The 55134-nt window shown below is 72.3% G+C and carries 61 protein-coding genes and 1 tRNA gene (2 of these 62 running past the window's edge); 29 read left to right on the top strand and 33 right to left on the bottom strand.

All coding sequences use genetic code 11. From position 1 onward, the window contains the following. The 3 genes in view from ABD333_RS15405 to ABD333_RS15415 are tightly spaced (at most 11 nt apart) and all read left to right on the top strand, a layout consistent with a single transcriptional unit that may run on beyond the window. Positions 1-953, top strand: the 3' portion of a protein-coding gene (locus ABD333_RS15405; protein ID WP_344541458.1) for a glycosyl transferase. 778 nt of this gene lie to the left of the window's left edge; 953 of the gene's 1731 nt are visible here — the last part of the coding sequence; its start codon lies off the left edge, out of view; its stop codon occupies positions 951-953. Between the two features lie 11 nt (positions 954-964). Then, the gene (locus tag ABD333_RS15410; RefSeq protein WP_344541580.1) at positions 965-1570 is read left to right on the top strand and encodes a SigE family RNA polymerase sigma factor; all 606 of its coding nucleotides are present in this window, start codon (positions 965-967) and stop codon (positions 1568-1570) included. Continuing rightward, entirely contained in the window at positions 1567-2259 is a 693-nt protein-coding gene (locus tag ABD333_RS15415; protein ID WP_344541459.1) for a hypothetical protein, read from the top strand. Before ABD333_RS15410 ends, ABD333_RS15415 begins: the two co-directional genes overlap by 4 nt. Here ABD333_RS15415 and ABD333_RS15420 read toward each other — a convergent pair. The 5 genes from ABD333_RS15420 to ABD333_RS15440 form a co-directional block, all read right to left on the bottom strand. Continuing rightward, positions 2244-2666, bottom strand: coding sequence for a phosphomannose isomerase type II C-terminal cupin domain (locus ABD333_RS15420; RefSeq protein ID WP_344541460.1), 423 nt, complete (start codon positions 2664-2666; stop codon positions 2244-2246). The genes ABD333_RS15415 and ABD333_RS15420 overlap by 16 nt on opposite strands. Next, positions 2663-3304 carry a TetR family transcriptional regulator gene (locus ABD333_RS15425; RefSeq protein WP_344541461.1) on the bottom strand — a complete coding sequence of 214 codons (642 nt, stop codon included), beginning with the start codon at positions 3302-3304 and terminating at the stop codon, positions 2663-2665. Before ABD333_RS15425 ends, ABD333_RS15420 begins: the two co-directional genes overlap by 4 nt. 99 nt (positions 3305-3403) lie before the next feature. Then, positions 3404-4633, bottom strand: coding sequence for an acyl-CoA dehydrogenase family protein (locus ABD333_RS15430; protein WP_344541463.1), 1230 nt, complete (start codon positions 4631-4633; stop codon positions 3404-3406). A 179-nt stretch (positions 4634-4812) separates the two neighbouring features. Beyond that, complete coding sequence (folP, locus tag ABD333_RS15435; protein ID WP_344541464.1) at positions 4813-5718, bottom strand: dihydropteroate synthase; 906 nt, start codon at positions 5716-5718, stop codon at positions 4813-4815. A gap of 92 nt (positions 5719-5810) precedes the next feature. After that, positions 5811-7406 carry a hypothetical protein gene (locus ABD333_RS15440; protein WP_344541465.1) on the bottom strand — a complete coding sequence of 532 codons (1596 nt, stop codon included), beginning with the start codon at positions 7404-7406 and terminating at the stop codon, positions 5811-5813. A 34-nt stretch (positions 7407-7440) separates the two neighbouring features. Here ABD333_RS15440 and ABD333_RS15445 point away from each other — a divergent pair, with 34 nt between their 5' ends. Continuing rightward, positions 7441-8211 (top strand): glycosyltransferase family 2 protein, encoded by a 771-nt coding sequence (locus ABD333_RS15445; RefSeq protein WP_344541466.1) that lies wholly within the window; start codon positions 7441-7443, stop codon positions 8209-8211. Between the two features lie 9 nt (positions 8212-8220). On the opposite strand, the gene ABD333_RS15450 is transcribed toward ABD333_RS15445, so the two are convergent. Continuing rightward, complete coding sequence (locus ABD333_RS15450; RefSeq protein ID WP_344541467.1) at positions 8221-9657, bottom strand: helix-turn-helix domain-containing protein; 1437 nt, start codon at positions 9655-9657, stop codon at positions 8221-8223. A gap of 149 nt (positions 9658-9806) precedes the next feature. Between ABD333_RS15450 and aceA the strand changes: the two genes are divergently transcribed. The 5 genes from aceA to ABD333_RS15475 all read left to right on the top strand — a co-directional run bounded on the left by aceA (position 9807) and on the right by ABD333_RS15475 (position 15460). Beyond that, a complete protein-coding gene (gene aceA / locus ABD333_RS15455; protein WP_344541468.1) occupies positions 9807-11090 on the top strand; it encodes an isocitrate lyase in 1284 nt (427 codons plus the stop codon). Between the two features lie 223 nt (positions 11091-11313). Then, positions 11314-12780, top strand: a complete 1467-nt coding sequence (locus ABD333_RS15460; protein ID WP_344541469.1) for a M1 family metallopeptidase — start codon at positions 11314-11316, stop codon at positions 12778-12780. Between the two features lie 115 nt (positions 12781-12895). Beyond that, complete coding sequence (locus ABD333_RS15465) at positions 12896-13684, top strand: ABC transporter permease (protein WP_344541470.1); 789 nt, start codon at positions 12896-12898, stop codon at positions 13682-13684. After that, a complete protein-coding gene (locus ABD333_RS15470; RefSeq protein WP_344541471.1) occupies positions 13677-14498 on the top strand; it encodes an ABC transporter permease in 822 nt (273 codons plus the stop codon). The genes ABD333_RS15465 and ABD333_RS15470 overlap by 8 nt, the downstream gene beginning before the upstream one ends. Positions 14499-14503: 5 nt before the next feature. Next, a complete protein-coding gene (locus tag ABD333_RS15475) occupies positions 14504-15460 on the top strand; it encodes an ABC transporter ATP-binding protein (RefSeq protein ID WP_344541473.1) in 957 nt (318 codons plus the stop codon). Here the strand turns inward: ABD333_RS15475 and ABD333_RS15480 are convergent. Next, positions 15439-15918 (bottom strand): hypothetical protein, encoded by a 480-nt coding sequence (locus tag ABD333_RS15480; RefSeq protein WP_344541475.1) that lies wholly within the window; start codon positions 15916-15918, stop codon positions 15439-15441. The two genes, ABD333_RS15475 and ABD333_RS15480, sit on opposite strands and share 22 nt — an antisense overlap. Positions 15919-16130: 212 nt before the next feature. Here ABD333_RS15480 and ABD333_RS15485 point away from each other — a divergent pair, with 212 nt between their 5' ends. From ABD333_RS15485 to ABD333_RS15520, 8 genes are all read left to right on the top strand, one after another. Next, positions 16131-16802: a hypothetical protein gene (locus tag ABD333_RS15485; RefSeq protein ID WP_344541477.1), complete on the top strand. Its 672-nt coding sequence runs from the start codon at positions 16131-16133 to the stop codon at positions 16800-16802. Between the two features lie 6 nt (positions 16803-16808). Then, a complete protein-coding gene (locus tag ABD333_RS15490; RefSeq protein WP_344541479.1) occupies positions 16809-17348 on the top strand; it encodes a hypothetical protein in 540 nt (179 codons plus the stop codon). Between the two features lie 145 nt (positions 17349-17493). Further along, positions 17494-18900: an aldehyde dehydrogenase family protein gene (locus ABD333_RS15495; RefSeq protein WP_344541481.1), complete on the top strand. Its 1407-nt coding sequence runs from the start codon at positions 17494-17496 to the stop codon at positions 18898-18900. Positions 18901-19065: 165 nt separating this feature from the next. Further along, entirely contained in the window at positions 19066-19818 is a 753-nt protein-coding gene (locus ABD333_RS15500; protein ID WP_344541482.1) for a hypothetical protein, read from the top strand. A gap of 44 nt (positions 19819-19862) precedes the next feature. Beyond that, positions 19863-20720, top strand: coding sequence for a helix-turn-helix domain-containing protein (locus tag ABD333_RS15505; protein ID WP_344541483.1), 858 nt, complete (start codon positions 19863-19865; stop codon positions 20718-20720). A 93-nt stretch (positions 20721-20813) separates the two neighbouring features. After that, entirely contained in the window at positions 20814-21200 is a 387-nt protein-coding gene (locus ABD333_RS15510; protein WP_344541485.1) for a VOC family protein, read from the top strand. Between the two features lie 102 nt (positions 21201-21302). Then, entirely contained in the window at positions 21303-21860 is a 558-nt protein-coding gene (locus tag ABD333_RS15515) for an MBL fold metallo-hydrolase (RefSeq protein ID WP_344541487.1), read from the top strand. Positions 21861-21878: 18 nt separating this feature from the next. Next, the gene (locus ABD333_RS15520; RefSeq protein ID WP_344541489.1) at positions 21879-22244 is read left to right on the top strand and encodes a YkvA family protein; all 366 of its coding nucleotides are present in this window, start codon (positions 21879-21881) and stop codon (positions 22242-22244) included. On the opposite strand, the gene ABD333_RS15525 is transcribed toward ABD333_RS15520, so the two are convergent. The 5 genes from ABD333_RS15525 to ABD333_RS15545 all read right to left on the bottom strand — a co-directional run bounded on the left by ABD333_RS15525 (position 22201) and on the right by ABD333_RS15545 (position 25598). After that, on the bottom strand, positions 22201-22617 hold the full coding sequence (locus ABD333_RS15525; RefSeq protein ID WP_344541491.1) for a DUF5360 family protein: 417 nt from the start codon (positions 22615-22617) through the stop codon (positions 22201-22203). The two genes, ABD333_RS15520 and ABD333_RS15525, sit on opposite strands and share 44 nt — an antisense overlap. After that, positions 22614-22955 carry a DMT family transporter gene (locus ABD333_RS15530; protein ID WP_344541493.1) on the bottom strand — a complete coding sequence of 114 codons (342 nt, stop codon included), beginning with the start codon at positions 22953-22955 and terminating at the stop codon, positions 22614-22616. Before ABD333_RS15530 ends, ABD333_RS15525 begins: the two co-directional genes overlap by 4 nt. Before the next feature lie 5 nt (positions 22956-22960). Further along, positions 22961-23491: a TetR/AcrR family transcriptional regulator gene (locus ABD333_RS15535; protein WP_344541495.1), complete on the bottom strand. Its 531-nt coding sequence runs from the start codon at positions 23489-23491 to the stop codon at positions 22961-22963. An 83-nt stretch (positions 23492-23574) separates the two neighbouring features. Continuing rightward, a complete protein-coding gene (locus tag ABD333_RS15540; RefSeq protein WP_344541497.1) occupies positions 23575-24441 on the bottom strand; it encodes an LLM class flavin-dependent oxidoreductase in 867 nt (288 codons plus the stop codon). 38 nt (positions 24442-24479) lie between these two features. Further along, positions 24480-25598, bottom strand: a complete 1119-nt coding sequence (locus ABD333_RS15545) for a PucR family transcriptional regulator (RefSeq protein WP_344541498.1) — start codon at positions 25596-25598, stop codon at positions 24480-24482. A 136-nt stretch (positions 25599-25734) separates the two neighbouring features. On the opposite strand from ABD333_RS15545, the gene ABD333_RS15550 reads away from it, so the two are divergent. Both ABD333_RS15550 and ABD333_RS15555 read left to right on the top strand, forming a co-directional pair. Continuing rightward, positions 25735-26529 carry a class II aldolase/adducin family protein gene (locus ABD333_RS15550; protein ID WP_344541500.1) on the top strand — a complete coding sequence of 265 codons (795 nt, stop codon included), beginning with the start codon at positions 25735-25737 and terminating at the stop codon, positions 26527-26529. 73 nt (positions 26530-26602) lie between these two features. Next, on the top strand, positions 26603-27442 hold the full coding sequence (locus ABD333_RS15555) for an endonuclease/exonuclease/phosphatase family protein (RefSeq protein ID WP_344541502.1): 840 nt from the start codon (positions 26603-26605) through the stop codon (positions 27440-27442). On the opposite strand, the gene ABD333_RS15560 is transcribed toward ABD333_RS15555, so the two are convergent. Then, positions 27436-28494 (bottom strand): Gfo/Idh/MocA family oxidoreductase, encoded by a 1059-nt coding sequence (locus ABD333_RS15560; RefSeq protein ID WP_344541504.1) that lies wholly within the window; start codon positions 28492-28494, stop codon positions 27436-27438. The two genes, ABD333_RS15555 and ABD333_RS15560, sit on opposite strands and share 7 nt — an antisense overlap. A 118-nt stretch (positions 28495-28612) precedes the next feature. On the opposite strand from ABD333_RS15560, the gene ABD333_RS15565 reads away from it, so the two are divergent. Both ABD333_RS15565 and ABD333_RS15570 read left to right on the top strand, forming a co-directional pair. Beyond that, positions 28613-30262, top strand: coding sequence for an FAD-dependent oxidoreductase (locus ABD333_RS15565; protein WP_344541506.1), 1650 nt, complete (start codon positions 28613-28615; stop codon positions 30260-30262). A 55-nt stretch (positions 30263-30317) separates the two neighbouring features. Further along, positions 30318-31724 (top strand): ATP-binding protein, encoded by a 1407-nt coding sequence (locus ABD333_RS15570; RefSeq protein WP_344541508.1) that lies wholly within the window; start codon positions 30318-30320, stop codon positions 31722-31724. An 18-nt stretch (positions 31725-31742) separates the two neighbouring features. On the opposite strand, the gene ABD333_RS15575 is transcribed toward ABD333_RS15570, so the two are convergent. The 7 genes from ABD333_RS15575 to ABD333_RS15605 all read right to left on the bottom strand — a co-directional run bounded on the left by ABD333_RS15575 (position 31743) and on the right by ABD333_RS15605 (position 40007). After that, the gene (locus ABD333_RS15575; protein ID WP_344541510.1) at positions 31743-32753 is read right to left on the bottom strand and encodes a coiled-coil domain-containing protein; all 1011 of its coding nucleotides are present in this window, start codon (positions 32751-32753) and stop codon (positions 31743-31745) included. 383 nt (positions 32754-33136) lie between these two features. Continuing rightward, on the bottom strand, positions 33137-33577 hold the full coding sequence (locus ABD333_RS15580) for an HNH endonuclease (RefSeq protein WP_344541512.1): 441 nt from the start codon (positions 33575-33577) through the stop codon (positions 33137-33139). Between the two features lie 69 nt (positions 33578-33646). Then, positions 33647-33717 (bottom strand) — tRNA-Asn (locus tag ABD333_RS15585). A 213-nt stretch (positions 33718-33930) separates the two neighbouring features. Beyond that, positions 33931-34905, bottom strand: a complete 975-nt coding sequence (locus ABD333_RS15590; protein ID WP_344541514.1) for a GNAT family N-acetyltransferase — start codon at positions 34903-34905, stop codon at positions 33931-33933. Between the two features lie 80 nt (positions 34906-34985). Then, entirely contained in the window at positions 34986-35966 is a 981-nt protein-coding gene (gene meaB / locus ABD333_RS15595) for a methylmalonyl Co-A mutase-associated GTPase MeaB (protein ID WP_344541516.1), read from the bottom strand. A gap of 7 nt (positions 35967-35973) precedes the next feature. Continuing rightward, positions 35974-38184: a methylmalonyl-CoA mutase gene (gene scpA, locus ABD333_RS15600; RefSeq protein WP_344541518.1), complete on the bottom strand. Its 2211-nt coding sequence runs from the start codon at positions 38182-38184 to the stop codon at positions 35974-35976. Beyond that, positions 38181-40007: a methylmalonyl-CoA mutase family protein gene (locus ABD333_RS15605; RefSeq protein WP_344541520.1), complete on the bottom strand. Its 1827-nt coding sequence runs from the start codon at positions 40005-40007 to the stop codon at positions 38181-38183. The genes scpA and ABD333_RS15605 overlap by 4 nt, the downstream gene beginning before the upstream one ends. A 181-nt stretch (positions 40008-40188) precedes the next feature. Between ABD333_RS15605 and ABD333_RS15610 the strand changes: the two genes are divergently transcribed. From ABD333_RS15610 to ABD333_RS15620, 3 genes are read left to right on the top strand one after another with little or no spacing between them, the layout of a single operon-like run. Then, complete coding sequence (locus tag ABD333_RS15610) at positions 40189-40398, top strand: HGxxPAAW family protein (RefSeq protein WP_344541521.1); 210 nt, start codon at positions 40189-40191, stop codon at positions 40396-40398. Continuing rightward, positions 40398-40583: a hypothetical protein gene (locus tag ABD333_RS15615; protein ID WP_344541522.1), complete on the top strand. Its 186-nt coding sequence runs from the start codon at positions 40398-40400 to the stop codon at positions 40581-40583. The genes ABD333_RS15610 and ABD333_RS15615 overlap by 1 nt, the downstream gene beginning before the upstream one ends. Before the next feature lie 55 nt (positions 40584-40638). Continuing rightward, positions 40639-41760, top strand: a complete 1122-nt coding sequence (locus ABD333_RS15620; RefSeq protein ID WP_344541523.1) for a carboxylate-amine ligase — start codon at positions 40639-40641, stop codon at positions 41758-41760. Positions 41761-41805: 45 nt separating this feature from the next. Here ABD333_RS15620 and ABD333_RS15625 read toward each other — a convergent pair whose 3' ends face one another. Further along, positions 41806-42426 carry a histidine phosphatase family protein gene (locus ABD333_RS15625; protein ID WP_344541524.1) on the bottom strand — a complete coding sequence of 207 codons (621 nt, stop codon included), beginning with the start codon at positions 42424-42426 and terminating at the stop codon, positions 41806-41808. A 63-nt stretch (positions 42427-42489) separates the two neighbouring features. Here ABD333_RS15625 and ABD333_RS15630 point away from each other — a divergent pair, with 63 nt between their 5' ends. Then, positions 42490-43224 (top strand): creatininase family protein, encoded by a 735-nt coding sequence (locus ABD333_RS15630; RefSeq protein WP_344541525.1) that lies wholly within the window; start codon positions 42490-42492, stop codon positions 43222-43224. On the opposite strand, the gene ABD333_RS15635 is transcribed toward ABD333_RS15630, so the two are convergent. From ABD333_RS15635 to ABD333_RS15665, 7 genes are all read right to left on the bottom strand, one after another. Next, a complete protein-coding gene (locus ABD333_RS15635) occupies positions 43111-44004 on the bottom strand; it encodes a lysylphosphatidylglycerol synthase transmembrane domain-containing protein (protein WP_344541526.1) in 894 nt (297 codons plus the stop codon). The two genes, ABD333_RS15630 and ABD333_RS15635, sit on opposite strands and share 114 nt — an antisense overlap. Then, positions 44001-45848, bottom strand: coding sequence for a glycosyltransferase (locus ABD333_RS15640; RefSeq protein ID WP_344541527.1), 1848 nt, complete (start codon positions 45846-45848; stop codon positions 44001-44003). The genes ABD333_RS15635 and ABD333_RS15640 overlap by 4 nt, the downstream gene beginning before the upstream one ends. After that, a complete protein-coding gene (locus tag ABD333_RS15645; protein ID WP_344541528.1) occupies positions 45845-46243 on the bottom strand; it encodes a 6-pyruvoyl trahydropterin synthase family protein in 399 nt (132 codons plus the stop codon). Before ABD333_RS15645 ends, ABD333_RS15640 begins: the two co-directional genes overlap by 4 nt. 13 nt (positions 46244-46256) lie before the next feature. Beyond that, entirely contained in the window at positions 46257-47231 is a 975-nt protein-coding gene (locus ABD333_RS15650; protein ID WP_344541529.1) for a zinc-dependent alcohol dehydrogenase, read from the bottom strand. Then, positions 47191-47991, bottom strand: a complete 801-nt coding sequence (locus ABD333_RS15655; RefSeq protein WP_410558483.1) for a CDP-alcohol phosphatidyltransferase family protein — start codon at positions 47989-47991, stop codon at positions 47191-47193. The genes ABD333_RS15650 and ABD333_RS15655 overlap by 41 nt, the downstream gene beginning before the upstream one ends. Continuing rightward, positions 47984-48673 carry a GTP cyclohydrolase II gene (locus ABD333_RS15660; RefSeq protein ID WP_344541531.1) on the bottom strand — a complete coding sequence of 230 codons (690 nt, stop codon included), beginning with the start codon at positions 48671-48673 and terminating at the stop codon, positions 47984-47986. Before ABD333_RS15660 ends, ABD333_RS15655 begins: the two co-directional genes overlap by 8 nt. A 122-nt stretch (positions 48674-48795) precedes the next feature. Further along, a complete protein-coding gene (locus tag ABD333_RS15665) occupies positions 48796-49353 on the bottom strand; it encodes a TetR/AcrR family transcriptional regulator (protein ID WP_344541584.1) in 558 nt (185 codons plus the stop codon). A 115-nt stretch (positions 49354-49468) separates the two neighbouring features. Between ABD333_RS15665 and ABD333_RS15670 the strand changes: the two genes are divergently transcribed. Continuing rightward, positions 49469-49873 carry a DUF3291 domain-containing protein gene (locus ABD333_RS15670; protein WP_344541533.1) on the top strand — a complete coding sequence of 135 codons (405 nt, stop codon included), beginning with the start codon at positions 49469-49471 and terminating at the stop codon, positions 49871-49873. Between the two features lie 7 nt (positions 49874-49880). Here the strand turns inward: ABD333_RS15670 and ABD333_RS15675 are convergent, their stop codons facing one another. The 4 genes from ABD333_RS15675 to ABD333_RS15690 all read right to left on the bottom strand — a co-directional run bounded on the left by ABD333_RS15675 (position 49881) and on the right by ABD333_RS15690 (position 52181). Beyond that, positions 49881-50144, bottom strand: a complete 264-nt coding sequence (locus tag ABD333_RS15675; protein ID WP_410558485.1) for a CDGSH iron-sulfur domain-containing protein — start codon at positions 50142-50144, stop codon at positions 49881-49883. After that, positions 50122-50781 (bottom strand): HemK2/MTQ2 family protein methyltransferase, encoded by a 660-nt coding sequence (locus ABD333_RS15680; protein ID WP_344541586.1) that lies wholly within the window; start codon positions 50779-50781, stop codon positions 50122-50124. Before ABD333_RS15680 ends, ABD333_RS15675 begins: the two co-directional genes overlap by 23 nt. Positions 50782-50786: 5 nt before the next feature. Beyond that, positions 50787-51869 (bottom strand): iron-containing redox enzyme family protein, encoded by a 1083-nt coding sequence (locus ABD333_RS15685; RefSeq protein WP_344541537.1) that lies wholly within the window; start codon positions 51867-51869, stop codon positions 50787-50789. Between the two features lie 120 nt (positions 51870-51989). After that, entirely contained in the window at positions 51990-52181 is a 192-nt protein-coding gene (locus ABD333_RS15690; protein ID WP_344541539.1) for a hypothetical protein, read from the bottom strand. A 147-nt stretch (positions 52182-52328) separates the two neighbouring features. Between ABD333_RS15690 and ABD333_RS15695 the strand changes: the two genes are divergently transcribed. Next, positions 52329-53177, top strand: a complete 849-nt coding sequence (locus tag ABD333_RS15695; RefSeq protein WP_344541541.1) for an SDR family oxidoreductase — start codon at positions 52329-52331, stop codon at positions 53175-53177. 31 nt (positions 53178-53208) lie between these two features. Here ABD333_RS15695 and ABD333_RS15700 read toward each other — a convergent pair whose 3' ends face one another. Next, positions 53209-53688 (bottom strand): helix-turn-helix transcriptional regulator, encoded by a 480-nt coding sequence (locus ABD333_RS15700; protein ID WP_344541543.1) that lies wholly within the window; start codon positions 53686-53688, stop codon positions 53209-53211. 462 nt (positions 53689-54150) lie between these two features. Here ABD333_RS15700 and ABD333_RS15705 point away from each other — a divergent pair, with 462 nt between their 5' ends. Beyond that, the gene (locus ABD333_RS15705; protein ID WP_344541545.1) at positions 54151-54750 is read left to right on the top strand and encodes a hypothetical protein; all 600 of its coding nucleotides are present in this window, start codon (positions 54151-54153) and stop codon (positions 54748-54750) included. Between the two features lie 88 nt (positions 54751-54838). Then, positions 54839-55134: the 5' portion of a M20/M25/M40 family metallo-hydrolase gene (locus ABD333_RS15710; RefSeq protein ID WP_344541547.1), read on the top strand. It continues 1144 nt past the right edge of the window; 296 of the gene's 1440 nt are visible here — the first part of the coding sequence; the start codon lies at positions 54839-54841; its stop codon lies off the right edge, out of view.

Raw genomic sequence — 55134 nt, forward strand, 5'->3', positions numbered from 1 at the left:
CATGGGGCAACGACCTCCTCCAGCTCACCGCGTTCGCCCGCCAGTCGCTGGCCGGGCACATCGCCGAACCGGGTCCGCTCGCGGCGAGCCCCACCGAGCAGAACGCGTTCTTCGGCCTGCCGCTGGTCGTCCTCGTCGCCATGCTGCTGGTCTGGCTGCGCCGCCTGGTGGTGGTCCAGGCCCTCGCGGTCGTCATCGCGGCCGCCGTCCTGCTGTCGCTCGGGCCGGAGATCATGCTCAACGGGCGCCCGACGGGCTGGTCCGGGCCCTGGCTCTGGGCGTCCCGGCTGCCGCTGCTGGAGTCGGTGGTCGAGTCCCGGCTCACGATGATCTGCGTGCCCGCGATCGGGCTGCTGCTGGCGCTCGGCGCCGACCGGGCCGGTTCGCTGACCGCCGCGCTCCCGCCCGCCTCCCGGCGGTGGGCGGGCGCGGCCTGCTGCGCGGTGCTCGCCGAGGCGCTGCTGCCGATCTCCCCCAAGCCGCTGGCGGCGGAAGACCGCCCCGAGACGCCTCGCTTCATCACCGAGGGAACGTGGCGGCGGTACGTGGGTGAGGGACGGACCCTGGTGCCCGTGCCGCCGCCCAACGGAGGGGAATCCACGGCGCTGCGCTGGCAGGTGCAGGCGGGCTTCGGTTTCAACCTGCCGGAGGGCTACTTCGTCGGCCCGTACGGACCGGAACGGGAAGGCGTATACGGGGCTCCTCCCCGGCCTACCTCCATCCTGCTGCGCCGAGCCCGCGACCACAACGACGTTCCCGCCGTCGGCAAGACCCAACGCGCCGAACTCCAGGCCGATCTCGCCTACTGGCGGGCGGACGCCGTCGTCCTCGGGCCGCATCGGCGGCAGGACGTGCTCTACGAGACCCTCGTCCTCCTGCTCGGTCCCGGCCGCTTCGAGGACGGCGCGTGGGTGTGGGACGTGCGGCCGCTCACCCGCGAGACGGCGAGGTGACCCGCGTGGCGATGGAACATCCGATCTTCGTGCCGCCCGAGAGCGTCTCAAGGAACGGGGCCGGCGAGGAGAGACGGCGGAGGGCCACGGTGCGGGCGGAGGACGAGCGGCAGTACGTCGAGTACGTGAGCGGCGCGCTGCCAGGGCTGCGGCGGATCGCCCATCTGCTCTGCCGGGACCCGCACCGCGCCGACGACATCGTGCAGACCGCCCTCACCCGCCTGTACGTGCACTGGCGGAGGGCCCGGGCGGCCGACGACCTCGACGCCTATGTCCGTACGATTCTGGTGCGGTCGTTCCTGAACGAGCAGCGCCTGGCCTGGGCGCGGGTCCGGCTCACCGGCGGCCCGCGCGACACCCCGGCCGTGCCCGCGGCGGCGGGACCGGACGTGGAGACCCGGACGGTGGTGCACACGGCGCTGGAGCGCGTCCCGCCCAAGCAGCGGGCCGTGCTGGTGCTGCGGTTCCTGTGCGACCTGCCGGTGGCCGAGGTGGCGAGGGTCCTCGGCTGCTCGGAGGGCAACGTCAAGAGCCAGACGTCCCACGGGCTCGCCCGGCTGCGCACGCTGCTCGGCGACCAGGTCCCCGGCGCCCTGGGCAGGGAGGAGCGACGATGAGCGAGAACGACCACCGGCGCGAGGCCGAGGCGGCCACCGAGGCCGCCGCCGAGGCCGAGGCCGCGCGGCTGCTCGGCGCGCTCCGGGACTTCCAGCCGCGAGGCCGCGAGACCGTCGACCCGGCGCGGGCCGTGCGGGCGGGACGCCGCAGGGTCCGGGCGCGGCGCGCGGCGGGGTCGGCCGCCGGGGCCCTGGCGGTCATCGTGATCGTGCTCGCCTCGACCCTGCTGGGACGGGCGGGCTTCGGCGCCGACCCCGGCCCGGCCCGGCCCGCGGGCGAGCGGTTCGACGACCGGCGCCAGGAGTTCCGGGTGGGCTCGGGCGGCGGGTTCGCTCCGGCCTCCTACGAGCCGGGAGCCCTCGTCCAGCGGATCGTGCTGCGCCCGGAGTTCGCGGACGGGCCGTTGCGCGGCGCCGACGGGTTCGTGCTCATGTATCCCAAGGGCCGCCTGCCCGACGGTCTCGCCGGTGCCGAACCCCGCGGCCCGGCCGTCGAGGCCGTGCACGGCCGCCCCGCGGTGCGGCTGGACCCGCCGCTGCTCCGCCCCGGCGCCATCGAGCTGGCTTGGGAGTGGAAACCCGGGGCCTGGGGCTTCGTGTCGGTCAGGGGAGCCGGGGTGACCATGGACCGCGCGCGGCATGTCGCCGAGAGCGTGCTCCCGGCGCCGGCCGGTCAGGAACGGCCGTAGGAGTCTTCGAGCCGCTCGATGTCGTCCTCGTCGAAGTGACCGAAGGCGATCTCCATGACCCGCACCACCGCCGTGCCCGAGGAACCCAGCCGATGGGTCTCGCCCGCCCGGATGAGCACGCGGTCGCCCACCTCGGGCAGGATGCGCCGCCCGGCCACCTCGAAGACCGCGCCCGGGTCGAGCGCCACCCACAGCTCGTCCCGGTCGCGGTGGCGCTGCAGGCTCAGCCGCTGGCCCGGCTCGACGTGGATGATCTTCACCGTCGAGGGTTCGTTGAGCGTGAACCGCTCGAACCGCCCCCACGGCCGCTGGTCGGTCTCGACGGTGGGCTCGGGCCGCAGCTCGGGCCGCCGCAGGTCGGGTTGCACTGTCACCTCGGGTTGCGCTGTCACTTCGGGGCTCGTCATTCTCGGAACAGTTCCAGGACGCGGGGGGACGACGCGGCGGCGGCCGGCAGCCCGCCCAGGATGAGGTCGGCGAGGCCGTCGACCACGGTCTCGCGCGGCACCTCGTCGGCGTGGTCGAGCCACCAGTCCCCGGCGGTCTGCACCATGCCGATGACCGCGTGCGCCCACACGTAGGCGCGGACGCGGTCGGTCACCTCGCTCTCGGCGATCATGACCTCGGCCAGTTCCCGGCTGAGCTCCCGGATCATCGTGCTCATCGCGCCGTGCGTGGCGGCGTCCTCGGCACTGGCCCGGTGCATGAGGAACCGGTAGAGGTTCAGGTTGGCCGAGATCGTCGCCAGATAGGTGTCGATCGTCGACCGGGTGCGGGCCCGGACCGAGGTGGTCCGGGAGAACTCGGCCCGCACGCCCTCGATCAGCTTGCGGGTGTGCCGCTCGGCCAGCGCCTGGTAGAGACCGCTCTTGTCGCCGAAGTGCCGGTAGAGGATCGGCTTGCTGATCCCCGCCTCGGCGGCGATGGAGGCCATCGACGCCCCCGGCCCCTCGCGCTGGATGACCCGGTCGGCCGCCTCCAGCAGGGCACGCCGCCGTCCCGGGTCGCGTCGCGCCCCGGGATTCGCCGTCCCCGCAGTCGTCATGGTGAGAACCGTACGCCATCCCGCGGCCCGGACCGGCATGCCGGTGGCCGCTGCGGCGCCCCCGTCCGCTCGCGGGCGGACGGGGACGCGCGGCGCGGTCTAGCGGACCGGCAGGCCCGTGATGGTGCGGCCGATGACCAGGCGCTGGATCTCGCTGGTGCCCTCGAAGATCGTGAAGATCTTGGAGTCGCGGTGCATGCGCTCGACCGGGTACTCCCGGGTGTAGCCGTTGCCGCCGAGGATCTGGATGGCCTCCTCGGTCACGCGGACGGCCGCCTCGCTGGCCATGAGCTTGGCCATGGAGCCCTCGGCGGCGGTGAAGTCCTTGCCGGTGCGGGCCATCCAGGCGGCGCGCCACACCATGAGGCGGGCGGCGTCGATCTGGCACTTCATGTCGGCGAGCTTGAACGCGATGGCCTGGAAGTCACCGATCTTCTTGCCGAACTGCTCGCGCTCCTGGGAGTACTGCAGCGCGTAGTCGTAGGCGGCGCGCGCGACGCCGAGGGCCATCGCGCCGACGGTCGGCCGGGTCGTCTCGAAGGTCTTCATCGCGGCCTGGCCCTTGGCGCTCTTGCCCTCGCGGACGCGGGCGATGCGCTCGTCGAACTTCTCCTTGCCGCCGATGATCAGGTGGCTCGGGACCCGCACGTTGTCCAGGATGACCTCGGCGGTGTGCGAGGCGCGGATGCCGTGCTTCTTGAACTTCTGGCCCTGCTTCAGGCCCGGCGTGTGCGGCGGGATGATGAAGCTGGCCTGGCCGCGGCTGCCGAGCTCGGGGTAGACCGAGGCGACCACGACGTGGATGTCGGCGATGCCGCCGTTGGTGGCCCACGTCTTGGTGCCGTTGATCACCCACTCGTCCTTGGCCTCGTCGTAGGAGGCCCGGGTGCGGATCGAGCCGACGTCGCTGCCGGCGTCGGGCTCGGAGGCGCAGAAGGCGCCGAGCTTGACGTCGTCGGCGGTGCCGAACATCTGCGGCACCCACTCGGCGATCTGCTCGGGCAGGCCGACCGCGGCCACCGACGCGGCCGCCAGGCCCGTGCCGACGATCGACAGGGCGATGCCGGCGTCGCCCCAGAACAGCTCCTCGAACGCGACCGGGATGCCGAGCCCGGTGGGCTCCAGCCACTGGGTGGCGAAGAAGTCCAGCGAGTACAGGCCCACCTTGGAGGCCTCCTGGATGAGCGGCCAGGGGGTCTCCTCGCGCTCGTCCCACTCCTCCGCGGCGGGACGCACGACGTCCTTCGCGAACTCGTGGACCCACTGCCGGACTTCCTGGACGTCCTCGCTGAGCTCCAGCGAGAACGGAGTCGCCTCGGTGCTCGTCATCGTTATTGACCCTCTCTCCAATATCCTCTGTTACCAACGGTAGCATCGGGAGGGGTTACCGGTGGTAACACGGTGGCCAGAGTCACAGCACACGATGGAAAAAGCCCTGCGATTAGCACTGGCCGAGCACGCTCGGGGCCGGTCCTGGCGGCCGGTTCAGCCCGCCCGGTCCACTGTGGTCAGAGGTTGTGACGCGGGGCAAGGGGTTCGCGGAATCCGAGCACCGCCTCGATCATCCGTACCGCCGCCACCGAGGCCCGGACGTCGTGGACGCGCACGATCCGCGCGCCCTGCAGGACGCAGGCGGCGGTGACCGCGAGCGTGCCCTCCAGGCGGTCGTGCTGCGGGCGGTCCTCGATCTCGCCGATGAAGTCCTTGTTGGACACGGCCACGAGCAGGGGGTGGCCGATGGCCGCGATCTCGCTCAGCCGCCGGGTGAGCTCCAGCGAGTGGTAGGTGTTCTTGTTGAGGTCGTGGCCGGGGTCGATGACGATCCGGCCCGGCTCGATCCCCGCGGCGATCGCCCGCGCCACCCGGTCGCGCAGGAACGCCGCCACCTCTCCGACCACGTCGTCATAGGCCGGCTTCGGATGCTCGACCCGCGGCCCGGCCAGGCTGTGGGTGACGACCAGGCCGGCCTTGGCCCTGGCCACGACGGGAGCCAGCCCGGGGTCCTTGAGGCCGCTGGTGTCGTTCACGATGTCGGCCCCGGCGGCGAGCGCCGCCTCGGCCACCTCGGCGCGGAAGGTGTCGACCGAGATCACCGCGTCCGTCCGGGCCCGGGCCGCCTCGATCACCGGCGCGACCCGGTCGACCTCCTCGGCCACCGGGATCTCCGGCCCCTTGCCGAACGGCATCCCGCCGATGTCCAGCCAGTCGGCGCCTTCGGCGACCGCCTTCTCCGCCGCCTCCACCGCCCTGGCGAGCTGGAACGTCGCGCCCCGGTCGTGGAACGAGTCGGGCGTGCGGTTGATGATCGCCATCACCGCGACCTGCCGCGAGAAGTCGAACCGGCGGGCGCCGATGGTGCGATCCGGCTGGATCAGCTCAGGCAGGAACCCCGCGCTCTGTCCGTTCCGCGACACATGTCCTCCTCGATACCCGGCGCCGGGCGACGGCGAGTTCTCAGTCAAGCACGCCCTGAGACCGCGATCGCACAGGACCGCCGCGCGCGCCCTCAGGCCTCCGCGGGCTGCTCGCCCTCGGCGAGCGGGGGCGGGGACTGCGGCGGGATCGCAGGAGGAACGGGCGGAGCCGGTGGCGGGGTGCGCTCCGGCGGCTCCGGTGGGTCCGGCCGCGCGGATCGTTCGGCCTGGGCGGCGATGGAACGCCGGATGGCGCGGGCACGCCGCTTGGCCCGGGGCCCGCCGCGGATCGGCAGCCGCCGGGAGAAGGGGCTCAGCTTGCGCGTCACCCGCCGGATCACCGTGACGGCGATCCCGAACGAGACGATCATGAGGGTGAGCATGGTGAGCGCGAACAGCCAGCCGAAGTCCTGGAACACCTTGTCCGGCTCGCGGTCCAGGGTCTGGCTGAGCATCGCCTTCAGCGCCTCCTGAAGGCTCAGCACCATCGCGACGGTGCCCACCGAGGCGCCCACGAGGCCGCCGGTCCAGGCCGACAGGGTGTCCAGGCGTTCCTGGAACCAGGCGAGGTTGGCCCGCACCTGGCGTTCGAGGTCGCCGAGGTCGCGGATGAGGATCTCGTCGCTGTTGTGCAGGCGGATCGGCTCGATGAGCCGGCCGATGCGGTCGTGGAGCACGTAGTCGTCGGTGGTGCTGGCCACCATGTGCTGCCAGCGTTCGAGCTGGAAGCGGGTGACCGTGAGCCGTTCGGTGAGCACCCGCTGGGTGTCGCGCTGCACGCAGCGCAGCACGGCCCGCCGCAGCCCGAGCGCCTCCAGCAACTGGGTCCGGTCCGGGTCGATCACGTCCATCTCGGGGTCCGGCTCGCCCGCCGGCACCAGTGTCAGCGCCTGGTTCTCCGACAGGTACCAGCGGTCGAGCGTCTCCCTGCCCAGGTTGATCGGCGCCGCCCGGATGTCGGTGCGGTCGGGATACATCAGGTAGTCGATGATCCGCTGCCACTCGCCCTCGGTCTCCCGGCCGCCGACGAGCGGGCTGAGCGCCGGGTTGACGATCTCGAACTGCGCGCCGAAGCTCCCGGGGAACGGGTAGCTGATGAACCCCTCGGCGTACATGTCGTGCAGGCGGTCGCAGCCCTGGATGCCCTCAAGCGCCCACGCCGCGACCCGCTCGGGGTCGGAGACGCCGTGCGCGCGCTCGTAGAGGTCGAAGAAGACCCAGTTCATGACGCAGCGGACGCTGCCCTCGATCACGTGCCCGCCCGGAACATGCCACCGCAACGGGTATCCGGTGATCCACATGGCCCGTTCCAGCTGACCGAGGACCTCGGCCGTCACCGGTCCCCCGGCGCTTAGCCAGCCGGACCGTAGGGTAGGTCTGATGACCATGAATCCGGAGGCGTGCACCAGCAGGTGGACCGACACCTTGCCGCTGACCGGACGGTCCCCGCCGCGCAGCCGCAGCACCCCGTCGAACGCGAGCGGGCGCATCCGGTAGCGGGCCACATGACCGAGCCGCAGCGTCTGGATGTCGAAGAACGCCTGGGCGTCGACGTCCAGCAGTTCTCCACTGCCGTCACTTCCCGCGACAAGAAGGTCACGAGGCGCGATGTCGGCCAGATCGCCGAGGTCGTACGTACGAATCCAACTAATTGTCCAGTTAGGAGGGATCTGACCCGCAATGCTCACTATCGCGATCGTAGCCCACAACGAGGAGCCCTATGTGGAGAATGCGATCCGGCAGGCGAGGGAGGCCGCGGACGCCTCCACCCGCGTCGTCGTCGTCGACAGCGCCTCGACCGACGGCACCGCCGAGCGCGCGCGTTCGCTCGGCTGTGACGTGCTTCCGGCGCCCCTGGGAAAGGGGGCCGCAATGGTGACGATGGCCCGCGCGACCGAGACTCCGTGGTTGTGCTTTATGGACGCCGATATCGTGGAGAACGGCCGGAACATTCCGCTGACATTGCGCACGGCGATCGAATCCGCCCCCGAATCGACGGCCATGGTGGTCGCCGATTTCGACGATCCGCCGCCCAAGCCCATTCTGAGTGCGACGATCTCCATTTACGGCCCGCTCGTCCGCGCGCTGGTCCCCGAGGCCGACGGCAGGTTCGGCGACCGGCCGCTCAGCGGGTTCCGGGCCGTTCGTCCCGCGCTCCTGGCCGACGACGCCCCCGCCGACTTCGGCATCGAGGCGTACCTCAACCTGACCGCGGCCCTGGGCGGACGGCCGGTGGTCCTCACCCACATCGGCCCGTTCAAGCAGCGGTTCCGCTACAAGGCCGACATGGGTGCGGAGATCGGCCGCGCGATCCTCGACGTCGCCGTCCGGCACGGCCGTCTCGATCCCGCGCTGCGCCCGGAGTGGGACGCCTGGGTCGGCCGGATCCTGAAGGTCATCCGGACCTACGACGGCGATCTCAGCCAGGGCGCGGCCTATCTGGAACGGCTCCACGCCGCCATGGAGGAGCCGATGCCCCCGCGCTTCGCCTGACGCCCGGGTTCAGCCGGCGGCGTGCCTGTCCAGGAAGGCGTAGACGTCGGCCTCATCGACCCCCGGGAAGGCTCCGGGAGGCAGCACCGAGAGCACGTGGGAGTGGGCACGGGCGGACGGCCACGCCATGCCCTCCCACCGGTCGGCGAGCTCCTGCGGCGGCCGCTGGCAGCAGTCGCCGTCCGGGCACGCCGACTTGACCCTGTTGGTCGTCTCCCGTCCCCGGAACCAGCGCGAGTCCTCGAACCGCACGCCCAGCGTGATCGCGAAGTCGCGCTCGTGTGACGGGTCGATGTGCGACAGGCACCAGTACGTGCCGGTCGGGGTGTCGGTGTACTGGTAGTAGACCGAGAAGCGGTCGGCGGCGTGGAAGACGTGGCGCCCGGCCCACTCCCGGCACATCCGCTGGCCCTCGATCGCCCCGTCCTCGTCCTGGGGGAACAGCAGGCCGTCGTTGGCGTACGCCTTGTAGATGGTGCCGTTCTCGTCGTTCTTGGTGAAGTGCAGCTGCAGGTCCAGGTGGTGGGTCGCCACGTTGGTGAACCGGTGCGCGGCCATCTCGTAGGAGACCGAGAAGACGTCGGCCAGGTCCTCCACCGACAGCTCGCGGGCCTCCTTGGCCTCCTGCAGGTACGGGGCGACGGCGCGCTCGGGCAGCAAGATCGCGGCGCCGAAGTAGTTGGCCTCCACCCGCTGGCGCAGGAAGTCGGCGAAGTCGCGCGGCTGGTCGTGGTCGAGCGCGATGTGCCCGAGCGTCTGCAGCAGGATCGTCCGGGGCGTGTGCATGCCGAGCTGCTCGCGCTCCAGGTAGATCCGCCGGTTGCGCAGGTCGGTGATCGACCGCACCGAGCGGGGCAGGTCCTGGACGTACTGCAGGCTGAAGCCGAAGTGCCCGACGAGCGTCATCAGCATGCCCTGCGACACCGGGCCGCGCCGGTAGCCGATCGCGTCGAGGGTGCCGGCCGCCACGCTCTCGATCTCACCGAAGTAGTTGCCGCGCTCGTGCATCTGGCGGCGCAGCGCGGCATTGGCCTTGCGCGCCTCCTCGGGGCTGGCGGTGGGCTTGGTACGGCTGCGCCGCAGCTCCCCGTAGAGGGCCAGGATGTGCTCGATCACCTCGTTCGGCATGCGCTTGCTGACCTTGAGGTGCGACAGGCCCAAGGTCTTGTAGAGCGGGTCGCGCTGGGCCTCCTCCAGGGCGATCTCCAGCTGGGCGCGCCGGCTGGGCGGCTGCCGGCGCAGCAGCTCCTCCACCGGGACCTCCAGCGCGGTGGCCAGGGTCTGCAGGAGCGACAGCTTGGGCTCGCGCCTGCCGTTCTCCAGCAGGGAGAGCTGGGACGGTGCCCGGCCCACGCGCTCGCCCAGATCGGACAGCGTCATGCCGCGGCCGCGCCGTAGGTGGCGGAGCCGCTGCCCGAACGTGACGAGATCGACGTCACTCGTCAAGTTGAGGGGTTCTTCTGGCCGCAAGGTCGTCACGGCTTCATATTAGCGGAAATTTCGACAATCTTTCGTTACCCGCCAGTTCATTAAGGGTTGCGGGACGGGCAGACTCATCCCCAAGCACCCAGGGGACGACACAGAAGGGCAAGATCATGAGCGACAGTCGCCTCAAGGGCGCAGCCGACGAGCTGCGGCGTCAGTGGGAGACCGACGAGCGCTGGGCGAACATCGAGCGGAGCTACTCCGCCGAGGACGTCGTCCGGCTCCGCGGCTCGGTCCAGGAGGAGTTCACCCTCGCCCGCCTCGGCGCGGAGCGGCTGTGGAAGCTCCTGCACGAGGAGGACTACGTCCACTCGCTCGGCGCGCTCACCGGCATGCAGGCCGTCCAGCAGGTGAAGGCCGGTCTCAAGGCCATCTACCTGTCGGGCTGGCAGGTCGCGGCCGACGCCAACCTGGCGGGCCAGACCTACCCTGACCAGAGCATCTACCCGGCCAACTCGGTTCCGCAGGTCGTGCGGCGCATCAACAACGCCCTGCTGCGCGCCGACCAGGTCCAGTGGTCCGAGGGCTCGGGCGACACGCACTTCCTCGCCCCGATCGTGGCCGACGCCGAGGCCGGCTTCGGTGGCGTGCTGAACGCCTTCGAGCTGATGAAGGGCATGATCGCCGCCGGTGCGGCGGGCGTGCACTGGGAGGACCAGCTGGCCTCCGAGAAGAAGTGCGGCCACCTGGGCGGCAAGGTCCTCATCCCGACCTCGCAGCACATCAAGACCCTCAACACCGCCCGCCTCGCGGCGGACATCTCCAATGTGCCGTCCCTGATCATCGCGCGGACCGACGCCGAGGCCGCGACCCTGATCACGACGGACGTGGACGAGCGCGACCGCGAGTTCATCACCGGCGAGCGCACCGCCGAGGGCTTCTACCGGGTCACCAACGGCATCGAGCCCTGTATCGCCCGCGCCAAGGCCTACGCGCCCTACTCCGACCTCATCTGGATGGAGACCGGCACCCCGGACCTGGAGCAGGCCCGCAAGTTCGCCGAGGCCGTCAAGGCCGAGTACCCGGACCAGATGCTGGCCTACAACTGCTCGCCCTCCTTCAACTGGAAGCAGCACCTGGACGACGCGACCATCGCCAAGTTCCAGCGCGAGCTCGGCCACATGGGCTTCAAGTTCCAGTTCATCACGCTGGCCGGCTTCCACGCCCTCAACCACGGCATGTTCGACCTGGCCTACGGCTACGCCCGCGAGGGCATGACCGCCTACGTCGAGCTGCAGGAGCGCGAGTTCGCCTCGGCCGACCGCGGCTTCACCGCCGTCAAGCACCAGCGTGAGGCGGGCACCGGCTACTTCGACCAGGTCAGCACCGCGATCGCCCCGGACTCGTCCACCACGGCGCTCAAGGGCTCCACCGAAGAGGGCCAGTTCCACTAGCCTTCCGCGGTCCCCGCGACCTCAGCCTCAGGGCTCACTGAGGACCGGCCGGTCACCACCGGCCACGAGAAGGCCCCTCCGGCTCCTACACCCCGGAGGGGTCTTCTCGCGTCCGCCGCCGGCCGAGGTCGTACGGCCACATGCGGCAGCAGTCTCGACATCTCTCCCTTGTCCGGCCAATGTGGACGGGTTGTTCGATCACTCAAGGGAGAGGATCCGACGAATGGCCATGCGCCCTTCCAGGCAGACCCGGCGTCCCCGGGGCACCGGACGCGTACTGCCCCTGGCGCTCGCCGCGGTGAGCGTGGTCGCGCTGGCGCCCGCCGCCTCCGCCGACCGTCCCGACTACCGGCCCGGTTCCGCCGGCCTCGGCGACCCGTACTTCCCCGAACTCGGCAACGGCGGCTATGACGTCAAGCACTACGGCCTCGACGCAGCCTACGACCCGGCCACCGACACGCTCAGGGCGACCGCGGTCATCAGCGCCCGGGCCACGCACCACCTGTCGCGCTTCAACCTCGACTTCTACAAGCTGAACGTGCGCTCGGTGGAGGTGAACGGCAGGTCCGCCCGGTTCGCCCGCACCGGCGAACGCGAGCTCGTCATCACCCCGCGCAAGGGCCTGCGCAAGAACAGCACCTTCCGCGTGACCGTCCGCTATGACGGGGTGCCCGAGACCCTGGGCGGTCCCATCGTCTTCGGCCTGCCCTACGGGTTCGTGCACACCCCGGACGGCGCCTCGGTCTCGTCGGAGCCCAACGGCGCGTCCACCTGGTTCCCCGCGAACGACCACCCGCGGGACAAGGCGCTGTTCACGCTCAAGATGTCGGTGCCGAAGGGATTGAAGGCCATCAGCAACGGCCATCTGCTCAAGCAGCGGGCCGGGGGCGGCAGCGCGACGTTCGTGTGGCACGAGGACCGCCCGATGGCGCCGTACCTCGCGACCGTCGCGATCGGGCGCTTCAACGTCTCGACGACCAGGACGGGCAAGGGCCTGCCGCAGCTCGACGCCGTTGACCCGGACGTGGCGTCCCACCCCGACGCGGTCGCCACCCCCCGGCACACGACCCGGGCCACCGACGAGCTGGCGGACTACTTCGGGCGCTACCCGTTCACCACCACCGGCTCCATCACCGAGAACAACCTGGTGCCGCCCATCAACGTCGGCTACGCGCTGGAGACCCAGAGCCGTCCCATCTACCACCGTCCGCGCGCCGAGGGCACCGTCGTGCACGAGATCGGCCACCAGTGGTTCGGCAACAGCGTCTCCACCCACCGCTGGAAGGACATCTGGCTGAACGAGGGCTGGGCCCGCTTCATCGAGTGGTACTGGACCGAGCGGCACGGCGGCCAGTCCGCGCAGGCCTCGTTCCAGCAGACCTACGACAACCCGCCGGCGGCGCCGCCCGGCCGCCCCGCGTTCTGGGACGTCGTCGTCGCCGACCCGACCCGCGACCAGATGTTCCACGGCGCGGTCTACTCCCGGGGCGGCCTGACGCTGCAGGCGCTGCGGCAGAAGATCGGTGACGAGAAGTTCTTCCGGCTGGCCCGCACGTGGGTCGCGCGGAAGAAGTACAGCACCGCCACCACCGAGGAGTTCACCGCCCTGGCCGAGAGGATCGCCGGTCAGGACCTCGACCGGTTCTTCCAGGTCTGGCTCTACCAGCCCGGCAAGCCGACCACCTGGTGAAGGGACGGTAGCGACACGTAGCGCGGGCCGGATCGGGCGTCGCCCGGTCCGGCCTTCGCACGTTCGCGAGATTTTGCATGGAGCAACGTCCCGATCCTCCCTATGCTCCGTGTAAGTGAGCGTCTTTCCGTGGGTGGCGTGGTACGCGTTCCGCCGATACACCGCCTACCCGCTCAGCTCGCTCGCCGAGGCCGTCACCAACACGGTCTTCGCCTTCATGCGGGCGTACGTGCTGATCGCCCTCTGGCAGGCCCGGCCCGCGCTCGGCGGCTACGACGTCACCGACGCGGTCACGTTCTGCTTCCTGACCCAGGCCATGATCGGGCCGGTGCAGGTCTTCCGCGGCCTGGAGCTCAGCGACCGCGTCCGCAGCGGTGACGTCGCGATCGACCTCTACCGGCCGGTCGGCCTGCAGGGCTGGTGGCTGGCCGACGACCTGGGCCGCGCCACGGCCGAGCTGCTGCTGCGCAGCGGCCTTCCCGTGGTGGCCGGGACGCTGGTCTTCACGCTGCGTCCCGCCGGGCCGTGGGCGCTGGCCGCGTTCGCCCTCGCGTTGCCGCTGGCGATCCTGGTGAGCTTCGCGATCCGCTACCTGGTCGCGCTGGCGGTGTTCTGGCTGCATGACGACCGCGGGCTGCAGGCCATCTCGCTCGTGATGTCGCTGTTCTTCTCCGGCATGATCCTGCCGCTGGTGGTCTTCCCCGGCTGGCTGGGCGACATCGCGAGGGTCCTGCCGTGGGCGGCGCTCATCCAGGTGCCGGCCGACATCTACCTCGGCAAGCGCACCGGCTCGGGCCTGGTCGCGGCGCTGGGCTTCCAGGTCGCGTGGGCGGCGGCGCTGCTGGCGGCCGGCGCCCTGCTCACCCTCGCCGCGCGGCGGAAGCTGGTGATCCACGGTGGCTGAACCGGCGGCGCCGGGCGAGGTGGTCCGGGTGTACGGACTGCTCGCCTGGACATGGACGCGCGCGGCGGCGCAGTACCCCGTGTCGATGGTGCTGCTGACCCTCGCCGCGGCGGTGGTGAGCGCGCTGGACGTGGCCGCGATCCTGGTGATGTTCACGCGCGCCCCGCACATCGCGGGCTTCGCCGCGCCGGAGGTCCTGTTCCTGTACGGGACGTCGGCGCTGTCGTTCGCGCTGGCGGACGCGCTTTTCGGGGCCACCGAACGGCTCGGAAGGCACATCCGGGAGGGCACGCTCGACGCCATGCTCGTACGGCCGGTGAGCCCGCTCGTGCAGGTCGCCACCGAGGACTTCTCGCCCCGACGGCTCGGCAAGGTCGTCCCGGCCGCCGTCGTGCTGGCGCTGGCCCTGCCCCGGCTGGACGTGACCTGGACGGCGGGCCGGATCGTGATGATCCCGGCGATGGTGGTCACCGGGATCACGATCTTCTCAGGGCTGTGGGTGCTGACGGCCTCGGTGCAGTTCGTGCTGATCGACGGGCACGGCGCGACCAAGTCCGTCACGTACGGCGGCGCGTTCCTGACGCAGTATCCGCTGAGCGTGTTCGCCCGGGACTTCGTGCGCGGGGTGACGTTCGTCGTCCCGCTCGCGTTCGTGAACTGGCAGCCCGGCCTGTACGTCCTGGACCGCGCCGACCCGCTCGGGCTGCCGGGCGCGGTGCGGTTCGCCGCACCGGCCGTCGCCGCGGTCGTCTGCGTGCTGGCGGGTCTCGGGTGGCGGGCCGGGCTGCGCCACTACCGGTCGACGGGGAGCTGAGGAACATGATCGAGGTCATCGGGGCGGCCAAGTCGTTCAGCGTGCGGCGGCGGACGGGCCGCCTGCGCCGCGGCCGGGCCACCGTGCACGCCGTGCACGACGTCTCGTTCGAGGTCGCGGCGGGCGAGTTCGTCGGCTACCTCGGCCCGAACGGGGCAGGCAAGTCGACGACGATCAAGATGCTCACCGGGATCCTCACGCCCTCGGCGGGCACGGTGCGGGTGTGCGGGCTGGACCCCTCCCGGCGGCGCACCACGCTGGCCCGGCGGATCGGCGTGGTCTTCGGGCAGCGCACCACGCTGTGGTGGGACCTGCCGCTGCGCGACAGCCTGACACTGATCCGGCACGTGTACCGGGTGGACACGGCCGCGCACCAGGCGCGGCTGGCCGAGCTGACCGGCCTGCTCGAACTCGGCCCGTTCCTCGACACCCCGGTGCGCCAGCTCAGCCTGGGCCAGCGGATGCGCGGCGACCTGGCGGCGGCGCTGCTGCACGACCCCGAGCTGCTGGTGCTCGACGAGCCCACCATCGGCCTGGACGTGGTGAGCAAGGCGACGGTGCGCGAGTTCCTGGCCCGGCTCAACGCCGAGCGCGGCACCACGGTCCTGCTCACCACGCACGACCTCGGCGACATCGAGCGGCTCTGCCGCCGCGTAATGATCATCGACCAGGGGCGGCTGGCGTACGACGGGGATCTCGCCCGGCTGCGCGCCACCGTGGACGCCGAGCGGATGCTCGTGGTCGAGCTCGCCCGGCCGAGCCCGCCGATCTCCCTGCCCGGCGTGGTGGTGGAGCGCGTCGAAGGGCCGCGCCAGTGGCTGCGGCTCCCCCGCACGGCGAACGCGGCGACGGTGGTGGCCGCGCTGGCCGAACGCCACGAGGTGCGCGACATCGCGCTGCGCGACGCCGACATCGAGGACGTGGTCGCCCGGCTCTACCGTCAGGTGGGCACCCGGGCGTAGTAGTCCGAGGACTCCTCCTCGTCGTCGTGGTCGGAGCGGCGGCCCGACCACCGGCGCGGCGCCCAGGTCGGGGCCATCAGCGCGAAGCCCATCAGCGCGTAGACGCCCGTGCCGAGCAGCATGCGCAGGCCCGAGTCGAGCTCGCCGCCCGGCGGCACCTTGCCGGGCAGGTCGAGGACGCGATCGGGATCGATGAGGAAGTAGACCGAAAATCCGATGAGGGCGAGCGCGGGAACGAGCGACACCAGCGGCGACGCCCAGCGGGCGACGACGATCACGCCCACGACCAGCCCGACGGCCGCCAGCAGCGCGAACGCCCCGTACATGCGCGTGCTGTCGGTGATCTGCCGGCCGGCACCGTCGAACGACTGACCGGCCTGCACGTATCCCCAGGCAGAGCCGTAGACCAGCGCCGGGGCCAGGAGGACGCCGAGAAGGAAACCGAAGGCGTGGCGCACGGCTCATCACATCCCATCGGCACGGGCCCGCGATCGGCGGGAGCGGGCTCTCGTGCGGTTCCATCTCAGCACGCACATCAGGCACAGCGCAGCAAATCAGGACATGAGATCTGGCCGGTGGCGGGCCTTCCGCATCCGGAGTGACTGTTTCGATGCGGTTTGTTGGGGCATCGGGGTGCCGTTCGTTCCAAAAGAGACCTACGGAGGCACCGATGTCGACCGTACTCATGGTCGTCATAGCCGTCGTCATCGTCGCGGCCGTCGCCGGCGTCGGCTATCTGGCCTGGAAGCAGGCCCGGACGCGGCAGCTGCGGCGGCAGTTCGGCCCCGAATACGACCGGGCCGTGGAGCGGCAGGGCGGCCGGGCCGCCGCGGAGCGGGAGCTGCTCTCCCGCCGGCAGCGGCACGAGGAGCTGGAGCTGCGCGAGCTCGAACCGCGCCAGCGCGACCTCTACCGCGAGCAGTGGGTGCACGTCCAGGAGCAGTTCGTCGACACCCCCGAGGCCGCCGTCGAACAGGCGGACCGGCTCGTGACCGTCGTCATGGGCGAGCGCGGCTACCCGACCCGCGACTTCGACGACAAGGTCGCGCACCTGTCGGTCGAGCACGGCCGCACGATCGACCACTACCGGCGCGCCCGCGGGATCAGTGACCGCGCCGGGCGGAAGGAGGCGACCACCGAGGACCTCCGCCAGGCGATGGTGCACTACCGGGCCCTCTTCGAGGACCTGCTCGCCGTGCCGATGGAGGAGCGCGGGACCGTGCCGCGCGAGCCCGGGCAGGGGTCCGAGCCCGCCCCGGAGGGCGAGGCGAAGGCGGGGACGGCCACGCCGGGACCGCAGCCGGGTGAACGCCGTGGCGACGAATCACAGCCCAGGAGCTGATCGACCATGGAGAACCGACCTGCCGACCGTCCCGGCCCGCGACCGGGACCTCAGCCGGGACCGCAGCCGGGACCTCAGCCGGGACCGCAGCCGGGAAAGGCGCCCGGAACCGCCGGTCCGGAACTGACCGCCGACGAGCGCGCACAGGCCGTGGGCACCGGCGAGGTGACCGTGAGCGGGGACACCCACGTCGCCGGTCCCGCGCCGGAGGACGAGGTGGCCACGTCGTTCCCCTCGAAGCCGTCGGCACCGGCGTCCGGCGAACGCGTCGAGCGGCTCGTGGATCCCAAGGACGCCGACCGGTTCCACGAGCGCTGGCGCGACCTGCAGGCCGCCTTCGTCGACGACCCGCGCGACACCGTGCGCAGGGCGGACGAGCTGACCACCGAGGTCGTCGAACTGATCAAGTCGAGCCTCCTGGAGCGCAAGCGGTCGCTGGACGAGCGCTGGCGGAGCGAGAAGCAGGACGATCAGGCCGACACCGAACGGCACCGGCTGGCGCTCCGGGCCTACCGCGACCTCATCGAGCGCCTGCTGTCCACCTGACCGGAGCCGACCAGGACGAGCCCCGCCTCCCTTCTCCCGCGGGCGGGGCTCGTTCGCGGCGCGTGCGCCGGCGGGCTGGTCGGCGGCGGCTTCGCGGGGAATACTGAACGACGTTCGGTATGCGCTGCGAAGTGGAGGCTCAACGGTGACCGGCTTCACGATGACCATCGACGGGCGGAGCGCGGACGCGCCCGGCACGTTCGGCGTGATCAACCCCGCGACCGGTGCGGTGGCCGAACAGGCCCCCGACGCCTCCCGCGAACAGCTCGACCAGGCCATGGCCGCCGCGCAGGCGGCCCTGCCCGGATGGCGCGGCGACGAGCAGGCCCGGCGCAAGGCGCTGCTGGCCGCGGCGGACCTGATGTTCGCCAAGGCCGAGGAGATCGGCCGCATCCTCACCCTCGAACAGGGCAAGCCGCTCGGCGACGCCACCATGGAGGTCGTCGGCGCGGGCGTCTGGCTCAAGTACTTCGCCGACCTGGAGCTGCCGCGCGAGGTCATCCAGGACGACGACGCCGCGTTCGTCGAGGTGGTGCGGCGGCCGATGGGCGTCGTCGCGGCCATCACCCCGTGGAATTATCCGCTCCTGCTGGCGATCTGGAAGCTGGCGCCCGCCCTGCTCGCCGGCAACACCATGGTCCTCAAGCCCTCCCCGTACACGCCGCTGAGCAGCCTGAAGCTCGGCGAGGTGCTGCGCGACGTGCTGCCGCCCGGCGTGCTGAACGTCGTGACCGGCGGCGACGAGCTCGGCGCCTGGATGACCGCGCACGAGGTGCCCCGCAAGATCAGCTTCACCGGCAGCGTCGCCACCGGCAAACGGGTGGCCGCGGCCGCCGCTCCCGACCTCAAGCGGCTGACGCTCGAACTGGGCGGCAACGACCCGGCCATCCTGCTCGACGACGCCGACCCGGCCGCGGTGGCCGACCGGCTGTTCGGCGCGGCCTTCCAGAACAACGGCCAGGTCTGCTCGGCGATCAAGCGCGTGTACGTGCCCGAGAGCCTGTACGGCGACGTCGTGGACGCGCTGGCCGCCAAGGCCCGTTCGGCCAAGGTCGGCGACGGCCTGGCGGAGGGCGTCCAGTACGGACCGATCAACAACAGGCCGCAGTTCGAGCGGGTCTCCGAACTGGTCGCCGAGGCGCTGGCAGGCGGCGCCCGCGCCGCCGCGGGCGGCAAGCCCATCGACGGCCCCGGCTACTTCTTCGAGCCGACGATCCTGGCCGACGTCGCCGACGGCAGCCGGATCGTGGACGAGGAGCAGTTCGGCCCGGCGCTGCCGATCGTCAAGTACGCCGACCTGGACGAGGCCGTCGCCCGGGCCAACGGGACGCACTTCGGCCTGTCCGGCTCGGTCTGGAGCGCCGACGCCGACCGCGCCGCCGAGGTCGCGGGCCGCCTCGAATGCGGCACCGCCTGGGTCAACACCCATCTCGCGCTCGCGCCGCACCAGCCGTTCGGCGGCTTCAAGTGGAGCGGCGTCGGCGTGGAGAACGGCCCCTGGGGCCTGTACGGCTTCACCGAACTGCAGGTGATCCACCGGTCCCGGCGCTGACCGCGCGCCCGCGCCGGGCGGTCCCCGATGACCAGGGGTTGTACGGAAGGTCACGACTTCGAGTCCGGAAAGTGACACGGCAACTACTGGTCGTCGGCCGCCCGGATGGGAGACTCTCTGCGCGAGGCGCTGAAACGGCACCGATCGGCGACCGCGGAGGACCGGATGGACAAGTGGGACGTCGTTCGCCAGGACGATCTCGGCAACGAGTTCCCGGTGGCCGCCTACGACTCCCGGGTCGCGGCCCTGGCCCATGTCCTGCGCCTGGAGAGCGGCGTTCCGCACAAGCAGCTCTACTGGATCGCCGGCCCGCCCGGTCCCGCCCTGCACACCAACCGCGACCTCTACCTGCACTTCCTGCACCTCGGCCAGGAGGCGCGGGCGAGTTCCTGGTCGCTGTCGACCTTCCTGCGGTCGTTGTGGAAGGTGAGCGCTCCGCTCCGTGACCGCGACCCCCTGGCTCCGGACGACGTGGCGGCGATGTTCTCGGCGGCCGCGGCCACGCCGCCCGCCGAGTTCGACCCGGCGTGGCTGAGCAAGGACCTGTCTCTGCCGGGCCGGGAACCGGACGGGTACGGCGACTGGGAACGGGTGATCCTGTCCCAGCTCGCCGACCTGGCCGACTTCCGGACCGCGCCGCCCGGCCCGCAGGCCCGCTTCGGCGTCGACGCCCCGCGCCCGCCCGGCACCGGACGCCGCGCGACCCCGCGCCGCTGGTACAACTTCGACCCGGCCACCTACCTGGAGTGCGCCGTGGCAGGCAGCCTCGGCGGCTGGGACACGGCGGACGGCACCCGCGTGCCGCTGGCCGCCGGGGCGGAGGGCCCGGCGCGATCCCGGTGCTACCTGCGCTCGATCACCACGATGAGCTGGGCCGACCTGGCGCGGATCGCGGTGTGCGGCCAGATCTACGAGTGACGCCGCCGCGCGGCCCTGTCCGACCCGGATGCGAGACTGGGCAGGTGAGCGACAGGTCCGTCCGGTACGAGCACCGGGGTGACTGGTGGCTGGCGGCGGGCCGGCCCCACGCGGCGCTGCGCCCGTTCCTCGCCGTCTACGAGGGCTACTGGGAGTCCCGGGCGGTGCCGAGCCGGATGCGGACCCTGCCCACCCGCCACACGGTCATGATCATAAATCTGGGCCCGCCGCTGCGCCTGCACGTCCCCGACCCCGCGGCGCGTCCCACCGCCTACGACTCGTTCGTCGCGGGCATGCACGACGGCCACGGGATGTACGAGCACGCGGGCGGCCAGCGCGGCATCCAGCTCGACGTCACCCCGCTCGGCGCCTACACCCTGCTCGGCGTCCCGATGGGCGCCCTCACCAACCTCGCCGTCGACCTCGCCGACGTGCTCGGGCCGCAGGTGCGCACGCTCGTCGACCGGCTCCAGGAGGCCCCGGGCTGGGGCGAACGTTTCGACCTTCTCGACGCGTTCCTGCTCCGGCGGCTGGCGGCCGGTCCCTCTCCCGATCCCGAGGTGCGGGAGGCCTGGCACCTGCTCACCGCGACCGACGGCCGCACTCCGGTGGCCGTGCTCGCCGGGGAGGTGGGCTGGAGCCGCAAGCACCTCACCCACCGTTTCAAGGAGCAGGTGGGCCTCAGCCCCAAGGTGATGGCCCGCGTGCTGCGGTTCCAGCGCGCCGTCGACCTGATGTCCCGGGGCGTGCCGAGCTGGATCGACATCGCCGTCACCTGCGGCTACTACGACCAGGCCCATCTCAACCGCGAGTTCCGCGCCCTGGCCGGGTGCACCCCGACCGAGCTTCTCGCCGGCCGCGCCCCCGAATACGTCACCACCACCGCCGGCGAGGCGCCCTGACGTCCGGGCGGTTCCATTCGTCCAAGACGGCCGGGCCGCACGGCTCGTACCGTCGACGACGAGGACGACCTGACGACGAAGGAGGCAACGACCATGACGGCACCGACGGTGTTCCCGGCGCTGAGCTACACCGACGCCCCGGCCGCGATCAAGTGGCTCACCGGCGCGTTCGGACTCACCGAGCACTTCGTGGCGGAGGGGCCTGGCGGCACGGTGGCGCACGCCGAGCTGGCCTGGGGCGACGGCGGCGTGATCATGCTGGGCTCGGTCCGCGAGGACGAGACGTTCCGGACGGGCCGCTGCTGGCTCTATCTGATCGTGGACGACCCCGACGCGCACCACGAGCGCGCCGTCGCGGCGGGAGCGGAGGTGGTCCAGCCGCTCAAGGACGAGGACTACGGCAGCCGCGGCTACACCGCCCGTGATCCCGAGGGGCACCTGTGGAGCTTCGGCACCTACCGGCCTGCCTCCGGCGGCTGACCCGCATCAGGCATCGGCCCGACCCCGGGCCGCACGCGGAATTGACCTGGACCCGACCATCCAGGTCTGGACGCGGCGGCGCGGCGGGGCGACGATCAGAGAGTGGCACGGCTGATGCTGCTCGGTATCGGGACGGCCAGGTCGCCCCGGTTCGCACCGGCGGGCCTGCTCGTCGAGTACGGCCACACGAGGGTGGGTCTCGACGGCGGCCCGGGCTCCGAACCGCCGGAGAACGTCGACGCCTGGCTGGTGGCCGACGAGCGGGGACCCCTCCGCGACGACCTGCACCGGATCGCGCACGAGTCCGGCATGCTCCGACCGGCCGTGGCGCCGTTCCGCCAGGGCACCCTGCACGTCGACCCGCTGCCGGTCGCGCATCCCAGGCCGGGCGTGCACGGCTACAAGATCACGCGGGGTCACCGGGCCGCCGTCTGGGCGCCGGACTTCGCCGAGCCGCCCGGCTGGGTGGAGGGCGCCGACCTGGTGTTCGCCGGGGCGGCCGGATGTGACGTGGCCGAGACCGCCGAGGCCGCCCGGCGGCTGGGCGTGCGGCGGCTCGTATTCGTCCGCCCGGGCGACGCGGCGTGCGCGGCCATGGACGCGGGGAAAAATCCGCCGTTCGGTGAATGGGGCGAGGAGGGCGGGCAATACCGGATGTGACTGCATACGGTGGTGCCCATGGTCTGGCTCGGTGTTCCCCTCCTCCTCGCAGGGACGATCCTGCTGTTCGCCACGGACCTCGACGTGGCCGGCGCGGTCCTGATGACGCTCGGCGCGGTGTCGGCCGTCGCGGGGATCCTGCGGCTCCGCCGCCGTGCGCGGGGCCGTGCGCGGGACCGTTCGGCCGTCGAGGCGTACTACCGGACGAGCACGGGGAAGATCGCCGCCATGATCGCCGCGGTCGTCTACATCGTGTCGCCGATCGACCTCATCCCCGATCCGCTCCTCCCGGTCGGGATCGTCGACGACGCCACGGCCCTGACCTGGCTGGTCATCGCGTTCAGCCAGGAGGCCGCGCGCCGGCGCCGCAGCCGCCAGGCCTGAACAGCAGGGCCAGCGCGGGCAGCGGGAAGAGCAGCAGGAAGAGGTTCGGCAGCCACCACGTGAGCGAGAAGTCGCCGCGCAGGGCCCAGAACGCGATCGCTTGCAGGCCCGCCGTGCTCGTCAGCGTGAGCGAGACCGTCATCAGCACCTGCCAGCCCCGCGGGCGGCACAGGCTCGCCAGGCCGGTCACGCTCGCCGCGAGGTCGAGCGGGAGGAACGAGGTGTTCCAGTCGGCCAGAACGGGATCGGCGTAGTCCTTGTACGCCAGTTCCTGCGGGATCATCCCGCCGCACGCGACCACCCAGTAGAGCAGGAAGCCCACGTCGGTCAGCAGCATGGCGGCCTTGGTCGGCCCGAGCACGCGCGGACTCATCCGTGGCTCACCCCGCCGCCGAGGTTCATGACGACGACTCCGACGAGGATGATGCCCGCGCCGATCAGGGTGACGGGCCGGACCGGCTCGTCGAAGAGCAGCGCGCCTCCCGCGAACGCGCCCACCGTGCCGAGCGCCGACCAGATCGCGTACACGGGGCCCACGTTCAGCGCTGTCAGCGCCTTGGCCAGCAGGACGAACGAGACGATGTAGCCGACCACCACGATCGAGGACGGGCCGAGCTTGGAGAAGCCCTCCGACGCTCGGAGCGAGAGGGTGGCGGTCACCTCGGCGGCGATGGCCAGCCCGAGGAGCACGTACGGCATCACGTGCGGCACGGCGGTCACTCCCCTTCCGGAATCAGTGCGCTCAGCCGGGCGCGGACCTCCCGGTGGAGATCGTCGTGCGGCGGGGCCAGATCGAGCAGCCGCGCCAGCCACCATCCGTCCACCGCGAGCCGTACGAGGGTGGCGGTGGCCGGGTCGAGGCCGTCGCCGGCGATCCGCCGCTGCCACAGCTCGTAGCGGCGCCGCAGCGCGTCCAGTACTTCGGGGCCGCCGGAGACCCCGGCGAGCAGCGCCACCGACACCCGGTCGAAGCCGTCGTCGGCCGGCACGTCGGCCGCCGGGATGGTCGCCTCCAGCCAGGCCCTGGTGAAGGCGCCCGGCGGCGAGCCCGGCGGTGGCAGCTCCGCCTCGAACCGCTCCACCAGCCGGTCGAGGACCCCTTCGACCAGGGCCCGCTTGGACCCGAAGTGATGGAGCAGCCCGCCCTTGCTCACCCCGGCCTCGGCGGCGACGGCGTCCAGCCGCACCGCGTCCGCACCGCCCGCGATGAGCATGCGCTCGACCGCGTCCAGGATCCGGTCCCGCATCCTGCCTCCTGCCCTGGGTTCAGACCGTCCAGACGGTCGGTCGTCAGCCTAGCCCGGCGGAGACCGGTGATCCAGTCGTTCGCTCAGTGATCGCTCGCGATGGCCTCGACGACCTTGAGGTCGGCGTCCCAGTCGGTGCCTGGACGCGGCCAGTGCAGGGCGATGTCGGTGATGCCGAGCTCGGCGTACCGGCCCGCGAGATCGGCGAACGCCTCGGCCGACGCCAGCCACGGCTCCTCGGTGAAACCGGTGAGGAACAGCCGCCGCAGCCGCCCCACGTCGCGGCCTTCGGCGTCGCACGCCTCCCGCAGGCCCTCCAGTTGCCTGCGCACGGCCTCCCGCGGGTCATGGCGGAGCTCGCGGCTGCCGGTGGTGACCCACAGGTCGCCGTGGCGGGCGGCCAGCCGGAGACCGCGCGGCCCGGTGGCGGCGATCGCGAACGGGAGCCGCGGCCGCTGCAGGCAGCCCGGCGAGGTCAGCACCTCGCGGGCCGAGTAGTACGTGCCCTCGAAGGTCACCTCGGGCCCGCGCAGCAGGGCGTCCATGAGGTCGACCCATTCGGCGAACCGGCCGGCGCGTTCGCGTGGCGTCCACTCACCGCCGCCGAGGATGCCCGCGTCGGACCTGCGGCTCGTGCCGCCGGCGCCGATCGCCAGGGTGAACCTGCCGCCGCTGATGTGGTCGATGGTCCTGGCCGCGTGTGCCGTGGGCACCGGGTGGCGGAAGTTGGGCGAGGTGACGAGCGTGCCCAGCCTGATCCGCGAGGTGATCGCGGCCGCGGCGGACAGCGTGCTGAACGCGTCGTACCACGGAGTGGTGCCCCGCCAGGCGATGTGGTCGTACACCCATGCCGTCTCGAACCCCAGCTCCTCGGCACGCCGCCACAGCTCCCCCGCCCGCGGCCACGGCTCCGTCGGCCACATCACCGTGCTGATCCTCGGCCGTTCCACGGCGCCTCCCCGCGATCGTGTCGGGGGCCAGGCTCTCATCAACGGCCCAGCCAGCTGCGCAGCGCCCACCACCAGTGCGCGGCGGACTCGGCCCCGCCGGCGTCGGACGGCGAGCGGCCCGTCAGCTCGCGAAGGCGGCGGAGCCGGTATTTCACCGTGTTGCCGTGGACGTGCAGCGCGGTGGCCGTGTCGTCGATCCGGCCGCCGTGGTCCAGGTAGGCCAGCGCGGTCTCGGCGAGCTCCCGGTGGAACGGGTCGCCGGGACGCAGCCCGCCGAGCAGCCCGCCGGCCAGCAGGCGGCCGAGCTCGGGCTCGGACCGGGTGACCGTGAGCAGCGCGAGATCGGTCAGATCGCGCAGGCCGCGCATCCCGGCCGTGCGGCCCGCCCGCAACGCCCGCCGGCCCAGCTCGTACAGCGGCGCGATCTCGGCGGGCCGCACCGCGGGGGCGGCCACCAGCAGCGGGGTGTCCGGCGGGAACGGCGGCAACCGGGTGACGACCGCCGCCAGCCGCCCGTCGACGAACCCGCAGAGCCCGTGCCCGGACGCGGTCAGGGCGGCCTCGATCCCGGCGGCCACGGCAGGGTCGCTGACGTCGGAGACCACGCAGTGGTACCGGACGGCGGGATCGAGCGGGGCCAGGACGGGCTCGGGCTCTCCGTGCAGGAGCCGGCGCAGCGTCTGGACGTGGCTCTCGCGCGTGGTGCGGGCCATCTCCAGCTCGGCGACGCGGTGGGCGTGGACCATGCGGTGCACGAGCGCGGTGGTGATGTCGTCGATGCGGGTGACGCCGTCGAGCAGCACGCCGGCGGGCACCCCCAGGGCGCGCCCCTCGTCGATCAGCAGCCGGACCAGATGCGACCGGCCCGCCTGGAAACCGTCGAGGAACGAGGCCACGGGGACGCCCTGCCGGGCGCGGTCCGAGCCGAGCCGTTCCGCCGCGCGGAGCACGTCCTCGCCAGGCTCGCCGCCGCTCGCCAGCGCGGCCAGCACGCCGGTGAGGAGCGCCTCGGTGTGGCGCCGGGTCTCCTCCTCCGGCAGGGCCGCCACCAGCTCGGACTTGCTCCGGGCGGCGCGGACCGTCGTGTCCAGCAGCGCGGGGTCGGTGCTGCGCTCCAGCAGCAGCCGGAGGAACGGGTCGGCGTCCGGTGGCGCCACGGGCGGCCTCCTCGCCTCCTCGTCTCGGCCGTTGTCCGTCGAGGACAACGGCCTGCCTCCTGCTTGGACCGAATCAGCCTAGGCGATGGGCGCGCGGGTGATGTTTGGTGGTAGGAGACAATCGAAGGAGTGTCCCGTGTCCGACGAAGAGAAGTTCCTCGACAAGCTGGCGACCGACTTGATCTTCCGGCTGCCCCCGTCCTTCGACACCGTCGAGGAGGAGCGCCGGCACCGCAAGGAACGGCTCACGGCCGCGCTGCGGATCTTCGGGAAGTTCGGGTTCGAGGAGGGCGTGGCCGGTCACATCACCGCCCGCGACCCCGAGCACACCGACCATTTCTGGGTCAACCCGTTCGGCATGTCCTTCAAGCACATCACGGTCAGCGACCTGATCCTGGTCAACCACCAGGGCCAGGTGGTGGAGGGCCGGTACCCGGTCAACGAGGCCGCGTTCGCCATCCACTCCCAGGTGCACCAGGCCCGCCCGGGCGTGGTGGCCGCCGCCCACAGCCACTCCACGCACGGCCGCGCGATCTCGGCGCTGGGCCAGAAGCTGGAGCCGATCACGCAGGACGTCTGCGCGTTCTACGAGGACCACGGGCTCTTCGACGACTACACGGGCGTCGTCACCGACCTGGAGGAGGGCAAGCGCATCGCCGCCGCCCTCGGCGACCACAAGGCCGTGATCCTGCGCAACCACGGCCTGCTCACCGTGGGCGAGACCGTCGACGCCGCCGCCTGGTGGTTCATCACGATGGAGCGGTCGTGCCAGGTGCAGCTCCTGGCCAAGGCCGCCGGGACGGTGGTGCCGATCGAGCCGGAGAACGCCAGGCTGACCCACTCGCAAATCGGCAACGACCTGGTCGGGTGGATCAACTACCAGCCGCTGTACGACCAGATCGTCCGCGAGCAGCCTGACCTCTTCGACTGACCGGCCCCGCGTGCGGACCCGGCCGCTCGCGATGGGCCTGGAACGCCGTGCCCGGTGGTGAAACGCTCATGGCATGGGCTACGACATCGAGCAGCCGTACGGGCCGTTGATCGAGACCACGGTGCGGGTGGTGACCTGGAACGTCTGGTCGCGGTACGGACCGTGGCGCGACCGCGAACGGGCGATCCTCGACGTGCTGAAGGCCGCCGGGGGCGACCTGGTGGTGCTCAACGAAGCCTGGGAGAGCCGGGACGACACCCAGGCCGAGCGGCTGAAGCACGCCCTCGGGCTGCCCCATCACGCGTTCCGGGGCTCACCCGAGGACGGCTCGGCCGACGGCGGGATGTCGGGCGTCCTGATCCTTTCGCGCTGGCCTCTCGCCCGGGTCGGCCGGCAACGGCTCGGCGACCAGGAGGGCTGGGACTCGGGCCTGGCCGTGTACGCGCGGGCAGACGGGCCGCGCGGGCCGCTGCACGTGTTCGGCGTCGGGCTCGGCTGGAAGCTCGGGCACAGCGTCCAGCGCCAGGGACAGCTCCGCGACCTCGGCTCGTACGTGCGGAAGCTGGCCGACACGTCGGCGCCCGTGGTGCTCTGCGGCGACTTCAACGCCGGACCCGACAGCGACGAGATCCGCATGCTGACCGGCCGCACCGCCGTGTCGGCCCCGGGGCTGGTCTTCTACGACGCCTGGGAACTGGCGGGCGACGGCACGCCCGGGCACACCTGGGCCAACGCCAATCCCTGGGCGCGCCCGGTGCTCTTCCCCGACCGCCGGATCGACTACGTCTTCTCGGCCTGGCCGAGGGCGGGCGGCGCCGGCCACCCCGTGCGCTGCGAGCTTGTCGGCACCGAGCCGGTCGACGGCGTCCTGCCGTCCGACCACTACGGCGTCCTGGCCGACCTCCGCTACTGAGCCGGAGCCAGGTCGACGGCCTGGCCGTCCCGGGACGACCGGACGGCGGCCTCGATGATCTCCAGGCCGAGGATGGCGTCGGCGAGGGTGACGGGCGGGGGCGCCTCACCGCGGACGGCCCGTTCGACGCCCGCGTAGAACTCCTGGTACGCGCCCGGCTCCGTGGGCTGGGGCCGTTCGTCGCCGGGTGTGCCGATCCGCCCGTACGCCTCGGGCGGCGTGACGCCCCAGCCCGCGTCTCTCGGGGTCATGCCCGCGCGCAGGGCGTCCTCCTGCCCGTCCAGCCCGTCGACGGTGTACGCGGCGCGGCCGCCCAGCACCCGGAAACGGGGGCCGAGCTGCGCCGCGGTCGCGCTCATCCAGAGGTGGACCCGGAGGGCGCCCGGGTAGGTCAGGGCGACGAACACGTCATCCGCGGCCACCGCGCCCGGACGGCGGACGTCGATCTCCGCGTACACCCGCTCCGGACGGCCGAAGAGATGGACCGCCTGGTCGATGAGATGCGAGCCCAGATCGTAGAGGATGCCGCCGCCGTCCCTGGGGTCGTCGCTCTCCTTCCAGCCCCGCTTGACCTGCGGCCGCCACCGTTCGAACCGCGACTCCAAGCGCAGCACGTCGCCCAGCGCGCCCTCCCGGACCAGCCGCCGGGCGGTCCGCAGGTCGCCGTCCCAGCGGCGGTTGTGGAACGGGATCACCGGCAGCCCGCGGACGGCGCTCAGCGCGGCGAGCGACCGCGCGTCGGCCGCCGAGGGCGCCAGCGGCTTGTCGACGACCACCGGCATCCCGGAGGTGAGCGCCTCCTTGGCCAGCGGCACATGCTGGCGGTTGGGCGCCGTCACCACCACCAGGTCGTACACCCCGGTGCCCTCCCACAGCCGGTCCACGCTGTCCAGGACCTTCGCATCCGGATAGCGCTCGCGGACGGCCGCCTGGCGTCCGGGGTTGGCGGTGACCACGGCGGCCAGCCGCAACCCGGCGACCGAGGAGATCAGCGGCGCGTGGAAAACCGAGCCGCCGGTGCCGAAGCCGATCAGAGCAACGCGCAGATCCATGCTCTGATCATGGCTGATGCCGTTCGCCGAGCCTGCCACCGGGGCCCGTGCCGTTCACCCGGCGACGTAGTCTTTGACAGGATCACGGCGAAGTGATCACGAGAATCCAGGGAGTTGGGTGTTGTCCAAGCCTGTGCTGCTGACCGTGGACGACGACCCGGGGGTGTCCCGGGCCGTGGCGCGGGACCTGCGCCGCCGCTACGCCGAGACCTACCGGGTGGTGCGCGCCGAGTCCGGCCCGCAGGCGCTCGACTCGCTGCGCGAGCTGCGGCTGCGCGGGGACGACACCGCCCTGCTGCTCGCCGACCACCGCATGCCGGAGATGACCGGCGTGGAGTTCCTGGAGCAGGCCATGGACCTGTTCCCGTACGCCCGGCGGGTGCTGCTGACCGCCTACGCCGACACCGACGCCGCGATCCGCGCCATCAACGTGGTCGATCTCGACCACTACCTGCTCAAGCCCTGGAACCCGCCGGACGAGAAGTTCTACCCGGTGATCGACTCGCAGCTGGAGGCGTGGCGGCGGACCGAGCGCACCACGCCCGGCGAGCTGCGCGTCGTCGGGCACCGCTGGTCCAACCGCTCGTACCAGGTCCGCGACTTCCTGGCCCGCAACCAGGTGCCCTACACCTGGCTGCTGGACACCTCGCCCGAGGCCGCCGAGCTGCTCAAGGCCGCGGGCGACCCCGAGCTCCCGCTGGTCGTCACCGCCGACGGCACCACGCTGTCGGCTCCCACCGACGCCGAGCTGGCGGCGGCGGTCGGCCTGTCCACCTCCCCCGAGGCCGACTTCTACGACCTGGTCGTGGTCGGCGGCGGTCCCGCCGGGCTCGGCGCGGCGGTGTACGGGGCGTCGGAGGGCCTGCGCACCGTGCTGATCGAACGGCACGCCTCGGGCGGCCAGGCCGGGCAGAGCTCGCGCATCGAGAACTACCTCGGCTTCCCCGACGGCGTCTCCGGTGCCCAGCTCGCCGACCGTGCCCGCCGCCAGGCCGAACGCTTCGGCGCCGAGCTGATCACCACCGGCAAGGTCACCGGCCTGGAGACCCGCGGCCAGGCCCGGGTGGTCCGGCAGGCCGACGGCTCCGAGATCGCCGCCCACGCCGTCATCCTCGCGACCGGGGTGTCCTACCGGCGGCTGGACGCGGCCGGCCTGGACGACCTCGTCGGCGTCGGCGTCTACTACGGCGCGGCGATGGCCGAGACGCCGGGCTGCACCGACGAGGAGGTGTACGTCGTCGGCGGCGCCAACTCGGCCGGGCAGGCGGCCGTCAACCTCTCCCGCGTCGCCAAGCGCGTGCACATCCTGGTCCGGGCCGGCGGCCTGGAGAAGTCGATGTCGCACTACCTGATCCAGCAGATCGCGGGCATCCCCAACATCGAGGTCCACACCCGGACCGTCGTGGTGTCCGGCGAGGGGACCGACCACCTGGAACGGCTCACGCTGTCCGGCCCCGAGGGCGAACGGACCGTGGACGCCCACTGGCTGTTCGTCTTCATCGGCGCCGAGCCCCGTACCGAATGGCTCGACGGCATGATCGAACGGGACGCGCGCGGCTACGTGCTGACCGGCCCCGACCTCGTCGCCGACGGACGCCGCCCCGCGGACTGGCCGGTCACCCGCCAGCCCTACCACCTGGAGACCAGCGTGCCGGGCATCTTCGCCGCGGGCGACGTCCGGGCCGACTCGATGAAACGGGTGGCGTCCGCGGTCGGCGACGGAGCCATGGCCGTCGCGCTCGTCCACCGCTACCTGGAACAGTCATGATCCGCCACGGCCACCTCACTCCTCTCGCCCTTCTCCGTCCAGACAAGGCGGCGCCATGAGCCAGACCGTCACGCCCGAAGACCTGCGCCCGCTGTTCCTCTTCGAGCGGCTCGACGACGAGCAGCTGGCCTGGCTGTGCGAGTACGGCTCGGTGCGCTCGTACGGCGAGAACGAGATCGTCTGTGCGCAGGGCGAGCCCGCGGAGTTCTTCTTCGTCCTGCTCGACGGCGAGATCGCGCTCTCCCAGCTGATCCACGAGCACCAGGCCGAGCTGACCCGCGGCTCCAATCCCGGCGTGTACGGGGGCGCCGTGATGGCCTACCTCGACGACCGGATCGAGCAGAAGTACGCGCACACGCTGCGGGCCACCGCGCCCACCCGGATGTTCGCGCTGCCCGCCCGCAAGTTCGGCAAGGCCGTCCGCGAGTGGTTCCCGATGGCGACGCACCTGCTGGAGGGCATCTTCTTCGGCATGAACAACGCCCGGCGCATCATCGACCAGCGGGAACGGCTGACGGCGCTCGGCACCATCACCGCGGGCCTCACCCACGAGCTCAACAACCCGGCCGCCGCGGCCTCCCGCGCCAGCGCCGAGCTCGGCGACCGGCTCGTCTCCGCGCACAAGCGGCTGGCCGAGCTCGCGTCCGCCGGTGTCGACTGCGAACGGCTCGGCAAGCTCGTCCACCTGCGCGAGCACCTCAGCGAGCCGCAGGCCCGCCCCCGCACGCCGATGGAGATCAGCGACGCCGAGGACGAGCTGGGCGACTGGCTGGAGGACCACGCCGTCGAGGGCGCGTGGGAGCTCGCTCCGGGCCTGGTCGCGGCCGGGCTCGGCGTGGCCGACGCCGAGGAGGTGGCCGCCGTCGCCGGTGACCGCCAGCTCCCCGCCGCCATGCGCTGGCTCGCCGAGGTCATCGAGGTCGGCCAGCTCCAGGCGGAGATCTCCGACGCCACGGGCCGCATCACCACCCTGCTCGACTCGGCGCGCCAGTACTCGCAGCTCGACCGCGCCCCGTACCAGCGCGTCGACCTGCGCCATCTCCTCGACAGCACGCTCACCATGCTCAAGCGCAAGATCGGCAATGTCCGCGTCGTCACGTCCTACGACCCGGGCCTGCCCGAGGTGCCCGTCTACGCGGCCGAGCTCAACCAGGTGTGGACCAACCTGATCGTCAACGCCCTCTACGCCATGAACGGCGAGGGCACCCTCACCATCACCACCGCCCGAGAGAACGACCACGCCCTGGTGGAGGTCGCTGACACCGGCGTGGGCATCACCGAGGAGCACCTGCCCCGCATCTTCACGCCGTTCTTCACCACCAAGCCGGTCGGCCAGGGCACGGGCCTCGGCCTCGACATCTCCTGGCGCATCGTCGTCGACCGCCACAACGGCGACATCCGCGTGGAGTCAAGGCCCGGCGAGACCCGTTTCGAGGTGCTCCTGCCCCTCACCGACGCCTGACCGCTCCCCCGCGGGCCGTCAGAGGACGGAGACGTGGACGTGGTCGTAGTGGTTGGCGGTGACGCTGCCGCGGTCGGACATGGCCTTCCAGCTTCCGCCGCCGCGCATGTCGTAGATCCGCTGACGCCAGATCACGTACTTCACGCCGTAGCGTGATCCGTTGCTGATGACGAACTGCGCGACCGCGTCGCCGTGGGCGCGGGCACCGGAGCTCGGCATGCTGCCGCCGGTGCTCTCCATGAAGTCGCACGCCCGGCCCGAGCCGTGGTCCTGCGGGTCGCCGGGGCGGGAACAGCCGATCGCGGGGAACGGGCCGAACCTGCCGTCGATGGCCAGCATCAGCGTGCGCATGCGGCTGGTCATCGAGGGGCCGATGAGCGGGGACTTGGTCTTGGGCGCGCCGTCGGGGCGGCCGGGGGTGGTGGGGACCTCGGGCTTGTACTTGGCGAGCAGCTTCTTGACCCGCGCCCGCTGCCCCTCCAGCTCGTCGATCTCCTTGCGCACGGCGGCCAGCTTGGCACCGGCCGCCTGCTGCGACCGGGTGGCCTGGCTCGCCAGGGACTCCAGGCTCTGGATGCGCCGCCCGGTATTGCGGGCGAGGTGCTCGACCATGGTGATGTCGCGGATGGCCGCCTTCGGATCGCCGGCGGTGACCGTCGGGATCGTGTCGAGCCTGCCGCTCATGTACGTGGAGGCGGCGAACCGGCTCAGGTCGGCCCGAGCCGTCTCGAAGTCACGGGTCAGCCGGTCGGCCTCCAGGCCCGCGCGCTCGGCCGCCCGCTTGGCCTGGTCGAGAGAGATCAGCTCGCCGCGGTACTCCTTGTTGAGGGCGTCCGCGCGCTTCTTGAGCTTCGCGTACTCCTTCTTGAGGTCCTTGGGTTTCGCCGCCGGGGCGCTGACGGCGCCGCCCGACGACGGGGGAAGCGCCGCGGAGGCCGCCACGACCAGGGCGAGGGCCACGCAGCGTCTGCGCAGCGACGTTTTACCGGCGAAGCGTCGTTTTCGGCCGAGAGGGTCAAGGGCCGCCACTGATCTCCTCCGAATCATGCAGAAGATTGGCGGCACGCTACCACAATCGGCCAATTAGCCTCAGAAGTTCCAACAAACACACAGAGTTACAGGTGCACTACCGAAAGGTGACCGCTCGACAATAGCGACGACCGGACCGCTCCAATTGGAGACGGCCCGGCCGCTAGGGCGTGTTTCATAAGTCGCGTCCGTAGCGAGCGGCGTCCAGGTGCGTGCATCGCAAGGCGGAGGAGGGAGTCAGCCCGGGTTTGGCTGTCGACCGCTTGTCCGGGGTCCCCGCCGAAACGCGGAGCTCTGCGGAGCGTTTTGGTGGGGTGGGGCGACAACGCGGCGAGGCGCGTGCCTGGGCGTCGCGCAGTAGGACAGGGGCTTATGAACACGCCCTAGAGCCCGACGAGCTCCTCCCAGCGTGGGACGCGCAGCTCCCAGCGCAGCCGCATCCCGGCTTCCTCAGGCGTACGGTCGCCCTTGCGGTTGTTGCACTTGCCGCAGGCGAGCACGGTGTTGTGCCAGGTGTCCGCGCCGCCCCGCGACTGCGGGAGCACGTGGTCGATCGTGTGGCCACGCTTTCCGCAGTAGCCGCACAGGCCCTGGTCGCGCAGGTAGACGCCCCGCTTGCTCCACGGCGGGCGCCTCCCATGCCTCCAGCGCATGGCGACGTACCTGACGAGGCGCAGCACCCGCGGTACGGGGAAGTGACCGAAGGTCCGGCCCTCCTCCGCCTCCTCCACGACGGCGACCCCGCGCACCAGCATGCGGATGGCATGCCGCAGGTCGACCTTTTGAAACGGCTCGTACGACGCGTTCAGAACCAGCACCGTCACCACGACCACCTCCCTTCCGCCCCGCCCGCCGCCCATCAACCGACGAGCTTCGCTCGGCAGCCTGTTCGGCTCCTCCGCCAGGATTCGAACCTGGATATCCGCATTAACAGTGCGGCGTTCTGCCTTTGAACTACAGAGGAATGAGCAGACAATTCCTGGGGTTCCGGCTTTCCGGCACCACCATTAGAGTGCCCACCCGACCCTACGCGGGCAACGGATTTTCGCGCTGATACACGGTGTCTCGGGCATGGGCGAGCCCTCCTGATCCTGCGGCGGCCCGGTCGGGCCGCGGCTGGTACCAGAATGGCCGACGGGACGGGGTCAGCGCACCAGAGCGTGATTCTGGGGATAAGTCAGCCGGGGAGGTCGGCGGCGGAGGCCTGGTACTCGCGAGATTCCCGCTGGTGGCGGAAGCCCAGCTCCTCGTTGACGGCCAGCATGTGGACGTTGTCGCCGGCGTTGTCGGTCTCGATCTCGCGGACCTCGGGGCGTTCGTGCCGCAGCCAGTCGAGCATCGCGGCCTTGACCCAGATGCCCAGCCTGCGGCCCCGGTGCTCGGGGACCACGGCGGTGTCGTACTGCGCGGCGCGCTCCGGGCCGACGGCGGGCACGACGATCTCGGTGAAGCCCGCGATCACGGTGCCCTGGACGGCGGCCACCGTGTAGAGGCGGTCACCGCGCTTGTTGACCATCTCGGCCATCTCGCGGACCCGGTCGGAGTCCCACGGCACGCCCTCGTACGCGGACATGTCGGCCATGGCGTGCTTGGCGCGCGCGAGGGCGGCGGCGTGCTCGTCGGGCACGACGCCCTGCCAGCGGACGAGTTCGTAGCCGGGCGGACCCGCCGCCACCAGCGCGGTGACGCGTTCGGGGGGGACGTCGTCCAGGTCGAGCAGCAGGCCGCTGAGGGTCAGGACGCAGCGGAAGCCGTGCGACTCCAGGAACGGGATCGCCGGGGTCTCCGCCGAGACCTGGGCCAGCACGCTGGAACGGCCGTCCGCGCGCAGGCCCGCCGCCGCCTCGGTGAGCAGCCGGGTGCCGATGCCCTCGCGGCGCCGGTCGGGGCGCACCCGGATGTCGATCTCGCCGGGCCGGTCGGCGCCGGGCTCCCCCGGGAGCCGGAGCGTGGCCACGCCGATCATCTCGCCGGCGTCGAGGGCCGCCCAGAACCGCTGCCGGGAGGCCTGCTCGGCGCCCAGCAGCCGGGCGGCCGTGTGCTCCGGCTCGGGGGCGTCTCCGTCCGGGTCGTCGGCGTGCACGGCGAGGAGCACGGCGTGCCACTGCCGGATCTGTTCGTCCGTCGGATCATCGACCACGATGACGTCCATCCGCCATTTGTAGCGGATTCCGAGCGGGCACGAGCCGCACCCGGCCTAACCCATGCCCCGAAACCGTTCAGGATCCCCCCTCAGGACCGCCGGGTGAACGCCCCGAGGATGCGTTCGGCCGCCAGAGCGGGGGTGAGCCGTCCAGCGGCGACCTGCTCCTCCAGCTCCGGCGCGATCTCTCGTACGGCCGGGTGCTCGTGCAGTTCGGTCAGCAGCCGGTCGCGGACCATGGCCCAGGTCCAGCCGACCTGCTGCCTCCGGCGGCGCGCGTCGAGCTCGCCGGACTCCTTGAGACGGTCCTGGTGGTCGACGATGTGCCGCCAGACCGTGTCGAGGCCGGTGTTCTCCTTCGCACTGCACGTGAGGACGCGGATGCCGCGGACCCGTTCGTCGCTGCGCAGCAGGCGCAGCGCCCCTGCCAGCTCGCGGGCCGCCTTCTCGGCCTCCAGCGCGTGGTCGCCGTCCGCCTTGTTGACGGCGATCACGTCGGCGAGCTCCAGCACGCCCTTCTTGATGCCCTGCAGTTGGTCTCCGGTGCGGGCGAGGGTGAGGAAGAGGAACGAGTCGACCATCTCGGCGACGGCCGTCTCCGACTGCCCGACCCCGACGGTCTCGACGAGGACGATGTCGTACCCGGCGGCCTCCATCACCACCATCGCCTCGCGGGTGGCCTTCGCGACGCCGCCGAGCGTCCCCGCGGTGGGCGAGGGCCGGATGAAGGCGGCGGGGTCGGCGGCGAGCCGGTTCATGCGGGTCTTGTCGCCGAGGATGCTGCCGCCCGTCCGGGTCGAGGACGGGTCGACGGCCAGCACCGCCACCCGGTGCCCGTCCGCGGTGAGGTCGGTGCCGAGCGCGTCGATGAACGTGGACTTGCCGACGCCGGGCACGCCCGTGATGCCGACCCGCCGGGCGCCTCCGGCGTGCGGGGTCAGCTCGACCAGCAGGCGCTGGGCGAGCTCCCGGTGGTCGGGACGGCTCGACTCCACCAGCGTGATCGCGCGCGCGATCCACGCCCTGGAGCCCTCCCGTACCCCCTCGACGTAGTCCTCCAGCGGTTTCACGTGTCGCTCACGCGGCGTGTCCCAGCCTGGCCGACAGCTCCCGCAGCAGGCCGAGCGCGGCGTCCGCGAGCACGGTGCCCGGCGGGAAGATCGCCGCGGCCCCGGCGGCGCGGAGCTCGTCGAAGTCCTGGGGCGGGATGACGCCCCCGACGACGATCATGATGTCGTCGCGGCCCAGGGCGGCCAGCTCCGCGCGCAGCGCGGGCACCAGGGTGAGGTGCCCGGCGGCGAGCGAGTTCACTCCGACGATGTGCACGTCGGCCTCGACCGCCTGGCGGGCGACCTCGCCGGGCGTCTGGAAGAGCGGGCCCACGTCGACGTCGAAGCCGAGGTCGGCGAAGCCCGTGGCGATGACCTTCTGGCCGCGGTCGTGCCCGTCCTGGCCCATCTTGGCGACCAGGATGCGCGGCCGCCGCCCCTCCGCCGCCTCGAACTCGGCGGTCGCGGCGCGGGCCTGCTCGATGGCGCTCACCTGGCCTGCCTCCTCCCGGTACACGCCGGAGATCGTACGGATCTGCGCGGCGTGCCGCCCGTACACCCGTTCCAGCGCGTCGGAGATCTCGCCCACGGTGGCCTTGGCCCGGGCGGCGTCGATGGCCAGGGCGAGCAGGTTGTGCGCGAGGTCGTCCGGGCGGGTGCCGTCCTCGGCGGCCTGCGCGGCGTTGGCCAGCGCGGCCAGCGCGGCCCGCGTGTCGGCCTCCGACCGTTCCTCGCGCAGGCGCCGCAGCTTCTCGATCTGCTGGGCGCGCACCGACGCGTTGTCGACCTTGAGGACCTCGATGCGCTCGTCGGCGCCGGGGCGGTACTTGTTGACGCCGATGACCGGCTGCCGGCCCGAGTCGATGCGCGCCTGGGTCCGGGCGGCGGCCTCCTCGATGCGCAGCTTGGGCAGGCCCTCGTCGATGGCCTTGGCCATGCCCCCGGCCGCCTCGACCTCCTCGATGTGGGCCCACGCCCGGCGCGCCAGGTCGTAGGTGAGCCGCTCGACGTACGCGCTGCCGCCCCACGGGTCGATCGTGCGGGTCGTGCCGGACTCCTGCTGCAGCAGCAGCTGGGTGTTGCGGGCGATGCGGGCCGAGAAGTCCGTCGGCAGCGCGAGCGCCTCGTCGAGCGCGTTGGTGTGCAGCGACTGGGTATGGCCCTGCGTCGCCGCCATCGCCTCGACGCAGGTGCGCGCCACGTTGTTGAAGACGTCCTGGGCGGTCAGCGACCAGCCCGACGTCTGCGAGTGGGTGCGCAGGCTGAGCGACTTGGCGTTCTGCGGGTCGAACCGCTTGACCAGCCTGGCCCACAACAGCCGCGCCGCACGCAGCTTGGCGACCTCCATGAAGAAGTTCATGCCGATCGCCCAGAAGAACGACAGGCGCGGCGCGAACGCGTCGATGTCGAGACCCGCCTCGCGGCCCGCCCGGATGTACTCGACGCCGTCGGCCAGGGTGTAGGCCAGCTCCAGGTCGGCCGTGGCCCCGGCCTCCTGGATGTGGTAGCCGGAGATCGAGATGGAGTTGTACTTCGGCATCCGCCGCGACGTGAACGCGAAGATGTCGGAGATGATCCGCATCGAGGGCGCCGGCGGGTAGATGTAGGTGTTGCGGACCATGAACTCCTTGAGGATGTCGTTCTGGATGGTCCCGGCCAGCTGCTCGGGCGCCACCCCCTGCTCCTCGGCGGCCGCGATATAGAGCGCCAGCACGGGCAGCACCGCGCCGTTCATGGTCATCGACACGCTCATCTCGTCCAGCGGGATGCCGTCGAACAGCTGCCGCATGTCGTAGATCGAGTCGATCGCCACCCCGGCCATGCCGACGTCGCCCGCGACGCGCGGGTGGTCGGAGTCGTAGCCGCGGTGCGTGGCCAGGTCGAACGCGACGGACAGGCCCTTCTGGCCCGCGGCGAGGTTGCGCCGGTAGAACGCGTTGGACTCCTCGGCGGTGGAGAACCCGGCGTACTGGCGGATCGTCCACGGCTGCGTCGCGTACATGGCGGGGTAGGGACCGCGCAGGTACGGCGCGATGCCGGGGTAGGTGTCGAGGAAGTCCAGCCCGGCCAGGTCGTCGCCGGTGTAGAGCGGCCGGACGCCGATGCCCTCGGGCGTGTCCCACGTCTGGGCGTCCGGGTCCTGCCCGGTCGACTCGGTGACGGCCGCGCGCCACCGCTTGGCGGCATCGTCGGCGCAGCCCGGCGTGCCGAGCTCGATCTCGGCGAAGTCGGGGATCATCGGCTCACTCCCAGGTCGTGGAGGGTGGTCTCCAGTACCTCGACCGCGTCGCATCCGGCGAAGATCTGTGCGTCCACCCCGTCGAAGGAACCCTTGCCCGCGAGCCACACCTTGATCGCACCCGCGTCCTTCAGTATGCGCGCGGCATCGGCCGCCCGCTCCGCGTAGAGCCTGTCGCTGGAACAGAGGCAGGCCACCGCCGCGCCGCTGCCCGCGAACTCCTCCGGCGCCCCGCTGACGGTCTCGATGCCGCCCGCCTGGAAGAGGTTGGCGGCGAACGAGGCGCGGGCGGTGTGCACGGCGATCGGCCCGAGTGTGGCCAGGAAGACCTTGGGACGGGCGCCCGTCGCCTCGGCGTGCGCGTCGGATCTGTCGCGCAGCGCCTCGAAGTCCTGTGCGTACCGTACGAGCGGCAGCCCGCCGTCCGGCTGCTCGGGGGCCGGGGACCGCTCCGGCAGCTTCTCGTTCAGGTTGGGGAACTCGCTCACCCCGGTGAGCGGCGCCTTCCTGCGCGCGATGTCCTTGCGGCGCCGCGCCCAGGTGGCCGCCAGCCGGTCGGCGACCAGCCCGGAGCCGAGGGCCGCGGCCAGTCCTCCGGCCTTCTCGATGTCGGTGAACCACGCCCACGCGGCCTGCGCGAGGTCTTCGGTGAGCCGTTCCACGTACCAGGAGCCGCCCGCGGGATCGACGACGCGCGCCAGGCTCGACTCCTCCAGGAGGAGCGTCTGGGTGTTGCGCGCGATCCGCCGGGCGAAGTCGTCGGGCAGGCCGAGCCTGGCGTCGAACGGCTGGACGGTGACCGCGTCGGCGCCGCCGATGCCGGCCGCGAACGCCGCCACGGTGGTGCGGAGCATGTTCACCCACGGGTCGCGGCGGGTCATCATCGCCGACGACGTGACCGCATGGACGCGCATGACGGTGCCGTCGGCGGCCCCGCTCACCTCGGCCACCCGCCGCCACAACCGCCGCGCGGCGCGCAGCTTGGCGATGGAGAGGAACTGGTCGGCGTTGACCGCCAGCCTGAACTCCAGCTGCCCGAACGCCTCGTCGACGCTCAGCCCGGCGTCGGTGAGCGCCCGGAGGTAGGCGACACCGGCGGCCACCGCGGCGCCGAGCTCCTCCGTGTCGCTGCCGCCCGCGTCGTGGTAGACGGTGCCGTCGACGGTGACCGCGCGCAGCTTGGGGAAGTCACGTACGCACCGTGCGGCCAGCTCCGCGACCCGGCCGAGGCCGGCGTCGGGACCGCCCGTGCGGGCCTTGAGCCCCAGGGGGTCGGCACCGAGGTTGCCCGACACGTTGGCCGCCTGGTCGCGCTCCTGGGCCAGCGCGAAGAGCGCCTCGGCCGCCTCGGCGGTGTCGCTGCCCGCGTCCAGCACGACCGGCGCCAGGTCGAGGTACACGTCGCGCAGCGCCTCAGGCAGTGCCGCCACCGGCAGGCCCGCCGCGCCGAGGGTGAGCCACACCGACGTCGCGCCGTTCTCCAGGTCGGCGAGGACCGCCTGACGGGTGACGGCCGGATCGGGATGAACGTGGCGCTGCCGGACGTCCCAGCCGGCCAGGCCCTCGCCGTCCGGACGGACCTCCCGCACGTACGGCGCCAGCCCGGGACGGCCGGGCACCGTGTCGTCCCTGGTGTAGAGGGCGGCGATCGGGACGCCGTCGTAGGAGTCGCGGGCCAGCAGCCCCTCGATCTCGTCCAGGGGCGTGTCGTCGGCCGCTGCGCCGGACTTGCGCAGCACACCCTTCACCAGCTCCCGCCACCGGTCCCGCTCAGCCGGAGGGAAGGCGGCGGCCAGGTCGAGTTCTTCAGGCGGCACCGTCATGGCAGGGATGGTAAGCGAGTGCGTACTTGTCATGATGAGCGGGGTCCCTTGACCGACCAGTCTATGACGTACGCCACAATGCCCGATCGGGCCGTCCGCTAACCCCGGAGCGGCGTCCGGAGCGCCCGTTGCTAAGGTTTTCCGCGGCAAGGTCCGTTCACGAAGGTTAGAGGTAGCACGCATGTCGAGTGGCAGCCACGCGGGACGGCCGAAGTCCTGGGTCGCGGTGACGATCATCTTCATCGGTTTCGCGCTCGGCGGCGTCGCGCTCGTCCTCGGCCCCAACTGGCCGATGTTCTGGGGCGGCTCGGCGGTCATCCTGATCGGCTGTGCGGTCGCCTGGGCGGTCGACATCATGACCGACGTCATCGTCGACGACCCGCGCCAATAGTGATCTTCAACCGGCCCCCGTTCGAGGAGCGGATCGCCGCCCGGCAGCGCGAGCGGGGGCCGCTGAAGCCCGGCAGGTACTTCGAGCACGCCCCGGCCAGGACCCTCTTCGCCGTCGGCATCGCCATGGTCGTGCTCATGCACGTCGCGGCCATCGTCATGATCTTCTTCGAGCCGGGCCGCTAGCAAAGCCCTCCCCCACCACGTAACGTCGAAGAGGCGTCGCCGCAGAGGTGGTGGGATGGCCCTCAGATTCGGTGTCGAAGAGGAGTACTTCGTCGTCGACCCGGTGTCGAGACGCGTCGTTCCCCGCGCCCCGGCCGTCGTGGCCCGCGCGTCCGCCGATCTCGGCGACCGCGCCTCCACCGAGCTGGTCGCCTCCGTGGCCGAGGCCAAGACCTCGCCCTGCGACGACCTCACCAAGCTCGACGAGCAGATCCGCACGATGCGCGCCGCGATGGCGGCCGCGGCCGCCGCCGAGGACCTGCGCCTCGCCGCCACCGGCACCCCGGTCCTCGGCGACCCGGTGCCTCCCCCGATCAGCCGCGGCCCCCGTTACGCCGACAGCCTGGCGCACTACCGGGCACTCGACGACGAGATGAGCATCTGCTCCTGCCACGTGCACGTCGGCATCGCCGACCGCGCCCTCGCGGTGGAGGTGAGCAACCACCTGCGTCCCTGGCTCCCAACACTCCTGGCGCTCGCGGCCAACTCGCCGTACTGGGCGGGCCGCGACACCGGCCACGCCTGCTGGCGCGTGATGTCGTGGGCTCGCTGGCCCGTGGCCGGTCCCCCGCCCTTCTTCCGCTCCCTGGCCCACTTCGACGAGACCGTCGAGAGACTCCTCGCCTGCGGCGCGCTGATGGACCCGGCGACGCTCTTCTGGGACGTCCGCCCGTCCATCCGGTTCCCCACCATCGAGATCAGGCTGGGCGACGTGGCCCTGACCGCCGACGACGCCGTGCTGTTCGCCGCCCTCACCCGCGCCCTCGTCCAGCGGTCGGTCACCGCCGTCGAGAGGGGCGTTCCAGCGCCGGACCCCGCGCCCGAGACGCTGCGCGCGGCCTGCTGGCTCGCCGCCCGCGACGGCCTGTCCGGCACGGGCCTCGACACGTTCACCGGCAGGCCCGCCGCCCAGCGCGACCTCGCCGCGGGGCTCCTCGCCCACGTCCGCGACGCCCTCCAGGACAGCGGAGACCTCGACCACGCGACCATCGGCCTGCGCCGCCTCCTGACCACCGGCACCGGAGCCCACCGCCAGCGAGCCGCCTTCCGCCGCCGCGACCGCCTCACCGACGTGGTCGACGCCGCCGCGCTCCGAACCCTGGCCAGCGCAGGCGGCGCCGCCGACAACATGGGGTGAGCTCGTTCGGAACGAAGTGGTCACCGGCGGCCAGGACACGGACGGTCAGCGCGGCTGGAGGGATTCGGTCGGGGTGTTGAACGCGAGGAGGGCTACGTCGCCGTCCTCGACGCGGATCTCGGTGAGGGCGCAGTTGCGCACGGACGGGAACAGCCTCCGGTAGCCCGGAAGCGGGAGTCCGAGGAGGGTGCAGAGGGCCAGGCGGATGGCGGTGGTGTGGGCGATGACGAGGATCCGCTTGTCCGGGTGCCGCCGGGCGATGTCGTTCAGGCACGCGGTGAAACGGCCAGCGGCGGCGGCCGGGTCTTCGCCACCGGGCAGGTGCCCGTTCACCGGGTCGGCGTGGAACGCCTGGAGCGCCTCGGGGAACCGCTGGCGCATCTCCGCCCGTGTGAGGCCCTCGGCACGGCCGAAGTTCAGTTCCCGGAGCCGTTCGTCGATGCAGAGCGGGAGCCCGGCCGCCTCGGCGCACGGCTCGGCGGTGAGCCTGGCGCGCGTCAGGTCCGACGACCACACGGCGGCGAGGCCGGCCGTCCTCGCCCAGTCCGCGAGCCGGCGTGCCTGGTCGAGACCGCGCGGGGTGAGCGGCACGTCGGTGACCCCCGCGTAGCGGTTCTCCGCGTGCCACGTGGTCTCGCCGTGGCGCACCAGAACCAGTCGGGTCATCGTGAGGTCCTTTCCCCCGGGCGTGCGTCATTCTCGTCGAGGACGAAGCCGCGTCGCACCAGAATGGACGGCGTGATCTCTTCTCTCCTCCCGCAGAGCGGCACGGCCGACGCCCGGGACCGGCGGGTCGCGGTGCTTCCCGTCGGCAGCTTCGAGCAGCACGGCCCGTTCCTCCCGCTGGCGACGGACACCGTGATCGCGTGCACGGTCGCCCAGGAGATCGCCGCCGCGTATCCCGTCCTCCATCTCCCGCCCGTGACGATCTCGTGTTCGCACGAGCACGCGGACTGGCCGGGCACCGTCAGCATCTCGGCGCGGACGCTGCACGCGGTGGTCCGGGACATCGCGGAGTCGCTCGGCCGCTCAGGCGTTCCCCGGCTCGTCCTGGTGAACGGTCATGGCGGCAACTACGTGCTCGGCAACATCGTCCAGGAGGCGCATGGCGCGATGGCCCTCTTCCCTGGCGTCCAGGACTGGGAGGCGGCGCGGGAGGACGCCGGGATCGAGACCTCGCTTGACAGCGACATGCACGCGGGCGAGATCGAGACGTCCATCCTGCTGCACGCCCATCCGGGGCTCGTGCGGCCCGGTTACGAGTCCGGCGACCACCTGGCCGATGATCGCAAGCATCTGCTCACCCTCGGCATGGCGGCCTACACCCGGTCGGGCGTGGTCGGGCGGCCGTCACTGGCCTCGGCCGGCAAGGGCAAGGACCTTCTCGCGAGCCTGGTCAGGTCGTTCGGCGAGTACCTCGCCCTCCTGGACCGGGACACCGGCGCGGCGGCGGGCGAGCAGTAGGACCGCGGCGCCCGGCAGGCTCGCGATGAGCGCGAGCACGCCGTAGACCACGGCGACGGTGAGGCCCTGCGACGCGCCGAGCCCGGCGGTGCCGAAGGCCAGCGTCGAGGCCGCCTCCCGCGGTCCCCAGCCGCCGACGTTCACCGGCAGCGCCATCACGACCAGGGCCACGAGCGCCAGGGGCACGAGGTCGGTGATCGGAGCGGTCACGCCCGCGAGCCGTCCCGCGACGACGAAGAGGGCGACGTATCCGGCCAGGGTCGCCGCCGAGAGGAGCACGACGCCCGGCCAGACGCTCCGCGAGACCACGGCCAGCGCGGCGGCCGCGGCGAGCACGCACAGCAGCACGGCACCGACGGCCCGGCCGGGCACCACACCGCCGGCCGACAGCATGACGGCGAGGGCGACGACGATGAGCACGGCCTGCCCGGCCGCGCGTTCCAGGACCACCGCCCGTACGCTCCGGCGGACGTCCCCCTCGTCCCTGCCGTGGCTCACCGCTCGGTGGACGTCGCCAAGCACGCCCGCCGGGAGCACCGCGTTCAGGAACAGCGCCCGGTAGTAGTCCGCGACGGCCGTCGTCATCGGCAGCCGCAGTCCGAGTCCCCGCGCCACGAGGCTCCACCGGGCGGCGCTGAGCACCGTGGTCAGTACGCCGATGGCGAGGGCGGCGACGGCGGGACCGGCGCCGATGACACGGAACGCGTCGAGGAAGGCGTCCGTGCTCTGCCACCACACGAGGACGGTCAGGATGACGACTCCGCACAGGGTCCGCTTCACGATGGCTCCACGAGCAGGTCGGTGTGGTGGACGACGACGCGCAACGCGCCCTGCGCGCAGGCGTCAAGGCGCCGCCAGAGGTAGTCCCGGGCCCGTGGCTCCAGGCCGGGCCGCTGCTCACAGGCCGCGCCGACCCAGCCGCGGAGCCACTCGGAGGTCAGCGCGGCGTGGTCCGGGCGGCCGAGCCGCCACGGGCTGGGATAGGCGCGCACCTTGGCGCCATGACGCTCGAACGCCTCGGTGGCCGCGGCCACGGCGGCCGGCCCGAGGAGCCCGGACCGCCGCTGGTGGTCGTTGAACGCGGCCTCGATCTCGGTGTCCAGGGGATCGGCGGGGGTCAGCTCGACTCTGCCGGTGACCGAGAGCGTGAGCAGGGCCGGGCAGCGGGCACCCGCGATCGCCTCGGCCAGCGCGGCCAGTTCGCCGGACGTGAGCAGGTCGAGCAACGCCGAGGCGGTCACCAGCGAGGCGTCGGCCAGGTCGGCGGTGCGGAGACCGGTGATGTCGCCTTCCCGGGTCTCGGTGGTCACCGGGCTCCCGTCGGCCGCGCGGTCCGGCATGGTGCGCGCCGCGCGCCGCAGCAGCTCGGCATCCCGGTCGTGCAGGACCCAGTGCTGGGGGCCGGTCAGCCGTCCGGCGAGCCAGCGTCCCATCGAACCGGTGCCGCAGCCGAGGTCATGGATGGTCCGCCGCGGCCCGCCCGCGGGCAGCGCGTCGACCGGCCGCGCGGCGCGGGCGGCGGCGTCGGCGTCCTCGCGGAGTGCCAGCCAGCCGGGGCTGAAGCGGGGAGCGAGCCGGTCCAGTACGGCGGCCATGCGCCGCGCGGTCTCCTCCCATCCCGTGAGCGTCCCGCGCCGTTCCCAAGCTGCGGCCCTGAGCCGTCTCCGCAGCTCGTCGTCGCCCAGCCACCGGCGCAGCGCGGCGGCGAGCGCGGGCACGTCGTCCGGCGGTACGAGCAGGCCCGGGATTCCGCCGTCGCGCACGTGCCCGAGCGCCTCGGGCACGCCGCCGACCGCCGTCGCCAGCACGGGAACGCCCCGGGCCAGGGCCTCGGTCACGACCATGCCGTACGTCTCGGCGCGGGAGGGCAGGAGCAGCAGGTCGGCGCCGGCGTACTCGGCGTCCAGCCGCTCACCGGTGCGCGGACCCGCCAGCTCGATCCGGGCGGCGAGCCGGTGCCGCTCGATCGACCGCCGCAGGTCGCCGGCGTGGTCCGGGGCGCGGCCGGACGGGCCGGCGAACACGCAGGTCCACGGCAGGTCCGCGACGGCCGCGAGAGCCTCGACGAGCAGGTCGTGCCCCTTGCGCGGGGTCAGCGAGCCGACGCACAGCAGCCGCGTCCCCGTGTCCGTGCCCGCCACCGGCGCGGCCGGATCGACTCCCGGGGGCACGACATGCACCCGTCCCGGCGCCAGCCCGTGGCGGTCGATCAGGTGGCGCGCGGCCCAGTGGCTGGTGGCCACGACGGCGCCCGCCGCGTGCAGGGTCTCGTGCTCCAGTACGTTCAGCTCGGCGGCCACCTCAGGCGGCAGCCCGGTCTCGTCGGCGAGCGGCAGGTGCACCAGGACCGCGAGCCGCAGGCGCCGCGCCTGGGGCACCACGACGTCCGGCACACCACAGGCGACGAGCCCGTCGAGCAGCACCACGGAGCCGTCGGGCAGGGCGGCCAGCGCCCGTGTCAGCCCCGCCTTCGCCGCCTCGTCCGGCCGCGGCCACGTGCCCGGCACCGCGATCTCGCCCGCCGTGGCCAGGTGGCGGCGGAGGCGGCGGTCGTAGAGGTTCCCGCCGCTGGGCACGGCCGCGTCGTCGACATCACCGGGCACGACGACGTACGGAAGGTTCATAGGGCACGCTCGTAACTCGCCCAGGCGACGTGCGACTCGTGCAGCGTGACGGTGATGCCCTCCAGACCGCGTGCCCCTTCGCCGAGGAGTCCCTCGTTCACCCGCCCGGCGAGCCGGTCGGCGATGACCTTGGCCAGGAACTCGGTCGAGGTGTTGACCCCGGCGAACTCCGGCTCGTCGTCGAGGTTGCGGTAGTTGAGCTCGCCGAGCAGCGCGCGCAGCTCCCGGGTGGCGAGGCCGATGTCGACGACGAGGTTGTCCGCGTCGAGGCCGGGGCGCCGGAACGTCGCGTCCACGACGAAGGTCGCGCCGTGCAGCCGCTGCGCGGGCCCGAACACCTCGCCGCGGAAGCTGTGGGCGATCATCACATGGTCGCGGACGGTGATGCTGAACAACGGGCGCTTCCTCTCAGCCGTAGGTGATGCGGTGGCACAGGGCGGGCAGCGCGCCGGAGGCCAGCCGGGACAGCACGTCCGGCAGGTCCTCGAAGGCGCTCTCGCCGGTGATGAGGGCGTCGAACGCGGGGTCGGCGAGCAGGTCGAGCGCCAGTGCCGTCCGGTCGGCGTGGGTCCGCCGTGCCCGCCGCGCCGGGGAGACCGAACCCACCTGGCTCGCGCGCACGGTGAGGCGGCGGGAGTGGAACGCCTCTCCGAGCGGCAGGGAGACCCGCCGGTCGCCGTACCAGCTGAGGTCGACGACCTCCCCTTCGCGGCCGAGCAGTTCCAGCGAACGGGCGAGCCCGGCCTCGGTGGCGCTGGCGTGCAGGACCAGGTCGCACTCCCCCGCCGCCCGCGACGGCGGGGCGAACGCGACACCGAGCCGTTCGGCGACGGCGGCGCGGTCCGGATCGACGTCCACCAGCTGGACCCGCGCGCCGGGGACGCCGGCGAGCAGCCTGGCGACGCAGCAGCCGACCATGCCGGCTCCCACGACGGCGATCCGGTCCCCCACCAGCGGCGCCGCGTCCCACAACGCGTTCACGGCCGTCTCCACGGTCCCGGCCAGCACCGCTCTGCCGGGCGGTACCGCGTCGGGAACGACCGTCACGGCGCTCGCGGGGACGACGAACCGCGTCTGGTGCGGGTAGAGGCTGAAGACGTTCCGGCCGAGGAGCCCGGGCGGCCCGTCCTCGACCACGCCGACGTTTAGGTAGCCGTATTTGACGGGCGCGGGGAAGTGGCCCTCCTGGAAGGGCGCCCGCATCACCTCGTACTGGCTCTCGGGCACCCGGCCCTGGAAGACCAGCGTTTCCGTGCCCCGGCTCACGCCCGAATACAGGGTCCGTACCAGCACCTCGTCCGGGCCGGTCTCGGGGAGGCCGGTGGCCCGGATCTCACCCTTCTCAGGAGACCGCAGCCAGAAGGCGCGTGCGGCGCGTTCCATCGTCACCTTCCGGAGTCAGGGACGCGCGCCGCAGCCAGGCGACGTCGCGTCCGAACGACCACCCGAGCGCCGCCAGCGCCAGCCCGGCCAGAACGGTCACGGCGAGCATCGGAAGCACCCCGGCGCCGGTCACGACCAGCACGATTCCCTGCAGGGCGGCGACCGCCTTGCGGGCGAGGCTCGGCGGCAGTTCCGCGCGCAGCCACGGCATGACCCAGGCGGCCGCGACGAAGGCGTAGCGCATGGCGCCGATCGCGAGCACCCAGGGTCCGGCGACGAAGGCGACGTGGACGCTCAGCACCAGGATGAGGAAGGCGTCGACCTCCATGTCGAACCGCGCGCCGAGGGGCGACACCGTTCCGGTCCGCCGGGCGACCTGCCCGTCGACGCCGTCCAGGACGAGCGCCACGGCGGCCGCCACCACGAGGATGGCGAGCGCCGCGCCCTCCCTGGCTCCGTCGGCCACGAGCGCGGTGACACCGCCGACGAGGACCGCGCGGGCGAACGTGACGCGATCGGCGGGTCCCAGCCGCCGGCGCCCCCATCGCCGCATCGCGGAGGCGAGCAGGACGGGCAGCGCCACGGCGTAGGCGGCCCCTGCCGACCACGCCACCGGGCCCAGGCCGAAGCCCGCCCACAGCACCGCCAGCAGGCCGGCCTGTGCACACGCGCCCGCACACGTTCCCGCGTACGGCCAGGGCTCACGCGGCCGCGCGCGGGCGACCGGCAGCAGGTGGGCCTGACCGCCCCGCTCAGCCACAGGCACCTTCCACGTTGCCGCAGGCCGGGTTCTCGTAGGCCGCGTCGTCGTAGGTCAGGTGCGGCAGGTCGTGGCCGAGCCGGTCGCGCTTGGCGGTGAGGTAGGCGAGGTTGCCCGCGTGCGCGGGCGCGAGGATCGGGACGCGCGCCGCCACCGTGATCCCGTACGACTCCAGGGCGGTCACCTTGTCGGGATTGTTGGACATCAGCCGCACCGAACCGATGCCGAGATGCCGGAGCACCCGGGCCGCGGGGCCGTAGTCGCGCACGTCCACGGGCAGGCCGAGCGCCGTCGCGGAGTCGATCGTGTCGAGCCCCTGCTCGTCCTGGAGGATGTGGGTACGGATCTTCGCGACCAGCCCGATGCCGCGGCCCTCGTGCCCGCGCAGGTAGACCAGCACTCCGGCGCCCTCGCGGACGATCATGTCCAGCGCCGTGTTGAGCTGCTCCCCGCACTCGCAGCGCAGCGCGCCGAAGATGTCCCCCGTCATGCATTCGGAGTGCGTCCGCACCAGGACGCCGTGCCGCGCGCCCGTCTCCGCGAGGGCCGTGTCCCCGAAGACCAGGGCCAGGTGCTCGTGCCGGTCGACCGGGTCCCGGAACGCGATCGCGCGGAACGGGCCGCGCCGTGTCGTCAGGCCCGACTCGGCCACTTCCGTCAGCTGCATGTCTTGGTCACGCATCGTCTCCCCTGTCAGTTCACCGAAGCACCGGCTCAGCCCTTGTACGCACGCCACCCCGCCTGGAGGTTCAGTGCATGGCCGTACTTCCGGGATCTGTTCTCCGGTGAGCCGCTCAGGGGAGGTCAGCGATCGGTCAGCACCTTCAGCACCGGGCGCGCGGCGGCCTCGGCCGAGTCCCCGAGGTCGTCCGGCAGCGCCCCGCTCAGCCACAGTCCGGCGAAACCGTGCACGATCGACCAGGCCGCGATCGCGGCGGCCCGCTCGTCGCCGGACCCGGCGGGGAGCGTGCGGGCGGCGCCGCGCACCAGGATGTCGTGGGCGCGGGACGCCGCGGCCCGCACGTCCGGGTCGTCGTCCCGGTAGAGGTCGGGCCGGAACATCACGTCGAAGTAGGCGCGGTGCTCGGTCGCGAAGCGCACGTAGGCCAGGCCGACTTCGAGGAAGTCCTCTCCCGCGGCGGCCAGCGCGTCGGCGAACAGGGTGAAGCCCTCCGCGGCGACGGCGGTCAGCAGACCGGTCTTGTCACCGAAGTGGTGGGCCGGCGCCGCGTGCGACACGCCCGCGCGCCTGGCGAGCTCGCGCAGGCTCCACGTCGCCGTGCCCGACTCGCCGATCGCCGACACGGCGGCGTCGATGATGACGCGCCGCAGGTTGCCGTGGTGGTAGGTGTCCGGGCTGATCGGTCTCGCCTCCTCGGTACGGGTACCACGAGCCTATCTTGCCATTGACAAGTTCCGGGCGAACCGGGCAATCTTGCCAGTGACAAGATTTGGGAAGCCGCGAAAGGACCCCGCCATGCCGACCATCCCGTGGACCGAGCCCCAGACCCCCGAGCCGGACGCCCAGGCGCTGGTCATGGCCTCCCGCTTCGAGCTGCGCTCGCTGCGCCAGGTGCCGGGCTTCTTCCTCGCCTCGATCGCGGTGTGGCGCCAGGCCCGGCGCACTCCCGGGGCCTGGGGCGTCGCCCTGAAGGCACAGCTCCTGCGCCGCACGTTCTGGACCCTGTCGGCGTGGAGCGACAAGCCGGCGCTGTACGGCTACGCGAACGCCGAGCCGCACAAGTCGACGATGCGCCGGCTGCGCGGGGCGATGCGCGAAAGCACGTTCGTCTACTGGGAGGTCCCGGTCAGCGAGCTGCCGATCGACTGGGCCGAGGCCGAGCGCCGCATCGCGGCGGAACGCGCGGCCAAGGCGTCGTGAGAACGAGTCAGCCGCCTTCGTCGCCAGCCTTGCCGGTGTCCGGCTTGCCAGCGTCAGGCTTGCCACTGTCCGTACGGACGCGGCGTCGATGGCTCGTGTCGCAGAATGGATAGGCACGGCTGCGGCGGCAGGCGCACAGGGCCGTCACGAAGCGGTCGGAACGTTCGACGGTGCCGTCCTCAAGCGTGACCTCGACCGGCCCCTCCACCAGAATCGGGCCGCCGGGCACCACGGTCACCCGTGTGGCGTCAGTTCGAGGCGCGGTCGGCACGGATCACCACCAGTTCCTCGTAACGCTGCCCGGGGCGGATCAGCCCCCGCCGCTCCAGGACGCCGGCCCTCGCCCGCAGGACCGGGCCGAACGGTTCGGTGCTGCGGGCGGTCACCCAGGCGGTCAGCCCGGCGGCACGCAGGGCCTCCAAGGTCGCCGCCTCCCCGCTCAGGGCCGAGTGCACGATCAGCAGCGTGCCTCCCGGCGCGAGATGCGCCGGAGCCTGCGCGCAGATGCGGTCGAGCACGCGCCTGCCGTCGAGACCGGCGTTCCAGGCGCGGGCGCGGCTGTGGAGGGAAGGCATGGGCGCATGTCCCGGCACATACGGCGGGTTGGCGAGGATGAGGTCGAAGGCCTGGCCGCGGACCGGCGCGAACAGATCCCCTCGCATGACGCGCACCCGCAGCCCCCGGACCATCGTGTTGAGCCGGGCCGCCAGGACGGCGCGCGCCGAGACGTCGACCGCCGTCACCCGGCAGTCGCCGCGGCGGGCCGCGGCCACCGAGACGGCGCCCGTCCCGGTGCCGATGTCCAGCACCCGTGCGCCCGCCGCCACGGGCGTACGCCGCAGGGCCGCGCTGAGCAGGTCGGTGTCGCCCTGGGGGCGGTACACGCCTGGTGGTCGCAGCAGCAACATCGTGCTCAATTACCTCCGTGGTCCGTGCCGAAACACCCGTCGCCCTCCAGGGGCCGCCGCAACGAGGAGCGGGCCGGGGCCGATCGCCAGCGGCCGAGCAGGTGCCCGGCGAGCCGGTCTTCCAGGAAGCCGGTGGCCTGGACGCCGAGCACGATGTCGGAGGCGAGCCCGGGCTCGGACTCCAGCAGGCCGCCGATCACGTCCCGGCGCATCACCTGCTCGTGCACGGCGTCCGCCACGACGTGCTCGGTGAAGAACCGGAGCCCCCTCGGCCCGACGTCCAGACGTTCCAGCGCGCGCGCCATCCGCTGGGCGCCGGGCGGGCTGGTGATCTCGACGACCGCGAAGTGGCCGACCATGGCTCCGCGCAGTGCCCGGTGCAGGCCGAACAACGACATCATGTTGACGTTCGCGAGCATGACCGCCGGGGCCGCGTCCAGGTACGCGCCGTAGGCCGGGTCGAGGCCGAGCTCCTCCATCAGGTCGGCGAACAGGCGCGAGTGCATCCGTTCCGCGCGTCCGCCGCCGTACTCGTCGAACTCCACCGCGACAAGAGCGGCCTTGGCACGGCCGCGCAGGCGCGGGATCACCCACGCCTGGGGATCGGCCTCCTTGAGGTGGTAGAGCGAACGGTGCGCGACGTACTCCCGCAGCTGCCACCGCTCGCCGGAGTCCCGCAGATGCCGGCTCACCCCGTCCGCGTCGACCGGCTCGACCAGCAGTTCGTCGATGACGCCCGCGACGTCGTCGCCGCCGGGCACGTGCTCGCGCAGCGACCCCAGGAACTCGCGTTCCATGGACGCGCGCACCGCCAGCAGGGACGGCTCCCACTCCCACCCGGCCGCCACGCCCGCGAAGCCTCGGTAGTGCAGCTCGTAACAGACGTACAGCGCCAGCTGGAGGTCTTCGCCGAGGGGATCGGCTCCGGCCACCGTGGCCGGAGAGGGCGACCCGCTCCCAGCGCTCTGCGGGCTCCGCCTCAGCATGGCGAGCACGGCCTCCGACAGCGGGCCGCGAGGCTCCGGCAGGGGCGGCGCTTCGGCTTCCGGTGTCACGGTCAGAGCGCTGTCCATAACGTTCGCGGTCATCGATCCTCCGTCAGCTAGCGTGCGGCATGTCCACGACCGTCGTGCCGGCGCCGCCGGGCGAATCGGCCGCGCCGCCCGCGACGGACGGTCGCCGATTCCCCGGCGGCGCCGGTCAAACAGCTAGGTCGGATGCGGAGGCCGCTGGCCGGGTGGGACACCGCCCCCCTTGCCCCCGCCCTTGTCGCCCTTGTCGGTGCCGTGGGCGTGCCCCTTCTGGCCGCCCGCCTTCGGGTCGGTGGCCTCGGGCGGAGGTTCCTCCGTCACGGCCGTGCGCTCCGACCGCCGGATCTCGGGTTGCTGAGGATTAGGCATCTGTCTCATCTCCCCTCTATGCCGATTCCCTTCGCGTACCCGGCGATCTAGCCCTTATGCAGGGCAAATGGTGGCTGAAAACACGTTTGACGATCGTGATCGGGGTACGGCGAAAACGGGAATCGGCAGCGAGCAGAGGGGGATGTCATGGGCGGGCCTCCCGGCCAGAGCCAGCGGTACCCGGGCGAGACCGGCGCGATGGAGCCGGAGCCGCGGGACGAGATGCGCGGTTACGAAGGACGCGGGCTGCTTGCGGGCAAGCGCGCCCTGATCACCGGCGGCGACTCCGGGATCGGGCGGGCGGTCTCGGTGGCGTTCGCCAAGGAGGGCGCCGATGTGGCGATCGCCTACCTGGAGGAGGACGCCGACGCCCGGCACACGGCCGGCCTGGTCGAGGCCGAGGGGCGCCGGTGCCTGACGATGGGCGGCGACATGGCCGACGAGGGCCACTGCCGCGACGTCGTCGGCCGCGCGGTCGCCGAACTGGGCGGCCTCGACGTGCTCGTGCTCCACCACGGCACCCAGGACCCGGTCAAGGACGTGCGGGAGATCGACACCGGTCATCTGGAACGCACGTTCCACGTCAACGTGTACAGCCTCTTCTGGACCGTGCAGGCGGCGCTGGACCACCTGCCGGACGACGGTTCGATCGTCATCACCGGCTCGATCAACGGCCTGCGCGGCAACAAGAGCCTCATCGACTACGCGGCGAGCAAGGCCGCGGCCATGACCTTCGCCCAGTCGATGGCCCAGTCCCTGCAGGAGCGCGGCATCCGGGTCAACACCGTGTCGCCGGGGCCGGTCTGGACACCGCTCATCCCGGCCACGTTCGACTCCGAACGGGTGGAGGGCTTCGGCGAGCAGACGCCCATGGGGCGGCCCGGGCAGCCCGACGAGATCGCGCCGTCCTACGTCTTCTTCGCCAGCAACAGGCTGTCGTCGTACTACACCGGCCAGAACCTCGTCCCCGCCGGCGGCGAGATCCACCCCGGGTAGCGGACGCCTCCTGGCCCGTCCGCGGAACGGGTCAGCCGCTGATCTTTCGTACGCCCTCCGGCGGGGCGGTGCCGAGGACCTTCGCGATCGCCTGCGTGCGGTCGGCGACCTCCAGCTTGAGGAAGATGGCGTGGAGGTGGTTCTTCACGGTGGGCTCGGAGATGCGGAGAGCGCGCGCGATGAGCCGGTTGGAGAGGCCCTGGACGAGCAGGTCCAGGACGTCCCGCTCACGGACGGTCAGCTTGCTCACCGAATCCGCGCGCGCCGCCGCCACCGTCTCCTGACCGTGCTCGCCCCCGCCCGGGCGCGGGAACGGCACCGCGGCGTCCGGCCCGATACCGGGACCGACGAGACGCTCCAGGCTCTCGATGACGCTGCTGAGGTTCCGCAGATGGCCGGCGGCCTCCCGGATGAGCGCGCGGGCGGACATCCGGATGATCAGCATCTCGGCGGCCTCCCGGTCTCCGCCGTCCTCGTCCTCGTCGGTACGCGGCAGGAGGTTTTCGCCCACGTTCCACTCCGTGATCATAATGACGCACAATGGCGCGACCCGGGCGCCGGAGGTATTGAGTGTATGTTCCAGCCAAGCCGAAAATAAGCTGCTGACGTGCAAAGATATGGTCGATCGTGGTCCGCTTCTGGCCCCTTCCGCCTAATCCTTTCTTACCGTTCCGCCGTACCCGCCTCGCCGATAGCCTCGAAATGGAATGTCAGAAGGGAAGGGTCATGATCCCGCTCTCGCAGGCGACCGCGCGCCGGTTCTCACTCCGCGGATCCCCCTGCCGGATTCGCCGGGACGCCGCTTCGGCGAGCCCGCGCGCCGGGGTCTCCTGGGTGCTGTGCCGCTAGCCCGCGCCCGGCCCGTTCGCTGATCCGCGGCTCCTCGTTCGCTGATCCGCGGCTCCTCGTCCGCCCCTCTCGTCGGCGCCCGAATTCGATCTAGTATCGGGGCGACCGACCGAGGAGGGCCGCCGTGAGCGGACGCCACACCGTGACCGAGGCGCGCGTGACCCGGCGGCGCGGGCGCGCGGTCAACCTGGGTCTGCTGCTCCCGCTGCTCGTCGTTCTCGGCACGATCGCCGTTGTCGCGATCGGACTGCTCACCGAGGACGAGGACCGCGATCCCCGTCAGGCCGGGCCGACTCAGGCCGGGCCGACCCCGGCCGGGCCCGCCACGCCCGCTCCTTCCACCGCCAAGCCCGCCAAGACGACGGCCAAGGCTCCCGGGACCGGGCTCGCGGGCGCACGGTCGACGTTGCAGGCCTGGCTGCGCGCGCTCGGCAGGGGCGACGCCTCAGCCTGCGACCGCTACGTCACCAAGGCCTTCGCCGAGTCGCGGTTCGGCTCGATGGCCAAGTGCCGGTGGCACGCCAAGAACATCACCAAGTACAACTCCGCCAAGGAGGTGCAGGCGCTGAAGACGGCCGTCGTACGCGGCGGCACGGTCGAGGCGGACGGGAGGGTCTGGGTGGACTTCACCGACCTCGCCTGGACGAGCGGCCACATGACGGCGCGGACCACCGAACGCAAGCACATCCTGCGATGGGACGGCGACTCCTGGGTGCTCGGCTGAGACGGCCGGCGCCGCCCGGATCCGGTCAGCTCAGGGATACCGGGAGCTGATGGTGGACTTGTTGCCGAATGTCGTATTGGTTCGGTTCATGAAGAAGCATGACGCCGGCACCGGCGCCAGCCGCCGTGTGTTCCTTTCCGCCTCCGCCGTCACCGTCACCGCGGTCTCGGCGCCCCTCCTCGCGGACCAGGCGTCCGCGGACACCGGCCACGCGCCCGCACCCGGGCCCGGCCGCCCCCTCACCCCTCAGCGACCCGGCAGGGAACTGCGCGACCTGCTGCGCGAGGTCGACCCGGACCGGATCCGCGCCACCGTCCTGCGGCTGGTCGGCTTCGGCACCAGGCACACCTTGTCCAGCCAGGACGACCCAAAGCGCGGCATCGG

Source organism: Actinomadura fulvescens (assembly GCF_039533225.1).
GTDB classification, from domain to species: domain Bacteria; phylum Actinomycetota; class Actinomycetes; order Streptosporangiales; family Streptosporangiaceae; genus Spirillospora; species Spirillospora fulvescens.

Bases quoted from the DNA above. Each gene is read 5' to 3' on its own strand.
- ABD333_RS15560 (WP_344541504.1), bottom strand. From the start codon at position 28,494: ATGGATCTGCGCGTTGCTCTGATCGGCTTCGGCACCGGCGGCTCGGTT.
- ABD333_RS15605 (WP_344541520.1), bottom strand. From the start codon at position 40,007: ATGACGGTGCCGCCTGAAGAACTCGACCTGGCCGCCGCCTTCCCTCCG.
- ABD333_RS15590 (WP_344541514.1), bottom strand. From the start codon at position 34,905: ATGGACGTCATCGTGGTCGATGATCCGACGGACGAACAGATCCGGCAG.
- ABD333_RS15475 (WP_344541473.1), top strand. From the start codon at position 14,504: ATGATCGAGGTCATCGGGGCGGCCAAGTCGTTCAGCGTGCGGCGGCGG.
- ABD333_RS15690 (WP_344541539.1), bottom strand. From the start codon at position 52,181: ATGCCTAATCCTCAGCAACCCGAGATCCGGCGGTCGGAGCGCACGGCC.
- ABD333_RS15520 (WP_344541489.1), top strand. From the start codon at position 21,879: ATGGTCTGGCTCGGTGTTCCCCTCCTCCTCGCAGGGACGATCCTGCTG.
- ABD333_RS15485 (WP_344541477.1), top strand. From the start codon at position 16,131: ATGTCGACCGTACTCATGGTCGTCATAGCCGTCGTCATCGTCGCGGCC.
- ABD333_RS15570 (WP_344541508.1), top strand. From the start codon at position 30,318: ATGAGCCAGACCGTCACGCCCGAAGACCTGCGCCCGCTGTTCCTCTTC.
- ABD333_RS15510 (WP_344541485.1), top strand. From the start codon at position 20,814: ATGACGGCACCGACGGTGTTCCCGGCGCTGAGCTACACCGACGCCCCG.
- aceA (WP_344541468.1), top strand. From the start codon at position 9,807: ATGAGCGACAGTCGCCTCAAGGGCGCAGCCGACGAGCTGCGGCGTCAG.
- ABD333_RS15660 (WP_344541531.1), bottom strand. From the start codon at position 48,673: ATGCGTGACCAAGACATGCAGCTGACGGAAGTGGCCGAGTCGGGCCTG.
- ABD333_RS15420 (WP_344541460.1), bottom strand. From the start codon at position 2,666: ATGACGAGCCCCGAAGTGACAGCGCAACCCGAGGTGACAGTGCAACCC.
- ABD333_RS15650 (WP_344541529.1), bottom strand. From the start codon at position 47,231: ATGGAACGCGCCGCACGCGCCTTCTGGCTGCGGTCTCCTGAGAAGGGT.
- ABD333_RS15430 (WP_344541463.1), bottom strand. From the start codon at position 4,633: ATGACGAGCACCGAGGCGACTCCGTTCTCGCTGGAGCTCAGCGAGGAC.
- ABD333_RS15610 (WP_344541521.1), top strand. From the start codon at position 40,189: ATGTCGAGTGGCAGCCACGCGGGACGGCCGAAGTCCTGGGTCGCGGTG.
- ABD333_RS15685 (WP_344541537.1), bottom strand. From the start codon at position 51,869: ATGACCGCGAACGTTATGGACAGCGCTCTGACCGTGACACCGGAAGCC.
- ABD333_RS15680 (WP_344541586.1), bottom strand. From the start codon at position 50,781: ATGTTGCTGCTGCGACCACCAGGCGTGTACCGCCCCCAGGGCGACACC.
- ABD333_RS15695 (WP_344541541.1), top strand. From the start codon at position 52,329: ATGGGCGGGCCTCCCGGCCAGAGCCAGCGGTACCCGGGCGAGACCGGC.
- ABD333_RS15410 (WP_344541580.1), top strand. From the start codon at position 965: ATGGAACATCCGATCTTCGTGCCGCCCGAGAGCGTCTCAAGGAACGGG.
- ABD333_RS15525 (WP_344541491.1), bottom strand. From the start codon at position 22,617: ATGAGTCCGCGCGTGCTCGGGCCGACCAAGGCCGCCATGCTGCTGACC.
- ABD333_RS15500 (WP_344541482.1), top strand. From the start codon at position 19,066: ATGGACAAGTGGGACGTCGTTCGCCAGGACGATCTCGGCAACGAGTTC.
- ABD333_RS15620 (WP_344541523.1), top strand. From the start codon at position 40,639: ATGGCCCTCAGATTCGGTGTCGAAGAGGAGTACTTCGTCGTCGACCCG.
- ABD333_RS15425 (WP_344541461.1), bottom strand. From the start codon at position 3,304: ATGACGACTGCGGGGACGGCGAATCCCGGGGCGCGACGCGACCCGGGA.
- ABD333_RS15415 (WP_344541459.1), top strand. From the start codon at position 1,567: ATGAGCGAGAACGACCACCGGCGCGAGGCCGAGGCGGCCACCGAGGCC.
- ABD333_RS15460 (WP_344541469.1), top strand. From the start codon at position 11,314: ATGGCCATGCGCCCTTCCAGGCAGACCCGGCGTCCCCGGGGCACCGGA.
- scpA (WP_344541518.1), bottom strand. From the start codon at position 38,184: ATGATCCCCGACTTCGCCGAGATCGAGCTCGGCACGCCGGGCTGCGCC.
- ABD333_RS15670 (WP_344541533.1), top strand. From the start codon at position 49,469: ATGCCGACCATCCCGTGGACCGAGCCCCAGACCCCCGAGCCGGACGCC.
- ABD333_RS15630 (WP_344541525.1), top strand. From the start codon at position 42,490: ATGGACGGCGTGATCTCTTCTCTCCTCCCGCAGAGCGGCACGGCCGAC.
- ABD333_RS15490 (WP_344541479.1), top strand. From the start codon at position 16,809: ATGGAGAACCGACCTGCCGACCGTCCCGGCCCGCGACCGGGACCTCAG.
- ABD333_RS15625 (WP_344541524.1), bottom strand. From the start codon at position 42,426: ATGACCCGACTGGTTCTGGTGCGCCACGGCGAGACCACGTGGCACGCG.
- ABD333_RS15555 (WP_344541502.1), top strand. From the start codon at position 26,603: ATGGGCTACGACATCGAGCAGCCGTACGGGCCGTTGATCGAGACCACG.
- ABD333_RS15640 (WP_344541527.1), bottom strand. From the start codon at position 45,848: ATGAACCTTCCGTACGTCGTCGTGCCCGGTGATGTCGACGACGCGGCC.
- ABD333_RS15535 (WP_344541495.1), bottom strand. From the start codon at position 23,491: ATGCGGGACCGGATCCTGGACGCGGTCGAGCGCATGCTCATCGCGGGC.